This is a genomic window from Streptomyces sp. NPDC017520 (assembly GCF_044329855.1).
GTDB lineage: Bacteria > Actinomycetota > Actinomycetes > Streptomycetales > Streptomycetaceae > Streptomyces.
The window spans coordinates 264718-322388 of the sequence record NZ_JBIRKB010000001.1; the positions used below are offsets into that span (position 1 = coordinate 264718).

The following is a 57671-nucleotide window of genomic DNA, read 5'->3' on the forward strand; positions in this document are numbered from 1 at the left end:
GGGCGGGGCCGTCGCCGGGTGGGCTGTCGGCGGGCGCGCCCCCCCCGGCCGCGCCCCCCCCCCCCCCCCCCCCCCCCCCCCCCCCCACCGCCGTATCCGCTTACGGTCGTCCCGCTGCGACTCGCCATTTCAACGGCGGCCGCCCACAAGGGAGATCGGGGGTGTATTCGTGCGGATCGGACTGCTCACCGACGGTGGTTATCCATATACGACCGGTGAGTCCAGGCTCTGGTGCGAACGACTGGTGCGCGGGCTGCCGCAGCACGAGTTCGACCTGTTCGCCCTGAGCCGCTCCGCCCGCCAGGAGGACCAGGGCTGGGTCCGGCTGCCGCCCCAGGTCGGCCGGGTGCGCACCGCGCCGCTGTGGACCCCCGAGGACGGCACCCTGCGCGGCAGCGGCGAACGCGGCCTGCTGGCCCGGCTGGTGACCGGGGGCGAACAGTCCTACGGGCGGCGCGACCGCGGGCGGTTCACGGACCGCCTCACCGCCCTCGCCACCGCGATCTGCACCCCCGACGAGGCCGGTACGGGCGCGGGCGAGGGCCCCGGCGCCGAGCTGTTCGCCGAAGGGCTCTACGGCCTCGCCGAGCTGGCCCGCGAGCGCGGCGGACTCCATCTCGCCCTGCGCTCCGAGGGCACCGTCCGGATCCTGGAGGCCGCCGCCCGCGCCCGGGGCGCCGGCCGCATCGCGCAGAGCGCCACCGTCCCCGACCTCCTCGCCTTCGCCGCCGAGCTGGAACGCGCGCTGCGACCCCTCTCGCTGGACTGGTACGACCAGGAGAGCCTCGGAGCGGTCGACCTCTGCCATGCGGCCTCCGGTGGAGCGGTCGCGCTCCCGGGGCTCCTGGCCAAACGCTTCTTCGGGGTGCCGCTGCTGGTCACCGAGCACAACGTCCCGCTGCGCGCGCACTACCTGGCCGCCCGCGACACCCCGTACGGAACCCCTGTGCGCGCCCTCCTCGCCGGATTCCACGGTCGCCTCACCACCGAGGTCTACCGGCAGGCCGCGATGCTCACCCCCGGCAACACCCACGTCCGCCGCTGGCAGCAGCGCTGCGGAGCGGACCCCGCCAAGCAGCGCACGGTCTACCCGGGCATGGCGGCCGAGCGCTTCGGCCAGGTCGGCGAGGACGCCGAGCGCCCCGCCGCGGTCGGCGGGGGCGACGGCGCGGGCGGTCCCGACACGCTGGTCTGGGTCGGCCGGATCGAGCCCGCCAAGGACCTGATCGCCCTCCTCCACGCCTTCGCCGAGGTCCGCCGTGCCGAGCCCGGCGCCCGGCTGCGCGTCTTCGGCGCCCCGGCGGACGGCGACGGGGCCACCACCTACCTCGCCCACTGCACGGCCCTGGCCGCCCAGCTCTTCCCGGACGAGGCCGCCGGCGCGCACAGCGAGGGCGTCAGCCCGGTCACCTTCGAGGAGATCGGCGGCCCCGAGGTCCCCGACCTCGCCGAGGCCTACGGCGCGGGCGGCGTGATCGTGCTGTCCAGCGTCGTCGAGGGCTTCCCGGTCAGCCTCGTCGAAGCCATGTTCTGCGGCCGGGCCACCGTCTCCACCGACGTGGGAGCGGTCGTCGAAGTCATCGGCGGCACCGGCCTGGTGGTACCCCCGCGCAACCCCAAGGCGCTCGCCGACGCCTGCGTCGCACTGCTGCGCGACCCCGAGCGTCGAGCACGCCTGGGGGCCGCCGCAAGGGCCCGCGCGCTCGAACTCTTCACCGTCGAACAGGACCTCGCGGCATTTCGCGGCATTTACCTGGAGCTGATCTCGCACACCCCGGTGCGCCGCGAGGCCGACACGGTGGACGCCCACGGCGACCCGCTGCCCTTCGCCACCCCGCCGGAGGCCCGCCTCCTCGGCCACTGGACCCAGCCCGGGCCGCGCCTCCGTCCGCAGCCGGACCCGGAGCAGTCCGACGCCTCCGTGCCGGGCCGGGCGTCCGCGCCCGGGAGCCGGCTGCCGGCCCGGCCCGGGGAGCCCGAGCCGCAGCACACGCGGGAGCCGGAGCCCGAGGGCGTCTGCGTGATCGCGTCCGGACCGGCGGGGGACGGCGATGCGTGACCACCCGGCCTTGCGCGAAGCGGCCTTCGGTGAAGCGGCCTTGCGCGAACTGGCCTTGCAGCACCCGGCCTTCCACGAACTGGCCTTGCGCCGCCTGGCGTTGCGCGAACTGGCCTTGCGTGAACCGGCCTTGCACCGCCCGGCCTTCCACGAACTGGCCTTTCACGAAGCGGCCTTTCACGAAGCGGCCTTTCACGAAGCGAGCCTTCCCGCCCCGGATGCCGACCCGACCACGGAGACCCCCCGATGACCCGTCCGGACGACCCGGCGACCCCCGCTGCCGCCCCGGAGCGCCCCGCGCCCGTCCCGGAACGCCCCGCGGAGATCCGGCCCCGCACCACGGCGCGCCGGGCGCCGGACGGCGCCGCCCGGCGGGGCCCGGCCGACCCGGTGAAGTCCCTCCTGCACCACCATCGCGACCTGTGCGAACGGGCCGTGGACCCCCTGGAGATCGCCGCCGGACTGGAGGCGCACGGCCTTACCGACCGCACCGCCGCCCGCTACCGCCACCGGGACGTCTTCGCCCTCGCCGAGGAGCTGTACGCCCGCAGGCCGCCCCGTACGCCGGAGCGCGTCGCCGACGGGCGCCCCGGCCCCGGCCCCTACACCGACGCGCGGGCCGCGTGGACGCTCCTCGCCCTGCTCCCGGGCGCCGCCTGCCTGGCGACCGCCGGGGTGCTCCGGGTCACCGAGGGCGTCCTCGGTGACGGGACACGGGCCCTCGTCACCGTCGTCGGCGCCGTCCTGGCCTGCCTGGCGCTCCGGGCGTGCCTGGGCCGGGGCCCTCTGCGCGCCCCCGATGGAGCGGGCCGCGCCGGGATGTACGGCTGCTGGCTGCTGAGCTACGCGGTGTACGGCGAGGAACTGCTCGCCCAGGTCATGACCGGCGGCCCGGACGGTCCGTGGGACGGCACCCCGGCCCCGCTGCTCGGTCTCGCCGCCGCCGTCGCCCCGGCCGCCTGGTGCGCCCATCTCTTCACCGTCCACGCCCACCGCAGACTGGCCGGCAGCCGCGCCCTGGAGGAGTTCGGCGCGGGCGTGCGGCCCCTGCTCCTGGCGGCCGTCACCCTCTTCCTCGGTGCGCTGCTGCCTCTGCTGTACCTGGCCGGCCTCGGCCTCGGCGGCGGAACTCCCGTCGCGGCCGCCGCCCTCGGGGTCCTGTTCTTCGTGGCCCGGCTGCTCGCAGCGCACGGGCTGCCCGAACCGGGCACCGTCGCGCTCGCCGCCGCCTGCGCCGTCGAGGCCGGGGCCCCGGCCCTCGTCCTAGCCTCCCGGCTCCCCGGACTCGAACCCCTCGCCCGGCCCGTGAACGCCCTCGTCTCGGCGGGCGGGACCGGAGCCGTGTCGGCCCTCGCCTGCGGCGGGGCCGCCGTCGGCCTGCTCCTGCACGCGGCGTTCGCGCTCTCCCGCGCCTCCGCCCACACCCGGACCTGAGGCGGCCCCACCGACGTACCACCGCACGCCCCACCGACGTGCCACCGCACGACCCGCCCACGAACCACCGCGCGACCCGCCTACCGACCACCGCACCAGCCACTCCGCCCCACTCCACCCCACTCAGACCGTTCCACCGCTTCACCGGCCCACTCCCGCGGAGCCGACGCCGCGGGTTCGTCCAGCACCGCACGACCGATTCGATGACTGAGGAGAAACCAGCCATGACCCCCCAATCCCCCGCACCGGCAGTGAGCCGTCGGCACCGAGGCGGTGCGCGATGAGGGTGCTGCTGCTCGGAGCCAACGGATTCCTCGGCCGTTTCGTCGCCGACCGTCTGCTCGCCGATCCGGCCGTCCACCTCACGGCTCTGGGCCGCGGCGACGACGCCGACGTCCGGTTCGACCTCGCGGGCGGCAGCCCCGGGGCGCTCACCCGCTTCCTGGACGCCGTCCATCCCGGAGTCGTCGTCAACTGCGCGGGCGCCACGCGCGGCGGTGCACGCGACCTCACCCGGCACAACACCGTCGCCGTCGCCACCGTCTGCGAGGCCCTGCGCCGCAGCGGCTGCGGGGCGCGGCTCGTCCAGGTCGGCTGCGCCTCGGAGTACGGGCCCTCGCAGCCCGGGTCCTCCACCGCCGAGGACGCGGTCCCGCGCCCCGGCGGCCCGTACGGCGTCAGCAAGCTCGCCGCCACCGAACTGGTCCTCGGCTCCGGCCTCGACGCCGTCGTCCTGCGGGTCTTCTCGCCCGTCGGCCCCGGCACCCCCGCCGGCTCCCCGCTCGGCCGGCTCGCCGAGGCGATGCGCCGGGCCATGCAGTCCGGCGACGGCGAGCTGAAGCTCAGCGGCCTCGGCGTGCAGCGGGACTTCGTCGACGTACGGGACGTGGCGCGGGCCGTCCACGCCGCCTCGCTCTCCGCCGCCCAGGGCGTCGTCAACATCGGCACCGGGCGGGCCGTCCGCCTCCGCGACGCCGCCGCCGTCCTGGCGAGAGTCGCCGGGTACGCGGGCGCCCTCCACGAGCTGGACACGCCCCCCGCGCGCCTGCCCATCGGGGCTCCGCGCACCTCCGCCGAGTCCGTCATGGAGCACCTCGCCGCCACCCCGTCCCCGTACCCCGACGGCTGCGGCGCCTGGCAGCAGGCCGACGTCCGTACCGCGCGGGACCGGCTCGGCTGGCGGCCCCGGATCAATCTGGAGGAGTCCCTGGCGGACATCTGGATGGAGGCGGCGTGCCGTATCTGACCGCTCCCGCCGACGCGCGCCGCACCGCGGGCGGCGAACAGCTCGGCTTCGGCGTCCCCGGCTACGCCCACCCGCTGCTCGCCCCCGCCGAATGGGCCGAACTGGCCCGCCCCGGCACCCCGCTGCACTGGGCCGTCCTCAACATCGCGGACGGCCCCGGCTCCCGGCCCGACCCGCACTGCCTGGAGGCGGCGGGCAGGCTGCGCAACGCCCGCGAACGCGCCCTGCACGGCTGCTCCCCGGACGACACCGTCAGGGCCTCCGGCGGCAGGCTGCTCGGCCACCTCGACCTGGCCTGGGGCGAGCGGCCGTTCGAGGAGCTGATCGCGGACGCCCGGTCCTTCATCGACTGGTACCGGATCGGCGGCTTCTACCTCGCCCGCTGCCCCGCCGAACGGGCCGAGCTGCCGGCCGTCCGCAGGCTCACCGGTACGCTCCACGCCCTGCTGGCGGAGAGCGACAGCGCCGACGACGGGGGCCGCCTCGTGCTGGGCCACGGTACCCACCCGTATCCCGGTTACGCGGAGGCGGCCGACCAGCTGGTCACCTTCCAGGGCCCGTGGACCCACTACCGCTGGTCCCAGGTGGCCGAGTGGACGGCCGACTATCCGCCGGAGCGGTTCGCCCACCTCGTCCACGGGGTGCCGCGCACCCACCTGGAGGAGGCCATGCGCATCGCCCGCTGGCAGGGCGCCGGGACGATCTTCTTCACGGACCGGAACGACCGGAACGACCGGGACAACCAGAACGGCCGGGACGACCGAAGCGGACAAAGCGACCCATTCGCGGCGCTGCCCAGGTACTGGGACGAAATCGTCTCGCGGATCGGACCTGGTATCTCGGAATGAGGAGGGGCGTGGCAGTGTTACGGGGAGAACAACCGTACGTAGTCGACCGTAAGAAGTCGGTCTACGTAGAATCCGACCACCTGCATTGTTGAGGTTCCTGTGTCGCTGCCACCCCTGGTCGAGCCAGCTGCTGAGCTCACCGTCGACGAGGTCCGCAGGTACTCCCGCCACCTGATCATCCCGGATGTCGGGATGGACGGGCAGAAGCGCCTGAAGAACGCCAAGGTGCTGTGTGTCGGCGCCGGCGGCCTCGGCTCGCCGGCCCTGATGTATCTGGCCGCGGCCGGTGTCGGCACGCTCGGCATCGTGGAGTTCGACGAGGTCGACGAGTCGAACCTGCAGCGCCAGATCATCCACAGCCAGGCCGACATCGGCCGGTCCAAGGCCGAGTCCGCCAAGGACTCGGTGCTGGGCATCAATCCGTACGTCAACGTGGTCCTTCACGAAGAGCGGCTCGAAGCCGAGAACGTGATGGAGATCTTCGCGCAGTACGACCTGATCGTGGACGGCACGGACAACTTCGCCACCCGTTATCTCGTCAACGACGCCGCGGTGCTGCTGAACAAGCCGTACGTCTGGGGCTCGATCTACCGCTTCGACGGCCAGGCCTCCGTGTTCTGGTCCGAGCACGGGCCCTGCTACCGCTGCCTCTACCCGGAGCCCCCGCCGCCGGGCATGGTCCCCTCCTGCGCCGAGGGCGGCGTGCTGGGCGTGCTCTGCGCGTCCGTCGGTTCCATCCAGGTCACCGAGGCCATCAAGCTGCTCGCCGGGGTCGGCGACCCGCTGGTCGGCCGTCTGATGATCTACGACGCCCTGGAGATGCAGTACCGCCAGGTCAAGGTCCGCAAGGACCCCGACTGCGCGGTCTGCGGCGAGAACCCCACCGTCACCGAGCTCATCGACTACGAGGCCTTCTGCGGCGTCGTGTCCGAGGAGGCGCAGGAGGCGGCGCTCGGCGCGACGATCACTCCCAAGCAGCTCAAGGAGTGGATCGACGGCGACGAGAAGATCGAGATCATCGACGTCCGCGAGAAGAACGAGTACGAGATCGTCTCGATCCCCGGCGCGAAGCTGATCCCGAAGAACGAGTTCCTCATGGGCACCGCCCTCCAGGACCTCCCGCAGGACAAGCGCATCGTCCTGCACTGCAAGACGGGCGTCCGCAGCGCCGAGGTCCTCGCGGTCCTCAAGTCCGCGGGCTTCGCCGACGCGGTGCACGTCGGCGGCGGCGTGATCGGCTGGGTCAACCAGATCGAGCCCGGGAAGCCGGTGTACTAGAGCGTTCCGTACGACATCTGTACGGAAGGGGCCGGTCCGCGCACGCCGCGCGCGCCGGCCCCTTCCGTGTGCCCGGCCTCCCGGGCCCCTCCTGCGAACGGGCCCCTCCTGCGAACCAGCCCCTCCTGCGAACGGGTCGTGTCTGCGAACGGGTCGTGGCTACGAACAGGGTGTGGCTACGAACAGGTCGTGCCGTCCTTCGGGACCTTCCCGTCCAGGAAGTAGTCGTCGATCGTCGAGGTCACGCAGTCGTTGCCGCCGTAGGCCCCGTGCCCCTCGCCCTCGTTGGTCAGCAGGATACCGACGCCCTTGCCCAGCTCGTCCGCCATCCGCCGCGCCCCCTCGTACGGGGTCGCCGGGTCGCCGGTCGTCCCGACGACCAGGATCGGGCCCGCGCCCGGCGCGCTGGTCTCCGGCGTCACGCGCTCGCCCTCGACCGGCCACTGGGCGCACCAGCCCGCGGTGTCCCAGGCCAGGAACGGGCCGAAGACCGGTGACAGCTTCCGGAACTCCGGCAGCAGCGCACGGGCCTCGTCCACCGTGGGACGGGACGCCGAGTCGGCGCAGGAGATCGCCCGCTGCGAGTGGCTCTGGGTGTCGTAACGTCCCTGCTCGTCCCGGCCGTTGTACGAGTCGGCGAGCCGGAGCAGACCATTGCCCGTGCCGGCGTTCTCCGCCTCGTCGAGCGCGGCTGTCAGGGCGGGCCAGGCCGATGCGGAGTACAGCGGGGTGACGATGCCGGTGATGGCGAGCGACTCGCTCAGTTCACGGCCCGAGTCGGTCGGCAGCGGGCTCCGGTCTATGCGGGCCAGCAGCCGGGCGATGCGCTCGGAGCCCGCCTCCGGGTCCTGGCCGCGGTCCTTGAGGTAGTTCTCCAGGGCGCGCTGGAAGCCCGTGGTCTGGTTGCGGGCGTGCCCGGTCCCGTCGGCCGTCGGGTCGACGACCGCGTCCAGCACGGTACGTCCCACCTTGTGCGGGAAGAGGTGCGCGTACGTTCCGCCCAGCTCCGTACCGTAGGAGAAGCCGAAGTAGGACAGCTTCTCGTCGCCCAGGACCTCGCGGATCAGGTCCAGGTCGCGGGCGGCGTTGACCGTCCCGACGTGCGGCAGGACCGCGCCCGAGCGGCGCTCGCAGCCGGCCCCGAAGTCCGCGGCGTCCTCGATGAACGCGGTCTCCTCGGCCGCCGTGTCCGGAGTCAGGTCGACGCTCCGGTGGGCCTGCTCCTGCTCCTTGTCGGTGCGGCAGTGCACCCCGGAGCTGGCCGCGACCCCGCGCGGGTCGAAACTCACCAGGTCGTAGCGGGAGTTGAGCTTCGCGTACGCGTCTGCCGAGCGCGGCAGCATGCCGACGCCGGATCCGCCGGGCCCGCCGAAGTTGAACAGCAGTGAGCCGAGCCGCCGCCCCTTGTCGCGGGCCTCCTTGCGGACCAGCGCGACGGAGAGCGTCTCCCCCGACGGATCCGCGTAGTCCAGTGGTACGTCCACGCTCGCGCAACGCCAGGCGGAACCGGGGGCCTCACCACCCCGCGGGGCGGGGCAGCGCTTCCAGTCGAGGCGCTGCGAGGTGAGGGCGGAGGGCAGCTCCGGTGTCCTGGGGGAGTCCTTGAGGTCCGTCGGCGTGGGCGCGGCGGAGGTGCCGCCGGGGCGACCGTCGGCCGGCTCGCTCGCCTCCGGTTCCGAGCTCAACAGGCCGCAGCCGGCGAGCAGTCCCGCCGCGAGGAGGGCTGCTCCTGTCGAGACGGCGGCCCGCTGGGCACGACGGTGGGCACGCATGATCCGGCTTCCCTCCCCTGGGGGCGTGCTGCCCGAAGCCGGTGGTGACGCGTCGGGCGGCTGTGATGTGCGGCCATGCTAACCGCCTTGCACGACACGGGAGTCGGGGGTCAAAGTCACCCGCAGACGGTGCCGGACTTCGGCACCGTACCGTTCAACAGATAGCCGTCCACCGCCCGTTGCACACACGCGTTCTTGCTGTTGTACGCCCCGTGTCCCTCGCCCTCGTAGGTGAGCTCGACGCCGACGCCCTCGCCCAGCTTCTCCACCATCGCCTTCGCACCCGCGTAAGGGGTCGCCGGGTCACCGGTGTTGCCGATGACCAGGATCGGGGCGGATCCGGGGGCGCTGACATCCGGGGTCTTCCAGGCGCCCGCCACCGGCCAGCCGGTGCAGCTCATCAGGCCCCAGCCCAGGTAGTCCCCGAACAGCGGGGAGGCCTTGCGGAACGCGGGCAGCGCCGCCTTCGTCTGCTCCAGGGAGAACCGCTGGCTGCTGTCGGCGCAGTTGATGGAGATGTTGGCGGCGTTGGAGTTGTCGTACCGCCCGTCCTCCGAGCGGCCGTTCAGCGAGTCGGCCAGGGCGAGGAGCAGCCCGCCGTTCCCGGCGCCCGCCTCGTCCAGGCCCTGTTCCAGCAGCGGCCAGGTCTCCTTGGAGTACAGCGCGGACGCGATGCCGGTGGTGGCCAGCGTCTGCGTCAGCGCCCGGTCGCCGAGACCGTCGACGGGCTCCTTCTCCAGCTCGGCCAGCAGATCGGCGACGCCCTGCTCGACCTCCTGCTGGGTGGCCCCGGGCAGCGCGCAGTCCTCGCGCTCCGCGCAGTCCTTCGTGAAGTTGTCCAGGGCCAACTGGAAACCCTGGGCCTGGCCGATGGCGGACTGCTCGGCGTCCTTCGTCGGGTCGACCACCGCGTCGAAGACCGCCCGGCCGACCTTGTCGGGGAAGAGGTGGGCGTAGACGCCGCCCAGCTCGGTGCCGTACGAGATGCCGAAGTAGTGCAGCTTGTCGTCGCCCAGGACCTCGCGCATCAGGTCCATGTCGCGGGCGGCGTTGGTCGTGCCCACGAAGGGGAGTTCGGGGCCGGAGTTCTCCTCGCAGTCCGCGATGAAGTCCTTCTGCCCCTGGACGAACTGCTTCTCCTCGGCCGCGTCGTCCGGGGTGGAGTCCTCCTGGTAGAAGGCGTCGAGCTCGGCGTCGTCGGCGCACTCGACGCCCTCGCTGCGGCCGACCCCGCGCGGGTCGAAGCTCACCAGGTCGTACCGGGTGCGGAGCTTGTCGTACTCGGTGCCGAACGCGGGCAGCGTAGCGACGCCGGACGCGCCGGGTCCGCCGAAGTTGAACACCAGCGAGCCGATCCGCCGCTTTCGCTCCTTGGCCTTCGCCCGTACCAGCGCCAGTTCGATCGTGCGGCCGTCCGGCTCCGCGTAGTCGAGGGGTACGTCCATGAAGGAGCACTCCCACACCACGCCGCCGGGCAGCGGCGACGGCGACTCGCCGCCGCCCTGGGCCGAGTTCGGGGGCGGGCACGGGGACCATTCGAGCTGCTGCGAGGCCAGGTCGTCGGCGGTGGAGGACGGCGAGGCGGTCGAGGCCCCGGTGGGCGTCGAGGACCCCTCCCCGTCACCGTCGTCCGAACAGGCGGCCAGCGGCAGCAGCACGGTGGCGGTGGCGGCGAGGGCGGCGGCACGCAGGGCGGGGGAAGTCCTCATGCCCCCATCGTGCGGCGGGGCGCCGGGGAGCGCGGCCGGGCGCGGTCCATGCGGGTGGCGGGGGCCCGTCGCCCCCGCCGGGCCCACGCTCGGCCACAGCTCGCCCGCGGCGGCCCGGCGGAAGGTCGGCTCGCCCGGCCCGGGCCGCCGGCTACAGCTCGCCCTTGCGGGTGAGCTGGTTGAAGCAGATCCACCCCGGCAGCACCGGCAGCCACAGCGTCATCACGCGGTACAGCAGCACCGCGGGAGCCGCGACCTCGGCCGGCAGACCGACCGCGATCAGGCCCAGCGTCAGCGCGCCCTCGACCGCGCCCATCCCGCCCGGCGTCGGGGCCGCCGAGCCGATCGCGTTCCCCGCCAGGAAGACCACCGCGATGCTCGCGTAGCTCAGCTGGGGGACGCCCGGGCCGCTGAACGCCCGGATCGAGGCGTCCAGGCAGAGCACGAACAGGCCGGTCAGCAACAGCATGCCGCTGATGCCCGTCAGCAGCTTCTGCGGCCGCTGCACCACGTCCAGCATGCGCGGCACGACCCCGGCGAACAGCGAGCGCACCCGCGTCACCACGAACTTCCGCAGGAACGGGACCGCCGTCACCACCAGCACCAGCACCGCGACCGTCAGCAGACCGGCGATCACTGTCCGGGACGGGGTCAGCGAGTCCGGGGTCCGCTCCGTACCGGTGAGATACCCGAACAGCGCCAGCAGCATGATGTGGGCGCCGAGCCCGAAGAGCTGCGAGGCCCCCACGCTCGCCACCGCGAGCCCGGGGCGCACCCCGGCGCGCTGGAGGAAGCGGGTGTTCAGGGCCACGCCCCCGATGGCGGCCGGCGCGACGATCTTCACGAACGAGCCGGCCACCTGCGCCTGCACGGTCTTCGAGAACGGCACCCGCTCCGGCACGAAGCCCAGCAGGCTCATCGCCGCCGCCACGTAGCTCAGCGCCGAGAATCCGAGGGCGGCCGCCACCCAGCCCCACTCCGCCTGCTCCACGACCACCCCGAAGTTCGCCTGGGTGACCTGCGAGATCAGGAAGTACGCGGCGATGGCCCCGGCGATGAAGCTGAACAGGGTGCGCGGTTTGATGCGCTCCAGGCGGACCGGTTCGACCGGGGCCTGCGGGCGGATCAGCAGCACCTGACGCCGGATCTGGGCGAGCAGATCCTCCTCGCGGGCCTCCTCCAGCGCGTCGTCCATGGCGCGCTTCTCGGCCTGCTTCTCGGTGCGCAGCGACTTGCGCTCCGCCTTGTGGCCGGTTTTGTGGTCGGCTTTGGGACTCGTCCTGGGGCCCGCCTTCTGTCCGGTCTCCCGGTCCGCGCCGTGATCCGGGGACGCCCCGCCGGGGTCCGGGGACGCCCCGTCGGCGGACTGCGCCTTCGCCTGCTTGGCCGCCTGCGAGGCCTCCACCACCGCTTCCCGCTCGCGCTGCGAACGCTCGCGGGCGATCCGGCGCAGCGTCGCGCGGGTGGAGCGGCTCAGCGCGATCGGCTGGAGCAGCGGCAGACAGTCCGCCACCGCGTCCGGGCCCAGCACGGCCAGCGCCCCGGCGACCGACCGCTCGGCCCCCACCCGCAGCCCCAGCGTGGTCAGCAACTGGGCCACGTCCATCCGCAGCACCAGATCACCGGCGGCGATCTCACCGCCGCGCAGATCCGTCACGAACGCCCTGCCGGAACGATCCACCAGCAGCGCGTCACCGGTCAGCCTGCGGTGCGCGATCCGACGCGACTGGAGAGCCTTCACCTGACGCCAGGTGCCACGCACCAGATCGTCGGTGATCTCCTCGTCCTCCATCGAGTCCAGCGTCCGGCCGCCGATGTGCTCGTAGACGAGCATCACCGCGTCGGGACCCAGCTCCGAGGTGGCGATCAGCTTGGGCGCGTTCGCCCCGGCGGCGATGGCCGCGTACGCGAGGAGCGCCTCCTGCTCCAGCGCCTGGCGCAACGACTGGATCGAGCGCCGCTGGGTGATCCCGCGCAGCGTGAGCCGCCGCCAGGCCCGGTAGAAGAACCCCTGGGCCTGCTGTTCCCGGTCGACGACGGTGACGTCCAGCGGGGGGCCGTCCTCCAGGGTGACCAGATAGCGCCGTCCCCGGTCGCTCTGGTCGGCGTGGTCCGGGGCGTCCTCGGTGCGCATCGCCGCGACCGGGCGGAAGCCCACGTGCCGCAGCCCCGCCATCAGGTGCTGGCCGGTGGGGCGGACGTTCGGCGAGCCGACCGCGTAGAGCGTCCCGTACGCCACGGTCCAGCCGATCAGCACGGTGAGGATGATCGAGAACGGGGTGGTGTACCCGCCCACCAGCATCGCGAACGCGTCGAGCAGCAGCACCACCCACAGCACCACGCGCCAGCGCGGCCGCCGTGCCATCCCGACCGCCGTCATGTACGCGATGACCGGCGCGAGATAGCCGTGCACCGGGTCGGTCAAACCGCCGGCCGTCTGCGGCTGGGTCAGCGCGTCCTGGATGGTGCCGGGCGCGGACCGCGAGACCCAGAGGTCGGTGGCGAGCGTCACCCCGTGGGCGAGCACGGCCGCGAGCACCCCGTCCGCGATGCGCAGCCCGTCGCGTTTGATGAGGCGTTCGATGGCGAAGGCGACGGGCACCAGCAGCACGGCGATGCTGGACACCAGACCGGCGATCTTGATCAGCAGATCGGGCGCCTGTTCGGTGCCCTTGGAGATGTCGTCCTCCAGGCCGGTGGTGGTGCCATGGGCGAACGCGGCGATCGAGAACAGGACCGCGATCGCGAGCACCCCGATGAGCAGCCGCATCAGGTCGGAGGGGCGGTGCACCCGGGCGGGGAGCAGCGGCTCGTCGCCGGAGACGCGGTCGGTCAGGGCGCCCTCGGCCGAGGCCAGTGTCGAGCCGGCCAGATGTCCGGTGGTGAACGCCGTGGGGCCGTCGGCACGGGGCGCTCCGGAGGGTTCGGAATCACCCTGCGGGCGCTCCCCGGCATCGGAGGCGTCCGCCGCCTTCGGTGGCTGCACGCCCTGCTCCTTCATCGCCTCTGGTCCGTCTTCGTGTTCTGGTATCACCGGTCACCGCCCGCATGATGGTGGCACGGCCCGTAGTCGGAGGAGGGCATCAGGGTGCATCGCACGGGCGCGGGAAGCGCAACATACGCTCCTTTGCACCCGTGTGCACGCGGTGTGCCCGGACGGATACCGTTTCGGCCGGGCTGTCGGTGGCGTACGGCAGGATGGGACGGATGAGCCAGGACCAGACGGGCGAGGGCGGGTCCGGCACCGCCCCGGCCGGCGCCGAACTGCCGGAGTACGCGGAACGCGTCCTCGATGTGACCGACCTGATTCCGCCCGGCCGGGTGATGACGTACGGCGACATCGCGGAGTGGCTGGGCGAGGGGGGACCCCGCCAGGTCGGCCGGGTCATGGCGCTGTACGGATCGGCCGTGCCGTGGTGGCGCGTCGTCCGCTCCGACGGGACCCTGCTCCCCGCCCACGAGCTGCGGGCGCTGGACCACTACCGCGCCGAGGGCACCCCGCTGCGCGAGGCGTCGCACCGGGCGGAGGGGCACATTCCGCGCATCGACATGCGGCGCGCCCGCTGGGACGGCGGCGTGCGACCGGACGGCGGCGGCGGTGAGGGCGGAGAGACGGGAGCCGCGCCTCATGAAGGGCGCGGTGCGGGCGGTGACGCCCGTGGTGCGGGCGGCGACGCGCGTGGTGCTGGCGGTGACGCCCGTGGTGCGGGCCGTCGGGGCGAGAAAGCTCACACCTGACAGCTTCCGCCATCGACCCCCGGTGGATACGGCCCCACGCGGCAGCGCACGTGACGGCGGCAGCGCACGTGACGGCGGCAGGGCACGTGACGAGCGACGCGGCTCGGCCGCTGCCTCCCGTGCCGTCGCTGGCGTAGCGTCGTCATCGCGCGGCACGCTCCGCCCCTCCCCTCTTCCCCGTCCGCACCGACCCCGTCCCTCATCTTCCGTACACCCGCGTACACCCACCAGGACCGGCGATCCACGTGAGTTCCTCCTCCACCCGGCACAGTCCCCACCGTGAGTCACGGCCGCGGACCACGGGTGCGTACCGCCTGGTCCGCACCCCGCCGGGCTCCGTGGATCCCCCCTTCCTGGACGCAGCACAGCGCGCGGTGGTTGACCACCCGGGCGGCCCGCTGCTGGTCCTCGCCGGCCCCGGCACCGGAAAGACCACCACCCTCGTCGAATCCGTCGCCGCGCGGGTCGACCGGGGCGCCGACCCCGCCCGCATCCTCGTTCTCACCTTCAGCCGCAAGGCCGCCGTCGAGCTGCGTGACCGGATGGCCGCCCGCCTCGGGGCGGCCCGGGGCCCGCAGGCCACCACGTTCCACTCGTACTGCTATGCCCTGGTCCGGGCCCACCAGGACGCCGATCTGTTCGCCGATCCACTGCGCCTGCTGTCCGGGCCCGAACAGGACGTCACCGTCCGCGAGCTGCTCGCGGGCCAGCTCGACCTGGAGAAGGAGGGCCTGGCCCACGTCCGCTGGCCGGACGAGCTGCGGTCCTGCCTGACCACCCGCGGCTTCGCCGACGAGGTGCGCGCCGTGCTCGCCCGCAGCCGTGAACTGGGCCTCGGCCCGGACGCGCTGGCCGCCTTCGCCCGTCGCACCGGCCGCCCGGACTGGAGGGCGGCGGCCCAGTTCCTCGCCGAGTACCTCGACATCCTCGACGCCCAGGGCGTCCTGGACTACGCCGAGCTGGTGCACCGCGCGGTCCTGCTCGCCGAGCGCCCCGAGGTGGCGGAGCGGCTGGCCGGGAGCTACGACGCGGTGTACGTCGACGAGTACCAGGACACCGACCCGTCCCAGGTGCGCCTGCTGCACGCGCTGGCGGGCAACCGGGGGCGCGCGCCGGGGTACGCCGAGGAGCGCGGGGCGGCAGAGCGCGGCGGGCGGACGCTGATCGCCTTCGGCGACCCCGACCAGTCGATCTACACGTTCCGGGGCGCCGACGTGAACGGCATCCTCGACTTCCCGGACACCTTCCGCCGGGCGGACGGGGGCCCCGCGCCCGTGGGCGTCCTCACCACCTCCCGCCGCTCCGGGGCCGGACTTCTCGCGGCGACCCGGCTGCTCACCCGCCGGATGCCGCTGACCCGGCTGCCCGCCGACCTGGTCCGCGCCCACCGCGACCCGGCCGCCGTCCGGGACGGCGGCCAGGTCGAGACGTACACCTACCCGACCGCGTCCACAGAGCTGGAGAACATCGCGGACCTGCTGCGCCGCGCCCACCTGGAGGACGGGGTGCCGTGGCAGGAGATGGCCGTGCTGGTACGGGCCGGAGGCCGCTCGCTGCCCGCCGTCCGCCGCGCCCTCACCTCCGCCGGGGTCCCCCTGGAGGTCGACGGCGACGACCTCCCGCTGCGCCACGAACCGGCCGTCGCCCCCCTGCTGACGGCGCTGCGGACGGTGGCCGCGGCCGCACTGCGCACCGCCCGCGCCGACGAGGGGTCGTACGCCGCCCGCGACACCGCCCGCGCCGACGAGGAGCCGCACACCGCCCGCGACACCGCCCGCGCCGACGAGGAGCCGCACGCCGCCCGCGACACCGCCCGCGCCGACGAGGAGCAGGACGAAGCGGCGGCCCCCTGGCTCGACTCCGAGACCGCCCTCACCCTCCTCACCTCCCCGCTCGGCTCCATGGACGCCGCCGACCTGCGCCGCCTCGGCCGGGCCCTGCGCGACGAGGAGCGCGCTGCCGGGATCCGGGTCCCCGCGCCCTCCGACGCCCTGCTGGCCCGCGCCCTCGCCGAGCCCGAACGGCTCGTGACGCACGACCCGGCGTACGCCCACGGCGCGCAGCGCCTCGGCGCGCTCCTGCGCAAGGCCCGCGAACTCCTCGAAGGCGGCGGCACCGCCGAGGAGGCCCTGTGGACCCTGTGGAACGGCACCCCCTGGCCCGGCAGGCTGGAGCGGGCCGCGCTGCGCGGCGGGGCCGGCGGGCGCAACGCCGACCGCGATCTCGACGCGGTGTGCGCCCTGTTCGAGACGGCCGCCCGCGCCGAGGAGCGCACCGGCGGGCGCGGGGCCCTCAACTTCCTCGAAGAGGTCGACGCCCAGGACATCGCCGCGGACACCCTCTCGCGGCGGACCGCCCGCCCCGACGCCGTACGCCTGATGACCGCCCACCGTTCCAAGGGCCTGGAGTGGCGGCTCGTCGTGGTCGCCGGGGTCCAGGAGGGCGTCTGGCCCGACCTGCGCCGCCGGGGCTCGCTCCTGGAGGCCGACCGGATCGGCCGTGACGGACTCGCCGAACCCCTCACGCCCGGGGCCCTCCTCGCCGAGGAGCGCCGGCTCTTCTACGTCGCCGCCACCCGCGCCCGCGACCGCCTCGTCGTCACCGCGGTGAAGGCCCCCGCCGACGACGGCGACCAGCCCTCCCGCTTCCTGACCGAACTGGGCGTCGAACCCCGCGACGTCACCGGCCGCCCGCGCCGCCCCCTCGCCGTCGCCGCGCTCGTCGCCGAGCTGCGCTCCACCACGGTCGACCCGGCCGCCTCCGACGCGCTGCGCGAGGCCGCCGCCCACCGCCTCGCCCGGCTCGCCGCGCTCACCGACGACGAGGGGCAGCCGCTGGTGCCCGCGGCCCACCCGTACCGCTGGTGGGGCCTGGAGGAGCCGACCCGCTCCGCCGTCCCCCTCCGCGACCGCGACCAGCCCGTCACCCTCTCCGGCAGCGCGCTGGACCAGCTCGCCAACACCTGCGCCCTCCAGTGGTTCCTCGGCCGCGAGGTGAAGGCCGACGCCCCGGCCACCGCCGCCCAGGGGTTCGGCAACGTCGTCCACGTACTCGCCGACGAGGTCGCCTCCTCCCGGACCCCCGCCGACCTGGACGTCCTCATGGAACGCCTGGACTCCGTGTGGAACGGCCTCGCCTTCGACGCCCCCTGGAAGTCCGAACAGGAGAAGGACCACGCCCGTGCCGCCCTGGAACGCTTCCTGCACTGGCACGTCCTGGACCGGGGCGGCCGCACACCCACCGCGAGCGAGCACGACTTCGACGTGACCCTGGAGGCGGGCGAGTACGCCGTCCGCATCCGGGGCTCGATGGACCGGGTCGAACAGGACGCGGAGGGCCGGGCGTACGTCGTCGACTTCAAGACCGGCAAGGGCGCGCCCACCAAGGACGAGGTCGCCGCCCACCCCCAGCTCGCCGTCTACCAGCTCGCCGTCCGCGAGGGCGCGGTCGACGAGGTCTTCGACGGCCGGCGGCCGGAGCCGGGCGGCGCCGAGCTGGTCCAGCTCCGCCAGCCCGCGCCCAAGAAGGAGGGCGGCGACGCCTTCCCCAAGGTCCAGGCCCAGGAGCCGCTGGCGGGGGAGTGGGTCTCCGGCCTGCTCGCCACCGCCGCGGGGAAGGTCCTGGACGAACGCTTCACGCCCACCACCGGCGCCCACTGCGCCCACTGCGCCTTCCGCGCCTCGTGCAGCGCGCAGCCGGAGGGCCGGCAGGTGGTGGAGTAGGGCCGGGGGTGGCGTCGGGCCTTTCGCGGGCATCGGCCCGGGTTGTCAGTGGCTCCGGTTACCGTTTCTCACGTGTCCCCACGCATCACCGATCCCGAGCAGCTCAAGGAGCTCCTCGGGATCCCGTTCACCCCGGAGCAGACGGCCTGCATCACCGCGCCGCCCGCCCCGCAGGTGATCGTGGCCGGGGCCGGGTCGGGCAAGACCACGGTGATGGCCGCCCGCGTGGTCTGGCTCGTCGGCACCGGCCAGGTCGCGCCGGAGCAGGTCCTCGGCCTCACCTTCACCAACAAGGCGGCGGGCGAGCTGGCCGAGCGCGTCCGCAGGGCGCTCATCGCCGCCGGGGTCACCGACCCCGACGTCATCGACCCGGACAACCCCCCGGGCGAACCCACCATCTCCACCTACCACGCCTTCGCCGGCCGTCTCCTCACCGAGCACGGCCTGCGCATCGGCCTGGAGCCGACCACCCGCCTCCTCGCCGACGCCACCCGCTACCAGCTCGCCGCGAAGGTGCTGCGCGAGGCCCCGGGCCCCTATCCAGCGCTCACCCGGTCCTTCCCCACCCTGGTCAGCGATCTCCTGGCGCTCGACGGGGAGCTGTCCGAACACCTCGTACGGCCCGGCGCGCTGCACCGTCACGACACCGAGCTGCTGAGCGCCCTGGAGCACACGAAACTCAGCAACGCCGACCTCCGCAAGATCCCCGAGACCGCCGAGGCCCGCCGCTCCCTCCTCGGTCTCACCGAGCGCTACCGAACCGCCAAGCGCAGCCGGGACCTGCTGGACTTCGGCGACCAGATCGCCCTCTCCGCCGAGCTGGCCCTGACCCGGCCCGAGGTCGGGAAGATCCTGCGCGAGGAGTTCCGGGTGGTCCTGCTCGACGAGTACCAGGACACGTCGGTGGCCCAGCGGCTGCTGCTCTCCGCGCTGTTCGGAGCCGGTACGGAGCCCGGGGAGGGCGGCCACGCGCCCACCGGCCACGCGCCCACCGGCCACGCGGTCACCGCCGTGGGCGACCCCTGCCAGGCGATCTACGGCTGGCGCGGCGCGTCCGTCGCCAACCTCGACGACTTCCCCGAGCACTTCCCGCACGCCGACGGCACCCCCGCCACCCGCTACAGCCTCAGCGAGAACCGGCGCAGCGGCGGCCGGCTCCTCCAGCTGGCCAACAGCCTCGCCGAACCCCTGCGGGCGATGCACGAGGGCGTCGAGGCGCTGCGCCCCGCACCGGGAGCCGAGCGGGACGGCATGGTCCGCTGCGCCCTGCTGACCACGCACACCGAGGAGATCGACTGGCTCGCCGACTCCCTCGCCCACCTCGTGCGCACCGGCACCCCGCCGGGCGAGATCGCCGTCCTGTGCCGCACCGCGGGGGACTTCCCCGAGATCCAGGCAGCGCTGGTCGCCCGGGACATCCCGGTCGAGGTCGTCGGCCTCGCCGGGCTGCTCCACCTGCCCGAGGTGGCGGACCTGGTCGCCGTCTGCGAGGTCCTCCAGGACCCGGGGGCCAACGCCTCCCTGGTCCGCCTCCTCACCGGACCGCGCTGGCGCATCGGCCCCCGCGACCTCGCGCTCCTGGGCCGCCGCGCCCGCCTCCTCGTGCACCGGGCCGGCCACAAGGACGACGCCGACGCGGACCAGCGGCTCGCGGACGCGGTCGAGGGCACGGATCCGGCCGAGGTGATATCGCTCGCGGACGCGCTGGACACCTTCCTGGTCGTGGGGGACGCGGCCGACGACGGGCTGCCGTTCTCCGCCGAGGCCCGCGTCCGCTTCGCCCGCCTCGCCCGGGAGCTGCGCGACCTTCGCCGCTCGCTCGCGGACCCCCTGATGGACGTCCTGCACCGGGTCCTGGCCACCACCGGCCTTGAGGTCGAGCTGTCCGCGTCCCCGCAGGCGCTGGCCGCCCGCCGCCGGGAGACCCTCGCCAACTTCCTGGACACGGCGGCCCGGTTCGCCTCCCTGGACGGCGAGGCGACCCTGCTCGCCTTCCTCGGCTTCCTGCGGACCGCCGCGCGGTACGAGAAGGGCCTCGACAACGCGCTGCCCGGCGGCGAGAACACCGTCAAGGTCCTCACCGCCCACAAGTCCAAGGGCCTGGAGTGGGACGTCGTCGCCGTACCCGGACTGGTCACGGGCCAGTTCCCGAGCGACCGGGCCCGGGAGGCGTGGACCGCCCAGCCCCAGGTGCTCCCGCACGCCCTGCGCGGCGACGCGGAGACGCTCCCGGCCCTCGACACGCACGACGGCCTCGACGCCAAGGGGGTCAAGGCGTTCAAGGCGGAGATGAAGGAGCACCAGCACACGGAGGAGCTGCGCCTCGGTTACGTCACCTTCACCCGCCCCCGCTCCCTGCTCCTCGGCTCCGGCCACTGGTGGGGCCCGTCCCAGAAGAGGACGCTCGGCCCGTCCGCCTTCCTCGACGCGCTGTACGAGCACTGCGCGGCGGGCCACGGCGAGATCGAGGCATGGGCGGACGAGCCCGCCGACGACGAGGAGAATCCGGCCCTCGCGGACCGGGACGCCGACCTGGCCTGGCCGCTCCCGCTGGACGCCGACGCCCTCGCCCGCCGCCGCGCCGCCCGGGACACGGTGCTGGCCCACCTGGAGCGGCTGGCCACCGGTGAGCCTGCGCACGAGCCCGATGACACACCGGTCGACGACGGACTGTTCGACGAGGAACTGTTCGGGACGGAGCCGGTCGGCACGGAGCCGGTCGACGAGCAGCCGGTCGACGAGGAGTGGGACTGGGACGCGCTCCCCACCGAACGCCCCCCGAGCGCACCCGGGACGGCGCCGGACCCGGCACCTGACACCGCACCGCCCCCGGCACCTGACACCGCACCGCCCCCGGCACCTGACACCGCACCGCACACGCCCCCGCACATCCCGGCCGCCCGCCACCCCCAGGAAGCCGGTCCCGCGGAACGGCTCACCCCCGAGGAGGCCCGCACCCTCGCCTCCTGGGACCGGGACCTGGACTCCCTGGCCGGGGAGCTGCGCCGCGCCCGCGCCACCGTGCGCGAGGTCCTCGTGCCCGCCGCGCTCTCCGCCACCCAGCTGCTGCGCCTGGCCGAGGACCCCGACGCCTTCGCCCGGGAGCTGGCCCGTCCCATGCCCCGCCCGCCCCAGCCCGCCGCCCGCCGGGGCACCCGGTTCCACGCCTGGGTGGAGTCGCGGTACGAGGAACTGCCGCTGCCCATGCTCGGCCCCGACGAACTGCCCGGGGGCGAAGAGAGCGACGCGGAGATCGCCGACGAGCGGGACCTCGCCGAGCTGAAGGAGGCGTTCGAGCGCACCACGTACGCCCGGCGCACGCCGTACCGGGTGGAGACCCCGTTCCAGATCACCCTGGCGGGCCGCGTGATCCGGGGCCGGATCGACGCCGTCTACCGCACGGGCGACCGGTACGAGATCGTCGACTGGAAGACCACCCGCCACCGCACCGCCGACCCGCTCCAGCTCGCCGTCTACCGGCTGGCCTGGGCCGAACTGCACGACCTGCCGCTCGAAGAGGTCACCGCCACCTTCCTCTACGTACGCAGCGGGGAGACCGTGCACCCGCAGGACCTGCCCGGCCGGGCAGAGCTGGAGCGGATCCTGCTGGACGAGCCGGCCCCCTAGGGAGTGTCCTGCCCTGACCGGCAAGAGGCCCCCGAGGACGGATAGGCTCAAGAGCATGAGCGAGACCCCGGACAGCGCCGTCCGTACGTACACCGAACAGCACCGCGCAGCCTTCCTCGACGACCTCGCGGAGTGGCTGCGCATCCCGTCCGTCTCCGCGCAGCCGGAGCACGACGGGGACGTACGGCGCAGCGCGGAGTGGCTGAGCGCCAAGCTCAAGGAGACCGGTTTCCCGGTCACCGAGATCTGGGAGACCCCCGGGGCGCCCGCGGTCTTCGCCGAGTGGCCCAGCGAGGATCCGGACGCCCCGACGGTCCTGGTCTACGGCCACCACGACGTGCAGCCCGCCGCCCGCGAGGACGGCTGGGCGACCGACCCGTTCGAGCCGGTGATCCGGGACGGCCGGATGTACGGACGCGGCGCGGCCGACGACAAGGGACAGGTGTTCTTCCACACCCTCGGGGTGCGCGCCCACCTCGCGGCGACCGGCCGCTCCACCCCCGCCGTCCACCTCAAGCTGCTGATCGAGGGCGAGGAGGAGTCGGGCTCCCCGAACTTCCGCGCCCTGGCCGAGCAGCGGGCGGACCGGCTCGCCGCCGACGCGGTGATCGTCTCGGACACCGGCATGTGGGACGAGGACACCCCTACCGTCTGCACCGGCATGCGCGGCCTCGCCGAGTGCGAGATCGAGCTGTACGGCCCCGCCCAGGACATCCACTCCGGATCGTTCGGCGGAGCGGTCCCCAACCCGGCCACCGAGATCGCCCGCCTCGTCGCCGCCCTCCACGACGCGGACGGCCGGGTCGCGATCCCCGGCTTCTACGACGGGGTCACCGACCTCACCGACACCGAGCGGGCCCTCTTCGCCGAACTGCCCTTCGACGAGGCCACCTGGCTGCGCACCGCGAAGTCGGAGGCCGCGGCGGGCGAGGCCGGGTACTCCACGCTGGAACGCGTCTGGGCACGCCCCACCGCCGAGGTCAACGGCATCGGCGGCGGCTACCAGGGCACCGGCAGCAAGACGATCATCCCCTCCTCGGCCCTGGTGAAGATCAGCTTCCGGCTGGTCGACGGCCAGGAGCCCGACCGCGTACAGCAGGCCGTCCGGAGCTGGGCCGAGTCCCGTATCCCGGCGGGCGTCCGCCACCGGATCGCCTTCCAGCCGGCCACCCGCCCCTGCCTGACCCCGCTGGACCACCCCGCCCTCCAGGCGGTGGCCCGCGCGATGGGCCGGGCCTTCGGGAAGAAGATCCTCTTCACCCGCGAAGGAGGCTCCGGTCCCGCCGCCGACCTCAGGGACGTGCTCGGCGCACCCGTCCTCTTCCTCGGCATCTCCGTACCCTCCGACGGCTGGCACGCCCCCGACGAGAAGGTCGAGCTCGACCTGCTGCTCAAGGGTGTGGAGACGACCGCCCACCTGTGGGGCGAGCTGGCCACGGCACTGCGCTGAATGCCCGTACCCGCTGCCCGCCCGGAACCACTGAACGCCCGCACCCGCTGCACGCCCGAACCACTGCCCGCCCGGAACCACTGAACGCCCGCACCCGCTGCCCGCCCGGAACCACTGCCCGCCCGGAACCGGGACTCCGCTGAATCATCTGCACACCCTCCACGTATCTGTGCACACCCGATCCACCCAGGGGGAGTAGAAAGCACCTGTGAGCACCTTCGACAACGCCACCGCAGACCGCCCGATCGGCCTCACCGCGCCGAGCGGCATCGACCGCGCGGCACACCACCGCCTCGACGAGGCGTGGCTGGCCGTGGCGTGGAGCCACCCGACGACCCGTGTCTTCGTCGTCTCCGGCGGCCAGGTGCTGATCGACGACACCCCCGAAGGGGGCACCGAGATCGTCATGACCCAGGCCTTCGAGGCCCCGGTCACCGAGACCCACCGGTATTTCCTCGGCACCGACGAGGACGGCGTCAGCTACTTCGCGCTCCAGAAGGACACGCTGCCGGGCCGCATGGACCAGTCGGCCCGGCCCGCGGGGCTCCGCGAGGCGGGACTTCTCCTCGGCCCCCGCGACGCGGGCCTGATGGCGCACGCCGTCGCCCTGGAGAACTGGCAGCGGCTGCACCGCTTCTGCTCCCGCTGCGGCGAGCGCACCGTCATCGCGGCGGCCGGCCACATCCGCCGCTGCCAGGCCTGCGGCGCCGAGCACTACCCGCGCACCGACCCGGCGGTCATCATGCTGGTCACCGACGACCGGGACCGGGCCCTGCTGGGCCGCCAGGTGCACTGGCCGGAAGGCCGCTTCTCCACGCTCGCCGGGTTCGTCGAGCCGGGGGAGTCGATCGAACAGTCCGTGGCCCGCGAGGTCTACGAGGAGGCCGGGGTCACCGTCGGCGAGGTCGAGTACATCGCCAGCCAGCCCTGGCCGTTCCCCTCCAGCCTGATGCTCGGCTTCATGGCGCGGGCGACCACCTTCGACATCGCCGTCGACGGCGAGGAGATCGAGGAGGCCCGCTGGTTCTCCCGCGAGGACCTCACCGCCGCCTTCGAGTCCGGCGAGGTCATGCCCCCGTTCGGCATCTCGATCGCGGCCCGCCTGATCGAGCTCTGGTACGGCAAGCCGCTCCCGAGGCCCGGCAGCGCGAAGCGGACCGACTGAGCACCCCCGGACACACCACTGCCCCCCGGCCGGGCCGGGGGGCAGTGGTGTGCGCGACGGGCGGTCGTCCATCGGCCGGGATCAGGCGGCGAGCGCCTGCTTCACCTGGGCGAGCGACGGGTTCGTCATGACCGACTCGGTGCCCGAGGGGGCCACGATCAGCAGCGTCGGGACCGTCTGGTTTCCGCCATTCGCCTTCTCGACGAACGCGGCCGACTCCGGGTCGTGCTCGATGTTGACCTCGTTGTACGCGATGCCCTCGCGGTCCATCTGGCTCTTCAGCCGACGGCAGTAGCCGCACCAGGTGGTGCTGTACATCGTCACAGTGCCCGCCATGTCGCTGGCGCTCCTTCGTCTCGTCCGTACGCTGCGCGGCCGGCAGCGTCACTCACGGCCTGGCCGCTGTCGACGGCCCTTCCGCATGGATAGGGAACGTACGGGACGCGGCCACCATTCCCACCCCGCCCCCGTATCGGCCCCCGTACCAGCCCCCGTGCCGCGGTAGCCGGTACGACGAATACCTCACCCCTGTGGACAACCGCCGCATCCGCCCCGTGGGACCTGGCAGCATGGCGGGGTGACAGCAGCAACGCACTCCACCCTCTTCCCCCAGGTTCCCGAGACCCCGGACGCCGTGCTCGACGGGCTCGACCCCGAGCAGCGCGAGGTGGCTCTGGCCCTGCACGGACCGGTGTGCGTGCTGGCCGGAGCCGGTACGGGCAAGACCCGCGCGATCACCCACCGCATCGCGTACGGGGTGCGTGCGGGCATCCTCCAGCCGGCCACGGTGCTCGCCGTCACCTTCACCAACCGGGCCGCCGGAGAGATGCGCGGCCGCCTGCGACAGCTCGGCGCGACCGGCGTCCAGGCACGGACCTTCCACTCCGCCGCCCTCCGACAGCTCCAGTACTTCTGGCCGAAAGCCGTCGGTGGCGAGCTGCCCCGGCTGCTGGAGCGGAAGGTGCAGCTGGTCGCCGAGGCCGCCGCCCGCTGCGAGCTCCGGCTCGACCGCAACGAGCTGCGGGACGTCACCAGCGAGATCGAGTGGGCCAAGGTCACCCAGACCGTCCCCGCCGACTATCCGGCGGCCGTCGCCAAGACCCAGCGTGACGCCCCCCGCGATCCGGCGGTCCTCTCCCAGATCTACTCCACGTACGAACAGCTCAAGCGCGACCGCTCGGTGATCGACTTCGAGGACGTGCTGCTGCTCACCGTCGGCATCCTCCAGGACCGGACCGACATCGCCGAGCACGTGCGCGGCCAGTACCAGCACTTCGTCGTCGACGAGTACCAGGACGTGAGCCCGCTCCAGCAGCGGCTGCTCGACCTCTGGGTCGGGGACCGGGACGATCTCTGCGTCGTCGGCGACGCCAGCCAGACGATCTACTCCTTCACCGGGGCGACCCCCGACCACCTGCTGAACTTCCGCACCCGCCACCCCGCGGCGACCGTGGTCAAGCTGGTGCGGGACTACCGCTCCACCCCCCAGGTCGTCCACCTCGCCAACGGCCTGCTGAGCCAGGCCCACGGCAAGGCGGCCGACCACCGGCTGGAGCTGGTCTCGCAGCGCGACAAGGGGCCCGAGCCCGTCTACGCGGAGTATCCCGACGAGCCCACCGAGGCCGAGGGCACCGCCCGGCGGATCCGCGATCTCGTCGCCGCGGGCGTGCCGGCCGGAGAGATCGCCGTCCTCTACCGCGTCAACTCCCAGTCCGAGGTCTACGAGCAGGCACTCGCGGACGCCGGGGTGCCCTACCAGCTGCGCGGCGCCGAGCGGTTCTTCGAGCGGGCCGAGGTCCGTGAGGCGGGCACCGCCCTGCGCGGCGCGGCCCGCGCCGGAGGCAACGACTCGCTCCTCGACGGGGCGGAGGACCTGGCCGCCCAGGTGCGGGCGGTGCTCTCCACCAAGGGCTGGACCAGCAGGCCCCCCGCCGGATCGGGAGCCGTGCGTGACCGCTGGGAGTCGCTGGCCGCGCTGGTGCGCCTCGCGGAGGACTTCGAGACGGCGAAACCGGGGGCGACCCTGACCGACCTGGTCCGTGAGCTGGACGAGCGGGCCGCCGCCCAGCACGCCCCGACGGTCCAGGGGGTGACCCTGGCCTCGCTGCACTCGGCGAAGGGCCTCGAATGGGACGCCGTGTTCCTGGTCGGACTCACCGAGGGCATGATGCCGATCGCCTACGCCAAGACCGACGAGCAGGTCGAGGAGGAGCGGCGCCTGATGTACGTCGGAATCACCCGCGCCCGCGTCCACCTCTCGCTCTCCTGGGCCCTGTCCCGGTCACCGGGCGGCCGGGCGAGCCGACGGCCGACCCGCTTCCTGAACGGGCTGCGCCCGGGCTCGACGGCCTCGGGCGCGCGGAGCGGCGCCGGCGGCGGCGGCGGGATCGACCGGGGATCCGGCCGGGCCGCCGCCGAGCGGACCCCGGCCGTCGAGCGCAAGCCCAGGAGCCCGGTGCGCTGCCGGGTCTGCGGACGGACGCTCACCGACGCGGGCGAGATGAAGCTCATGCGCTGCGAGGAGTGCCCCTCGGACATGGACGAGGCCCTGTACGGGCGGCTGTACGACTGGCGTGCCGCGCAGGCGGCCCTGCTGGGGCAGCCGGACTTCTGCGTGTTCACCGAGAAGACGCTCATGGCGATCGCCGAGGCCGTGCCGTCCACCGCGGGCGAGCTGGTCGTCATCGCCGGCGTCGGCAACCGGAAGTTGAGCCGCTTCGGCACCGATGTTCTGGCCATCTGCGCAGGTGAGGCGATTGATGGCGAGTCCGAGGAGGGCGCGGACGAGACCTGAGGAAAACTCGTCCAGAAAATAGTTTGCGCCCGCCCCAGTCGTCACCATAGGTTCTTAACCACGGGAACAGCGACTTCTCTGAAGCCCTGATTCCGTGCTGTACTTATCCGAATACGCAGGACCGGTCCCGGCCGGTCCCCCTGAGACGCCGAGAGGAGGCGATTGAAGTGATCAGCATCATCGAAACCCAGAAAATGACCGATCTCTCGGTCGTCTCCGCCTGCTCGCTCGGCCTCACCCGCTCCTCGGTTGCCTCGCTTCGCGCCACCGGTCTGTCCGGCGTCTCCGCCGTCCGTCCGCTGTCCCTGGTGAGCCTCCCCGTGACGCGGGAGCGTAATGAGCGACCGATCGAGGCACCGGCGGCAGCAGTAGCGAAGGCAGCACAGGCTCAGGCCTATGCCTTTGCGGCAGCCGGTGCCGGAGCCGAGAAGCAGACGCAGCACCACCACATGATGTGGGCCTTCCGTGGGCCTGAACCCTGGAGTGATCCAGCCTGATCCAGCATCAGGCCGGCGCCTTCAGGGCCGCGGAACCCCACTCGGGATCCGCGGCCCTTTTGTTTTGTCCGAACGGACAGGACGGAGCGAAGGAGCCTCGGGACAAGCAGGACCTGGTACCAGCAGCCGCCAACCGGCCAACAGGCCGGCACGACCAGACGAGGACACCACCCACCGTGCACATCGAAACGCACGCCCCGTCAGTACCGCTTTCCACCCCGATCTCGCCGCCCGGCTCCACGGAGGACTCCACCTTGACCCCGCTCACCACGCTCACCGCGCTCGACGACGCCATCGAGAACCTCGGCGTACCCGTCCCCTGCCGTTCCTACGACCCGGAGGTCTTCTTCGCCGAGTCGCCCGCCGACGTCGAGTACGCCAAGTCCCTCTGCCGCACCTGCCCGCTCGTCGAGGCCTGCCTCGCCGGGGCGAAGGACCGCCGCGAGCCGTGGGGTGTCTGGGGCGGCGAGCTCTTCGTCCAGGGCGTCGTCGTGGCCCGCAAGCGTCCGCGTGGCCGTCCGCGCAAGAACCCGGTCGCAGCGTGATCGCGACCTGTGGGGTCCCCGCCCCCACACGCAGGCTCCGCCTCGGAACGATCGACCGTCCCCAGACCCATGACCCCCGGAATCAGGCACCAATGATCACCCCCACGAAGGAGCCCGTCGGCTCCGCCACCCCCGACGTCACCATCATCGGCGCGAACGACTCGCGTCAGAACAGGACCCGCGAAATGCAACTCATCCCAGAAGCCATGGCGCGTGCGCATATGCACGACCGCCTGCGGGAGGCCCAGGAGGACCGCCAGTCGGCCCGCCTGATCGCCGCCCGCCGGATGCAGCGCCGAGCGGAGCGCGCCTCGCTGCGCGCCCGCCGCGCGCTGGCCATGGCGGTCATGCACTGACCCGTGCACCGTCACCTCACCGCGGGGCCGTCCGGACACGGACGGCCCCGCGGTGCGTTGTACCGTCGGCCATCCGGTCACGGGGATATCGTCAGGAGGTGGACGAGGAGACCCATCCCCCCGAACAACCCGCCGAGCACGGCGTGGTGTGCGCCCGCTGCGGCACCGCCGCCGAGGGCGACACAGCCCCTCCCACCTGGCTCTGTTCCGTGGAGGACGGACGCCGTCTCCTCTTCTGCGAGGGCTGCGCCCGCCTCCACATCCGCGCGATCGAGAGCCGCCTCGACTCACTCTGGTGGTGATCGAGGCCCTCTGACCTCTCCTACGCCTGGAGGGGCTCCCCTTCCTGCTCCCCTTCCTCCTCCCCCTCCTCCTCGACGTACTCCGTCCCCTCCACCTCGGTCTCCTCGGCGTCCTCCGTGAGAAACCCCGGCAGCCACGCCTCCAGCTCATCGCGCAGCCGGACCGTCGCGCCCAGCTGGCACAGCACCCCGATCGTGCTGAGCGTCACCCGGTGGATGAGGACGTAGGACGGCGGGAGATTCAGCTGCCGGCCGAGCTGATGGGCGGGGGAGCGCGGATCGGCTATCCGGGCCGCCTGTTCCCGGATCCAGCCCCGGCTGAAGGTGAACTCCTCCACCTGCGTGGGCTCGATGATCGGGAGCAGGTAGTCGAGCACGGCGTCCGGGGCCAGGTCGATCGACTCCTTCACGAAGCCTTCTTCGCGCAGCAGCCCGTACACCCCCGCAGCGTCGCCCTCCAGCGTCAGCCGCAGGGAGTCGCCGATGTTCCGCGGCAGCCCGCCCGGCAGCCGGTCGACCGTGCCGAAGTCCAGCACCCCCAGCCGCCACGACCCGAAGGAACCGCCGTCTCCCACCGGGAGCGCCGCGCCCTCCGGATGCTCCGCGCCCTCCGTTTGCTCGGCGTTCTCCGGCGCCGGGGGCAGCAGCCGGAAGTTGCCCGGGTGCGGGTCGGCGTGCAGCAGGCCGGTGCGTGCCGGACCGGAGAAGAGGAAGCGGGCCAGCAACTGTCCCGCACGGTCCCGCTGTTCCGCCGTCCCCTCCGCGATGACCTCGGACAGCGGGATCCCATCGATCCACTCCGTCACCAGCACCTGGTCGGACTGGTGCACCACCTGAGGGATCACCACATCCGGATCGCCCTCGAACTCCGCCGCGTGCTCCTGCTGCGCCCGGGCCTCCAGCTCGTAGTCCAGTTCCTCCGAAACCCGGTCCCGCAGCTCGTTGATCAGCGGCTTGATGTCCATCCCCGGGACCAGTGGGCCGAGCAGCCGGGCGAAGCGGCTGAGCTGAGAGAGGTCGGAGAGCAACGCCTCGCCCGCGCCGGGATACTGCACCTTCACCGCGACCTCGCGGCCGTCGTGCCACACCGCCCGGTGCACCTGCCCGATCGAGGCGGCAGCCGCCGGCGTGTCCTCGAACTCCAGGAAATAATCCCGCCAGTCCTCCCCGATCCGGGTCGCGAGAACCTCATGGACCGTGCGCGCGGGCAGCGGCGGCGCGGCCTCCTGGAGCTTGGTCAGCGCGGCCCGGTACGGGCCGGCGACCTCCTCGGGCAGGGCCGACTCGAAGACGGAGAGGGCCTGGCCCAGCTTCATGGCCCCGCCCTTCAGCTCACCCAGGGTCTTGAACAGCTGGTCCGCCGTGCGCTGCTGCACCTCACGGGCGACCAGCTCGGCCGACTTTCCGCCGATCCGCTTGCCCAGACCCCATGTGGCACGGCCGGCGAAGCCGAGCGGAAGCGCGGCCAGCTTGGCCGTACGCGTAACCGCCTTCCGGGGAAGATCAGACATGTGCCCCTCCAGTTCCCAGACTGCCGTGCCGCTCCTGCCTCCGGTGTCTCTCCGGCGACGGCGGTCACCCCGCCATTGTGTCCTGCGCCGGAAGAGCACCGGAGGGCCGTTCCCTCGTAGCGCCCCCGGCCGCCCCGCAGGAGCAGTCCGCATGCGGGCCGATCGGCTCGGAACGCCAGTCCAGCAAGGGCAGAGCCGCCTCCCAACGAGCTCCGGTACAGGCAGGAAGGTCGCCGTCCAGAAAGGCCAGGGCATGTGCCGCGGCGAGACCGGCGACCGCCGTCGCGAGTCCCAGATCGCAGGCGGGCACCGCTCCCCGCCGCCCGGAACGCCACTGCGCCAGCATCCGTGGCCACTGCGGATCCCGGTCCGCGCGGTGCAGCTCCAGGCAGCCCGCGCACCCCGTACCCCCGGGCAGGACGAGAGGCCCGACCACGCCGGTGGCCTCGATCACTCCCGCATAGAGATGGGGAGTGCCCGACGCGATCCAGGGGCCGGCCGTGTCCGCCACGGGCGCGTACACCGCGAGGCCGTCCCGGGGAGCGACGACGATCAGGGACAGACCGGGCTGCCCGGAGCTCCCCGGCAGGTCGGCCGCCGCTCCGTCCGTCCTCGCCCGCCGGGGAGCGGGCCCGGGCGCGCACCGGCGGACGAGCCGGCGGGCCGCCACGTCGCGCCGTTCCCCCACTGATGCCGGGGGGAGCCCCGCGGGCGCCACGTCCCAGTGCTCGGCCCGGCCCCCGTCGAGCACTTCCACGTGCCCCACTCCGGCGCCCGACAGCACCGAGGCGATGGACGCCCCGACCCGGCCCGCGCCTCGAACCTGGACCCGCATCGCCCGCCGGGCCGCCATCCGGCGCGTGCCGCCACCCGGCTCGGGACGGACGACCGAAAGGGAGGCCACATCGGGTCGCTGGCGGTCCATCACCTCTGCGCGACGGCACAGGACATCGGCTCCCGGGCCGGCCGACCTCGGGTCGTCCAGGAGCCCGGCCTCCGTCAACCGTGAGAGCAAGGTGTCCACGTGACGTTCCGACAGGTCCAGCGCACGGGCCGCCTCGTGCAGCAGCGGCAGTCCTCGCGTGCCGTCGAGCAGCTCCAGAAAGCTTCCCGTGGCGAGGTCCACCGGTCCGAGCGTCACGGCATGTGCGGGTGTCACACCGAATTGCACGGTGTTCCGTCCGCGCCAGGCGCGGCGCAGTGCGGGCTTCAGCATCGGATACATGATTTCTCCCCCCGAGCGGTGTCGCGGGCACAGCTGTGCCCGCAGACCGGTTGATCCACGGGTCTTTCCGTGGGACCTCCGCCAGAATGCGGGCCCGCGCCGAACCTCGCCCGGAGTTGTCCACAGGCGCAGGTCATTAGTCATTCAAGCTCCTGGTCGTTCAAGCGTGTGGTCGTTCGCATGGTGCGTGCCGTGGTGCGGGTCGCCGCCAACCGTTCCCGGGGGCGGGACTTCCCCCACGGACAGCGGGTAACGTCGTGGCGTGTCCGCCGACCCGTCGCCCGGCTTCGCCGGGAAGCCCCCCGCGCCCAGCGCCGGAAGCCATCAGCGCAGCGCGGCAGCCCATCCGGCCCGCGCTTCGGCGACGAGCGCGGTCGAGGTCCGCAGGAGCACCCGGCGCAGGAAGTCGGTCTCCGCGTACCGCGAGGGCGACCGCACGATTGTGCTCATCCCCGCCCGGATGTCGGAGGCGGAAGAACGACGCTGGGTGGGCGTGATGCTGGACAAGCTCGCCGCGCAGGAGAGCAAGCGCGTCCTGGGCGACACCGAACTCGTCGAGCGTGCCGGGCGGCTGTCCGTCCAGTATTTCGACGGTCGCGCCAGGCCCGCCTCGGTGCGCTGGGTGACCAACCAGAACACCCGCTGGGGTTCGTGCACCCCTGCCGAGGGCAGCATCAGGCTCTCGCACCGCTTGCAGGGTATGCCGGAGTACGTGGTCGACTACGTACTCCTCCACGAGCTGGCGCATCTGCTCGTTCCCGGTCACGGTCCCGGGTTCTGGCGGCTGCTGGAGGCCTATCCGCGCACCGAGCGCGCCCGGGGGTACCTGGAGGGCGTCGTGGCGGCCGATCGGCTGCCCCACCTGCCCGCCGCCCGCGAGGAGTGACCGGGGCAGGTCGCGTTCGCCGATTCTGTACCGGGTGTGTACCGGCTTGGTCCGATGTCGTCGTTTGCGGTTAGCCTGACGCGACGCATTTACCTTCGGGATGGGGGACGGTCGTTACGCATGGCCAGGGAATTCCAACGCGGCCACAAGGCCAAGATCAGTGATCTCACGCCAGGGACGGATCTGTACGTAGGCGTGCAGATCGCGGCCCCGGGGTTGACCTTCGACATCAGCTGCTTCGGCCTCGACGCCCATGAGCAGCTCTCCGACGACCGGTACTTCATCTTCTTCAATCAGCCGAAATCGCCCGAGGAGTCCATTCAGCTCCTCGGCGCGCAGTCCGGTGACACCGAATCGTTCCGCGTCACGCTCGACCGTATTCCGGCAGCCATCCAGAAGCTCTCCTTCACCGCGACGCTCGACGGTTCCGGGCAGATGTCCCAGATCGGTCCGGGATACATCCGGATCGTCGCGGGCGGCGAGGAAGTGGTGCGGTACGCCTTCACCGGGTCGGAGTTCACCACGGAGCGCGCCGTGATGCTCGGTGACTTCTACCTGAAGGACGTCTGGCGCTTCGCCGCCGTCGGCCAGGGCTTCGACGGCGGTCTCGACGCGCTCCTGAAGAACTTCGGGGGCGAGGTCGCCGAGGAAGAGGCCCCGCCCGCCGCCGCCCCGGGATTCGCCCCGCCGGCCCAGGCCGCGGCACCCCCCGCCTTCGGCGCGCCGCCCGCGGCCCCGGCCCCGCAGCCCGCACCGGCCTTCGGCGCGCCGCCCCCGCCCCCGGCCCCGGCCCCGGCGCCCGCACCGGCCTTCGGCGCCCCGTCCGCGCCCACGCCGCCGCCCGCACCGCAGCAGCCGATGCACGCGGCGCCGACGATCGCGGCCCCGCCGCCGGCTCCCCAGGCGCCCCAGGCGCCCCAGGCGCCCCAGACGCCCCAAGGCCCGTCCCCGTACGGCCAACCCCAGCAGCCGCAGCAGCCCCAGTTCGGCCAGGTCCCCGGCCAGGGGGCGCCGCCCGCCGCTCCCTTCGGCCAGCAGGCCCCCGCTCCCTACGGTCAGCCCGCGCCGGCCCCGTACGGCCAGCAGCCCCCCGTCGGGATGCCGCCGGGTGTCCCGCAGGGCGTGCCCCAGGGGGTGCCGGCCACGGGCGCGGGTCTCCAGGCGGCCCTGCATCCGTACAAGGAGACCGCGACCGGGCAGCGCTGGACCCCGCAGAACCAGCAGCTCATGCGGGTCGACCTGACCATGGGCGGATCCGGGGTCCTGGCACGCCAGGGCAGCATGGTGATGTACCAGGGCAAGGTGGACTTCGGCTACAAGAGCGCCGGGTTCGTGGGCCGCGCCGTGGGGAACGCCACGGGCCAGGAGATGCAGCTGATGCGCTGCACCGGCCGCGGCCAGGTCTTCCTCGCCGAGGAGGGCTCGCACCTGCACCCGATCGAGCTGCAGGGCGACGCCATCTGCGTCTCCGCCGAGAGCGTCCTCGCCTTCGACGAGTCCCTCCAGTACGAGGTCCGCAGGGTCGAAGGGCACGGCATCCCCGGCGGCGCACTGTTCACCATGCAGTTCCAGGGCACCGGCACCGTGATCGTCAAGACCCACGGCACCCCGGTCGTCCTGCCGGTCACGCCCACCACGTTCGCCGACTGCAACGCGGTGGTCGCCTGGTCGGCCGCCTCCCAGGTGATCGTCTCCAGCCAGGTCCGGCTGCGCCGCAACGCGTACCCCGGACACAGCGGGGAGACCGTGAACCTCCAGTTCCGGGGAGCCCCCGGCAACTTCATCGTCGTCCAGCCCTACGAGGTCTGAGGGAGCCCGTCATGAACCAGCAACTCGCGGGCTTCGCCCCGACCCCCGTCACGGCCCGTATGGAGAACCACGGCAAGACCATGCTCAAGGTCGCCATGGCCTCCGGGCAGGACCTCTTCGCGCGCACCGGCTCGATGGTGGCGTACGAGGGCTTCATCCAGTACGAGCCCAACCCGCCCGCCGCCCGGCAGATCGCCTCCCAGTGGATCACCGGCGAGGGCGCGCCCGTCATGAAGTGCTCCGGCGACGGACTGCTCTACCTCGCCGACTACGGCGCCGACGTGGTCGTCATCAACCTCGACAACGACTCCATCTCGGTCAACGGCACCAACCTGCTCGCCTTCGACGCCCACCTCACCTGGGGCGTCGAGAAGGTCAAGGGGCTCGCCAAGTTCGCCGGACAGGGCCTGTGGAACGTTGTCGTCCAGGGCACCGGATGGGTCGCCATCACCTCGCGCGGCACCCCGATCGTCGTCGACTGCGGACGCGGCGAGGACGAGACGTACGTCGACCCGGACGCGCTCGTCGCCTGGTCCCCGAACCTCAAGGTGAAGGGCAAGCGGAGCTTCAAGGCCGGCTCGCTGATCGGCCGCGGCAGCGGCGAGGCGTACCAGATGGCCTTCTCCGGCCAGGGCATCGTCGTCGTCCAGCCGAGCGAGGACAGCACCGACCGGCTGCGGATCCGGAACTGACGGGGAGGGAGAACACATCATGCAGAGTCCGCTTTTCAGCCACACCGAGCAGCAGACCCAGGACCGGTACGCGATCCAGAACCCGCAGCTCCTGCGGGTCTCGCTGACCGGCCACGACGACGTCCTCGCCCGCAAGGGCGCCATGGTCGCTTACCAGGGCCTGATGGACTTCGACGGGGAATACCAGTCCCAGGGCCAGCGCCGCGCCCGCGCGAACACCGGCGAGGGCCTCGACCTGATGCGCGTGTCCGGCCAGGGCACCGTCTACCTCGCCAACCTCGCGCAGTACGTCCACGTCGTGGACGTCGACCGCGAGGGAATGACCGTGGACAGCTCCTACGTCCTCGCGCTCGACTCCTCGCTGCACACCGAGGTCATCGCGGTGGACAGCCAGTACGGGATCTCCGGCAGCGGCAAGTACCAGCTCAACATCTCCGGCTCGGGCAAGGTCGCCCTCATGACCTCGGGCCAGCCCCTGATGATGCAGGTCACGCCCGAGAAGTACGTCAACGTCGACGCGGACGCGATCGTCGCCTGGTCCAGCTCCCTGCGTGTGCAGATGCAGGCCCAGACGCACTCCTCGGGTGTCTTCAGGCGGCGCGGCAACACCGGGGAGGGCTGGGAGCTGAGCTTCCTCGGCCAGGGCTTTGCCCTGGTCCAGCCGAGCGAGGTCATGCCGCCGCAGAACGCCCAGATCGGCCAGGGCGCCCGCGCCCAGTTCGGCATGGGCCAGCAGGGCTCCCACGGCCAGAACCAGAACAACGCCTGGAACTGATCCGCACCCGCAAGCCACAGCGGTAAGGGGCGGCCTCCCGGAGGCCGCCCCTTACGCACATCCCTGCGGCCCGCCGCTACAACCGGGACCGCGTCGCCTCCAGCAGGCGCACCACGGACGCGTCGGCCACCCCCGGCACGTCCGCGTAGCCGAACCAGCGCAGCTCCAGAGACTCCTCGCTGATCCGCTCCGCCGCCCCGGCCGGCGCCAGCGCGGCGTACTGCACATCGAGGTGCCAGTTGCAGGGAGCCGGAATCGGGTGCCGGTCCAGCCGGACCGGTCCGCCGGGCAGCAGGGTGAGCCCCGTGATGCCGGACTCCTCCGTCGCCTCACGGAGCGCCGCCGCCTCCAGGGTGACGTCCCGCTCCTCGCAGTGGCCGCCCATCTGGAGCCACATCCGCAGCTTCCGGTGCAGGGTCAGCAGAACCCTCTCCCGCTCCGGATCGATCACCAGGGCGCTGGCCGTGACATGCCCGGCCCCGCACGCCTTCCACATGCCGTCCTCGTGCTGTGCCAGGTGATCCAGGTAGGCCAGACGTAGCTCCGCCTGGTCACCGGCCTCGTCCTCGGGGGCATAGCCCTTCAGTACGAGTACGGCGTCGTCGCGCAGGGTCACTGGCCGCGGCCGTCCTTGCCCTCGCTCGTGCCCTCGTCGTCGCCGTCGTCCTCGCCCTCGACGGACTCAGGCTTCGGCTCGTCCTCCGCCGCGGGCTTCCGCGAGCCCTTCGCCGCTTCGCCGAGCATCTTGTCCAGCTCGGAGAAGTCGGCCTGCTCGTGATGGACGAAGCCGTCCGGGTCGTCCAGATCGTGGGCCGTCGGCAGCATGTCCGGGTGGGCCCAGAGCGCGTCCCGGCCCTCCAGACCCCGTGCGTCCGTGAGCGAGGCCCACAGGCGCGAGGCGTCCCGGAGCCGGCGCGGGCGCAGCTGGAGACCGATGAGCGTGGCGAACGTCTGCTCGGCCGGTCCACCGGAGGCACGGCGCCGGCGCATCGTCTCGCGCAGCGCGTCGGACGAGGTCAGCCGGGACTTCGAGGCCTCGTGGACCACCGCGTCCACCCAGCCCTCCACCAGTGCGAGAGCCGTCTCCAGACGGGCCAGGGACGCCTTCTGCCCGGGCGTGTCCTCCGGCTGGAACATGCCCTGCTGAAGGGCGTCCTGCAACTGCTCCGGCTGGGAGGGGTCGAACTGGCCGACGACGTCCTCCAGCTTGCTGGTGTCGACCTTGATGCCGCGGGCGTACGCCTCGACGGCGCCGAACAGATGCGAACGCAGCCACGGCACATGGGCGAAGAGCCGCTGGTGGGCGGCCTCGCGCAGGGCCAGATACAGGCGCACCTCGTCCTGCGGGACGCTGAGGTCCTTGCCGAACCTCTCGACGTTCAGCGGGAGCAGCGCGGCCTTGCCCGCCGGCCCCAGCGGCAGCCCGATGTCGGTGGAACCGACCACCTCACCGGCCAGCACGCCCACGGCCTGCCCGATCTGCTGGCCGAACATGGCGCCGCCCATCGACCGCATCATGCCGATCAGCGGGCCCGCCATGGCCTGCATCTCCTCGGGCAGCACATCGCCCATCGCCAGGCCCACCCGCTCGGCCACCGGGTCGACCAGCTGCTGCCAGGCCGGCAGCGAGGCCTCGACCCACTCCGCCCGGCTCCACGCCACGGTGGAGACCGAACCGGACGGCATCGACGTCACGCCGTCCAGCCACAGGTCCGCCAGCCGCAGCGCCTCGTCGACCGCGGTGCGCTCGGACGGGCCCACACTGGCGTCCTTGGAGCCGTCCGGGGCGCCCTGCGAGACCGTCTGGCGGGCGATCTGCTTGGCCATGTCCCAGTTCACGGGACCGCCCTCGTAGCTCAGCATCTGACCGAGCTGCTGGAAGGCGGCACCGAGATCGTTCGGATTCATCGAGCCGAACATCGCGGCGAACGGGTTGTCCCCGCCCGCTCCCGGCCCGAATCCGAACGGGCCTCCGGGCCCGCCCGCCCCCTGCCCACCTTCGGTGGGGTCCTTCTTCTTGCCCTCGTCGCCGTTCTCCGGCTCCTCCGGCGGAAGGCCGAATCCGAATGGGGTGTCACTCACGGGTTTCCTCGGCTCGTAGGGCCGCCGGCTCGAACCGACGGCGACTGCCCGACATCACCATCCAGCGTAGACACCACGCCCGCTTCGGGCCTCAGTGCTCCGCCGACTCCCGGCCTGCGGCAGGATGGACGCCACCTGGTACGTACGCGTCATTCGGGTACGTACTGAAGACAACCGCTGGAGACGCCCGGTGAGTTCCCCAGATCCGCAGGTTCGCGCAGCGCGAAACCTGACCGACCCCTCGGCCGAGAGCACACCCGAGACGAAACGCCCCAGGAGCCCCAGAAACCGGGGCCCCGTCGTCGCGGTCACCGGCGCCGCCACCGGCATCGGCGAACTGCTGACCGCCCACCTCGCCGCATCCGACGCGATCAAGCAGGTCATCGCGATCGACGAGCGCCGGGGAGAGGCGTCCGAGGCGACCTGGCACATCCTGGACGTACGGGACCCGGCGATCGCCGAGAAGCTGCGCGGCGCGGACGTCGTCGTCCACCTGGCCCTCGACCTCGACCTGGAGACCGACCCCGCGGCCCGCACCGCGTACAACGTACGCGGTACCCAGACCGTGCTCACCGCCGCGGCGGCCGTCGGGGTCCACCGCGTCGTGCTGTGCACCTCGGCGATGGTCTACGGGGCGCTCGCCGACAACGATGTGCCGCTCTCCGAGGACGCCGAACTACGCGCCACCGCCGAGGCCACCGGCGTCGGCGACCTCCTGGAGATCGAGCGGCTCGGCCGCCGGGCCCCGCGCGCCCACCCCGGGCTCCACGTCACCGTCGTGCGCCCCACCGTCCTGGTCGGCGGCACCGACACCGCCCTGACCCGCTACTTCGAGTCCCCGCGCCTCCTGGTCGTCGCCGGATCGCGCCCCACCTGGCAGTTCTGCCACGTCGAGGACCTGGTGACGGCGCTGGAGTACGCCGCCCTGGAGAAGATCGACGGCGAGTTCGCGGTCGGCTGCGACGGCTGGCTGGAGCAGGAGGAGGTCGAGGAGCTCAGCGGTGTGCGCCGGATGGAGCTGCCCTCCGCCGTGGCGCTCGGGGCCGCCGCCCGGCTGCACCGGATCGGCCTCACCCCGTCCCCGGCCGGTGACCTGGCGTACACGATGCACCCCTGGGTGGTCAGCGTCAGCAGGCTGCACGACGTGGGCTGGCGGCCGAAGTGGACGAACGAGGAGGTGCTCGGAGCCCTCCTCGAAGAGGTCGAGGGCCGCCACACGCTCGCCGGACGCCGCCTCGGGCGCAAGGACGCCACCGCCGCCGGAGCCGCCGGAGCGACGGTCGCCCTGCTCGGCGCGGCCGCCGTGGTGCGCCGCGCCCGCAAGGCCCGCCGCCGCATCTGACCGCCCAACGGCGCCCGAGCCCTGTAGAAGGCTCCAAACCGGCCGGCCGGCCGCCGGAAGAACAGGCAGTTCCGGGATGTCGGAGCCGTACGGCACGATGGGAGCATGGCACCCACCCACGACCATCCCGGCGAGCACGCGGCGGCCGACCCCATCCGGCTGCTGGCGATCCGGGACACCCCGCTCTCCGTCGACGAGGTCTTCCGTGCGGTCGGCGACGACGCGGCGGGCGGCATCGCGCTCTTCGTCGGCACCGTGCGCAACCACGACGCGGGACAGGACGTCGGCGCGCTCGGCTATTCCTGTCACCCCTCTGCCGAGGACGAGCTGCGCCGAGTGGCGGAGAAGGTCGTCGCCGACCACCCGGTCCGCGCACTGGCGGCCGTCCACCGAGTGGGTGAACTGGAGGTGGGCGACCTGGCCGTGGTCGTCGCCGTCGCATGCCCGCACCGAGCCGAGGCCTTCGACGCCTGCCGCAAGCTCATCGACGACCTCAAGCACGAGGTTCCGATCTGGAAGCACCAGCGGTTCTCGGACGGGACGGAGGAGTGGGTCGGAGCCTGCTGAGCGCAAACCGGACCGGGGCGCATCAGCCCCGATTTGCGTAACCGCCCCCCCGCCATGAGCGTTGGTCTTCCGGATCGTTAATCTGCTGATCGGGCACCCGGTCGCTCATGGGGTAGGGAGGTCGTGATGGCGGCACTCGCTTGGCTGTTGATTCCACTTTTCGCTGCTGTCGGTGGTGCGATATGGGCGAGTTGGGCTGCCCGCAATCGCACGACCGGCGATGTCACCGAACTCGCCGGCTACGCCAGGTTCCGTGACGCGATGGAGAAGTCGCACTCCGGTTCCGGGGCTCTCTGAAGACCGACGCACGCCGCGTGACCACCTTCCGCCGCGTTCCGGTCTCCCCGTACGGACCGGCCCCGGCGGTGCACTGACAGGCCCTTCCCGTACTGTCGTTCCATGCCACGCAGCACCGCGACGATGCTCGCCTCCGCCCTCGTCCTCATCGCGCTGCTCTGCGCAGGCGTGCTGATCAAAGTGCCGTATGCGGAGATGTCCCCCGGACCGACGGTGAACACGCTGGGCGACGCGCGTGGCGAGCCCGTCCTGCAGATCTCCGGTCGCAAGACGTACCCGGCATCAGGGCACCTCAACATGACGACGGTCCGCGTCACCGGGGCGGAGTACCGGATGAACGTCTTCGAGGCCGTCTACGGCTGGCTGGCCCACGACAGCGTCGTGGTGCCGCACGACACGCTCTACCCGGACGGCAAGACCGAGGAGCAGTCCACCCAGGAGAACGCCGAGGAGTTCAGCCAGTCCCAGGAGAGCGCCAAGGTGGCTGCCCTGAAGGAACTGGACATCCCGGTCGCCACTCAGGTCGTGGTCTCCACGGTGGTCAAGGGCAGCCCCTCCGAGGACAAGCTGCACGCGGGCGACGTGATCAAGGCCGTCGACGGCACCGTGGTCAAGGCGCCCGGCGACGTCGCGAAGCTCGTCACCGAGCACCAGCCCGGCGAGGACGTCACCTTCACCATCATCCCGGCGAAGACCGCCGCCGCGGCCGAGAAGGCCGGGCGCGCCCCCGAGGGCGGCGAGGAGATCACCATCAGGACCGCGAAGGCCCCCGCCGCCGAGGGCGACGGCGAGGAGGGCGGGAAGGGCCGGGCGATCGTCGGTATCAGGGCCGGGACGGACCACACGTTCCCGTTCGAGATCGACATCAAGCTCGCCGACGTCGGCGGGCCGAGCGCCGGGCTGATGTTCTCCCTCGGCATCATCGACAAGCTCACCCCGGGTGACCTGACCGGCGGCAAGTTCGTCGCGGGCACCGGCACCATCGACGACGCGGGCGCGGTCGGCCCGATCGGCGGCATCAACATGAAGCTGGTCGGCGCCCGGAACGCCGGCGCCCGCTACTTCCTCACGCCCGACGACAACTGCGCGTCGGCCGCCGCCGACACACCTGACGGGCTCACCCTGGTAAGGGTCAAGACCATCGAGGACGCCACGAAGTCGATGGAGCAGATCCGTACGGGGAAGACCGCGGGTCTGCCGAGCTGCTCGGCCGGCTGACGGCCGCGCCGCCCGGGAACCGTACGACGGCCCCGGGCAGCGGCCCGATCAGGACTCGAACGTCGCTGCCAGCGCCTCGGCGAGGCCGGGCACCAGACCGGCGCCGGTCAGCACCTCGGTGGGCGAGTCCTTCTCGCGCAGCCGTACGGCGGACTCGCGGGCCCCGTCCCGCAGGACGGCCACGGTCATCCGTACCTCCTGCCGGTCGGGGTGCTTGGCGACCCACTGGGTCAGCTGCTTGTCGTTCAGACCGTCCGGCACGGAGGTCTCGGCGGACGGCGGCAGCATCAGCCGCTCCACCGTCATGGCGCAGCCGACCACGGCGTCGGGCCAGGCGATCGTGCCGAGGAAGTCGTCGAGCGCGGTGCCCGGGGGCAGCTCGTCCTGCTCGATCGGGGTGAGCGCGGCGACGGAGGAGCTGGGGTCCTCAAGGCCCAGCTGAGCGGCGAGGGAGGGCTCCTGGACCCGCAGCTGTGCGGTGTCGACCAGGGCGAACAGCCGGGCGGGCTGGTCCCAGCCGAGATTGGAGGCATAGGCGTCGATTTCGAGGACGGCGACGGTGAGCGGACTCGCGGCCATCGGGGGTCCTGCGGGGGAAACGTTGGGCATGGGCAATATCCTGCCTCCTTCCGCCCCGGGAACGGGAACTAGGTAAAGCCTCAGTAAGTTGCATAGGTGGGCTCTAGGACCGCTGGGCCCGTCCACACGACCGCGAACTACGAGGTGCGCACGTTGGCTTTCCAGATGCCGGACCGCGGCGGAGGCCCGACCGGGCCACGGATCAGAGTCGGCCGCCCGTCCCGGCGCGCCCGTACCCTGCTCATGACTTTGGGTGTCCTGGCGGTTCTCGCCATGGCCTTCGTCATGTTCGCCGGGTTCTGGACGGACTGGCTCTGGTACAGGTCGGTCGCGTATTCATCCGTCTTCACCACCACCCTGTGGACCAAGATCGGGCTCTTCCTCGTCTTCGGACTGCTGATGGCGATCGCCATCGGAGTGAACATCTGGCTCGCGCACCGGCTCCGGCCGCCGCTGAGCGCGATGTCCCTGGAGCAGCAGAGCCTGGACCGCTACCGGATGAGCATCGCCCCCTACAAGAAGTGGGTGCTGCTGGCCGTCACGGCGCTCATCGCACTGATCGGCGGAGCTTCCGCCTCCGGTCAGTGGCGTACGTGGCTGCTGTACGTCAACGGCGTGCCGTTCGGGCAGAAGGACCCCCAGTTCCAGCTGGACGTCGCCTTCTTCGCTTTCGACCTGCCGTGGTACCGCTTCCTGCTGGGCTTCGGCTTCGCGGCGACCGTGCTCTCGCTGATCGCCGCCGCGCTGACCCACTATCTGTACGGCGGGCTGCGCATCACCAGCCCCGGCGCCCGTGCCACCGGGGCGGCCACCGGCCACCTCTCGGTGCTGCTGGGCATCTTCGTCTCCCTGAAGGCCGTGGCGTACTGGCTCGACCGCTACGGGCTGGCGGTGAAGTCCAGTGACTTCAAGGCCGCGGACAACTGGACGGGCCTGCGGTACGTCGACGCCAACGCCTACCTTCCGGCGAAGACCATCCTGTTCTGCATCGCGGCCATCTGCGCCGTGCTGTTCTTCGCGACGCTGTGGCGGCGCACCTGGCAGCTCCCGGTCATCGGCTTCGGCCTGATGGTGCTCTCGGCGATCCTGATCGGCGGGCTCTACCCGGCGATCGTGCAGAAGTTCCAGGTCCAGCCGAACGAGCAGGCCAAGGAAGCGGAGTTCATCCAGAAGAACATCAATGCCACACGCGACGCGTATGACATCGATGACGCCACGGTGGACGACTACGAGGGCCAGGCGACGACGGAGGACGACGGCAAGCTGCGGGCGGCGGCCAACACGGCGGCCAGCTACCGCGTGATGGACCCCAACGTCGTCTCCCCGGCCTTCCAGCAGCTCCAGCAGCGGAGGAACTACTACCAGTTCCCCAAGACGCTGGACGTCGACCGCTACAAGGACAAGGACGGCAAGGAGCAGGACACCGTCATCGGTCTGCGTGAGCTGAACATCCAGGGCCTGCCCAAGCGGAACTGGATCAACGACCACTTCACGTACACCCACGGCTACGGCGCCATCGCGGCCAAGGGCACCACCACCGGGACGAACCCGACGGGGTCCCCGGACTTCAGCGAGTCGGGGCTGCCCACCACCGGTGAGCTCGGCAAGTACGAGCAGCGGATCTACTACGGCGAGAACACCCAGCAGTACTCCATCGTCGGCGGGCCCCAGAAGGAGCTCGACTACGAGGAGGACGGCGAGAAGACCACCAGCTACAAGGGCGACAGCGGGGTCAGTCTCTCCAACACCTTCAACCGTGCCGCGTACGCGGTCTCCTTCAGCGAGCCGCAGATCATGTACTCGGGAGCCATCGGTGAGGGCTCGCGGATCCTGTACAACCGCACGCCCAAGGAGCGCGTCGAGGCGGTCGCCCCGTGGCTGACCATCGACGGCGACGCCTACCCGGCGGTCGTCGACGGCCGGATCCAGTGGATCGTCGATGCGTACACCACGAGCAACGGCTATCCGTACGCGTCCCGGACCACGCTCGGCGACACCACGGCCGACTCGCTGACCACCAACCAGCGCGCGGTCGTCGCCCAGCAGAACCAGGTCAACTACATCCGCAACTCGGTGAAGGCCACCGTCGACGCCTATGACGGCAAGGTCAAGCTCTACGAGTGGGACACCAAGGACCCGGTCCTCAAGACCTGGCGCAAGGCGTTCCCGGGGACGGTCGAGGCCCGCGGGGAGATCCCGCAGGAGCTCATGGAACACCTGCGGTATCCGCAGGATCTCTTCAAGGTCCAGCGCGAGCTGCTCACCCGCTATCACGTCGAGGACCCCGCGCAGTTCTACAGCGGCAGTGACGCGTGGCAGGTGCCGGACGACCCGACGAACAAGGAGCCCGGCTCCGTTCCGCCGTACTACCTGAGCATGAAGATGCCGGGCCAGGACGAGCAGCAGTTCTCGCTGACCACCACGTTCACTCCCCGAGGCCGTCCCAACCTGGGTGCCTTCATGGCGGTGAACGCGGACGCGGCCAGCAAGGACTACGGCGAGATGCGGCTGCTACGGGTCACCTCCACCGTGAAGGGCCCGGGCCAGGTACAGAGTGAGCTCAACGGCAACGACGACGTCGCCGAGTTCGTGAGGAACCTCAAGGGCACCGACTCGGACATCGAGTACGGCAACCTGCTGACGGTTCCGCTGGAGGGCGGATTCCTCTATATCGAGCCGGTCTACACGCGCGGTGGCAACCAGAACTACCCGCTGCTGCGCAAGGTGGCCGCCTCGTACGGTTCGAAGATCGTCTTCGAGAACAGCCTCGGGGAGGCGCTCAACGCCGTCTTCGGAGTTGAGGACGAGGGGGCCACGACACCGCCCGATCCCGATGTGCCGCCGGGCGAGACCGACGAGCCCCCGGCCACCGGCAGCGCAGCGCTCAAGAAGGCCATCGCGGACGCCCAGAAGGCGTACTCGGACGGCGAGAAGGCGCTGCAGGAGCAGGACTGGCCGGCCTACGGCAAGGCCCAGGAGGCTCTTCAGGACGCCCTGGAGCGAGCCGCCGCCGCGCAGCCCAAGGCGGGCGGCGAGGGGAACAAGGCCGACGGCGCCGAGAAGCCGGCGGGCGATGCCAAGCCGGACAGCTCGGCCGAGCCCGCGAGCGTAGGGAAGCCTGCGGACGCGGACACGGCTGATCCGGCGAGGAAGCCGGATGCGGCCGAAGGGGCCGAGAAGGGCTCCGACCAGGGCAGCTGAGCAGAGTCCACCCCGCGTCGTGGTACGGTTTGAACACAACGACGCGGGGTGGAGCAGCTCGGTAGCTCGCTGGGCTCATAACCCAGAGGTCGCAGGTTCAAATCCTGTCCCCGCTACTGAAAAGACGAAGGCCCGGATCCCAAGGGATCCGGGCCTTCGTCGTGCCTGTTGTGCGTACGGGCCGTGTCGGTCCCAAGCTGTGGGCGGGAAGTGCGGTTCGCTGGGCAGTAGTTGCTTCCGAACGTGTTTGACTTGTCTCCCTGTGGGCATGTCGACAAAACGCTGTAGTGACCTCACTGGCCGCGATATACCAGGTGTACGCGGGTTACAGGTGGTGCGACGATGGTATTTATGGGGGACAGGGCAACTCTGTTGGAGACAGGGCGGTTTGTGCAGCGGCGCGGCCAAGATGGGGAAAGCGCGGTAGACGCGGCTTTCGCCGCTGCCATCGCCGGGGCGGGCGCACCGGTCCAGCGGACCGGCGCCATCGACGCGAGCGCCACCGCGACCGCGTCCGACGAGGACACCACGGACGCGGTCGACGCCGCGGACAGCGCCGAGAGCGAGGCACGCCACCGACGCGCCGCCGACGCGGGGGACACCGCGTCCATGAGCGTCCTGGGCGCGCTGCTGCTGCGCCGCGGCGAGCTGGCCGGCGCCGAGCGGTATCTGCGCGCCGCCACCGCCGACGGGGACCGCGCCGCCGCGAACAACCTGGGCGTCCTGCTGCACCAGCGCGGCTACCCGGACGAGGCCGCCGGGTGGTGGCGCATCGCCGCCGTGGCCGGATCCGCCGCCGCCGCGCACGCGCTCGGCCGGCACTTCCGCGAGCGCGGCGACGAGCCCGGCGCGGAGTACTGGCTGCGCCAGTCCGCCGAGCAGGGCCACGCGCTGGGCGCGTACGCGCTGGCCGACCTGCTGGAGCACCGCGGCGACGTCGGCGCCGAGCGCTGGCTGCGCGCCGCCGCCGAACAGGGGCACCGTGAGGCCGCCTACCGGCTGGCCCGCGCCCTGGAGCGGAAGGCCGTCGCGGACCCGCACGAGGCCTTCGGCCTGGGCCGGGGCCCCGCTTCGGGGCGAACCGGAACGGGCCTCGGCCTCCCCGGCGGCCCGCCCGCACCCGCCCAGGACGGACGGGCGACGGGTGCCGCGGGCGCCAGGAGCGCGGCCGACGGCGACAGCCCGGTGGCGGGACCCGCCGCCGGCCGGGTCGGCGAGGCCGAGCAGTGGTACCGCCAGGCCGCCGCCCGGGGCCACCGCCGCGCCGCCCTGCATCTCGGCGCGATCCTGGAGCAGCGCGGCGAGCTCAAGGAGGCCGGGCGCTGGTACCTCACCTCCGCCAAGGACGGCGAGCCGCGCGCCGCCTGCGCGCTGGGCTTTCTGCTGCGCGACGCGGGCGACGAGGAGAGCGCCGCCGTGTGGTGGCTGCGCGCCGCCCAGGACGGCGACGGCAACGCCGCCAACGCGCTCGGCGCGCTGCACGCCGCGCGCGGTGAGCAGCAGACCGCAGAGCGTTGGTACCGGGCCGCCATGGACGCGGGCGACGTCAACGGGGCGTACAACCTCGGCCTGCTCTGTGCCGCCCAGGACCGCACCCCGCAGGCCGAGCAGTGGTACCGCCGCGCCGCGTACGCCGGGCACCGCGAGGCCGCCAACGCGCTCGCGGTGCTCCTCCTCCAGGCCGGCGACGACACCGGGGCCGAGCCCTGGTTCTCCAAGGCGGCCGAGGCGGGCAGCGTCGACGCGGCCTTCAACCTCGGCATCCTGCACGCCGGACGCGACGAGAACCGTACGGCGCTGGGCTGGTACGAGCGCGCCGCGGCGGCCGGGCACACCGACGCCGCGCTCCAGGTCGGCATGGCCCTGCTGCGCGACGGCGAGGACCGGGAGGCCGAGCGGCACCTGCGCTGCGCCGCGGGCGGCGGCAGCGCCGAGGCCGCGTTCCGGCTGGCCGGGGTGCTGGACGCCCGCCAGCCGCCGCCGGGGGCGCCCGCGCTGGGCGAGCCGATGCCGGAGAAGACCGAGTGCGAGGAGTGGTACGAGCGGGCCGCCCAGCAGGGGCACCGCCGCGCCCAGGTCCGGGTCGGCATGCTCGCCGCCGCCCGCGGGGACGTGGAGAGCGCCGCCCACTGGTACCGGGAGGCCGCCGAGGCGGGCAGCCGCAACGGGGCCTTCAACCTCGGTCTGCTGCTGGCCCGCGAGGGCAGCGAGCGCGAGGCCGCCCTGTGGTGGAGCCGTGCGGCCGCCGCCGGGCACGGCCGTGCCGCACTGCGCCTGGCGCTCCTCGCCGCCCGCCGGGGCGAGCTGACCGAGGGGCAGCGCTGGTGTGCCCGGGCGGTGGAGCTGGGCCCGGCCGAGGTGGCCGAGCGGGCCGCGCGGCTGCGCGAGGCGCTGCACCAGGAGCTGACGGCGTAACCCCGTCGGGCCCGCGGGCCGGCGTGAATGAATTTGCGCCGCCCGACCTGCTGACGTAAAGTTGCATTCACCGACGCGGGGTGGAGCAGCTCGGTAGCTCGCTGGGCTCATAACCCAGAGGTCGCAGGTTCAAATCCTGTCCCCGCTACTGAAGGACGAAGGCCCGGATCTCATCGAGATCCGGGCCTTCGTCATCTCCGGCGACCTGGGAAGCCGGGCCCGCCCCGAGGCGGGCCCGAAGGGGTCGGGTCAGGCGGTGGCGGCGCAGCTCGGGCAGATGCCGCGGTACGTCACCTCGACGCCGGAGACCATGAAGCCGTAGCGCTCGTCCGCCGGCAGGTCCGCCAGCGGATTGCCCGCGGGGTGCACGTCCCTTATGGCGCCGCACCGGGCGCACACCAGGTGGTGGTGCGGGTGGTGCGCGTTCGGGTCGTAGCGCTTGGCCCGGCGGTCGGTGGAGACCTCCAGCACCTCACCGAGGGACACCATCTCGCCGAGGGTGTTGTAGACGGTGGCGCGCGAGATCTCGGGCAGCCGGGAAACGGCCCTCGCGTGGACCTCGTCCGCCGTCAGGTGTACGTGGTCCCCGTCGAGGACCTCGGCCACGACACGCCGCTGTGCCGTCATACGCCAGCCGCGTCCACGAAGTCGTTCCAGCAGGTCGCTCATGCAGCCCAGCCTAACAGTGGGGGAACCGAGTCCCGATCGGGTGTGACTTTGGATGGTCACTTGACTTAGACAATGTCCATTGTAGGATCGAGACCGGCATACGCCAAGGGACAGGCTGTGCGGAACATCGGACCGACGACCGAGGTCGGCCGATCACTGATGTGCAGGACATGACGCAGGAGGCGCACGTGACGCAGGGACCGCTCACTACGGAGGCCGGCGCGCCGGTAGCCGACAACCAGAACAGCGAGACCGCTGGCGCCGGCGGTCCGGTTCTCGTCCAGGACCAGGCGCTGCTGGAGAAGCTCGCCCACTTCAACCGCGAGCGCATCCCGGAGCGGGTCGTGCACGCCCGCGGCGCCGGTGCGTACGGCACCTTCACGCTGACCCGCGACGTCTCGCAGTGGACCCGGGCGAAGTTCCTCTCCGAGGTCGGCAAGCAGACCGAGACCTTCCTGCGCTTCTCCACCGTCGCGGGCAACCTCGGCTCCGCCGACGCCGTGCGCGACCCCCGCGGCTTCGCGCTGAAGTTCTACACCGAAGAGGGCAACTACGACCTCGTCGGCAACAACACCCCGGTGTTCTTCATCAAGGACGCCATCAAGTTCCCCGACTTCATCCACACCCAGAAGCGCGACCCGTACACCGGCTCGCAGGAGGCGGACAACGTCTGGGACTTCTGGGGGCTGTCGCCCGAGTCGACGCACCAGGTGACCTGGCTCTTCGGCGACCGCGGCATCCCGGCCACGCTGCGCCACATGAACGGGTACGGCTCGCACACCTACCAGTGGAACAACGAGGCCGGCGAGGTCTTCTGGGTCAAGTACCACTTCAAGACCGACCAGGGCATCAAGAACCTCACCGCGGACGAGGCCAACAAGCTCGCCGGCGAGGACCCCGACAGCCACCAGCGTGATCTGCGCGAGTCGATCGAGCGCGGTGACTTCCCGTCCTGGACGGTGCAGGTCCAGATCATGCCCGCGGCGGACGCGGCCGGCTACCGCTTCAACCCGTTCGACCTCACCAAGGTGTGGCCGCACGCGGACTACCCGCCGATCGAGATCGGCAAGCTGGAGCTCAACCGCAACCCGCAGAACGTCTTCGCCGAGGTCGAGCAGTCGATCTTCAGCCCCGCGCACTTCGTGCCGGGCATCGGTCCCTCCCCGGACAAGATGCTCCAGGGCCGGCTCTTCGCCTACGGCGACGCCCACCGCTACCGCGTCGGCATCAACGCCGACCACCTGCCGGTGAACCGCCCGCACGCCACCGAGGCGCGGACCAACAGCCGGGACGGTTTCCTCTACGACGGCCGTCACCAGGGCGCCAAGAACTACGAGCCGAACAGCTTCGGCGGCCCGTCCCAGACGGACCGCCCGCTGTGGCAGCCGCTCCCGGTCACCGGCACCACCGGTAACACCGAGGCCCCCGTCCACGCCGAGGACAACGACTTCGTGCAGGCGGGCAACCTCTACCGGCTCTACTCGGAGGACGAGAAGACCCGACTGATCGAGAACCTCGCCGGGTTCATCGCCAAGGTCTCGCGCGACGACATCGCCGAGCGCGCGATCAACAACTTCCGCCAGGCGGACGGCGACTTCGGCAAGCGGCTGGAAGCCGCGGTCCAGGCCCTCCGCGGCTGACCGGACGCCTGTCGTCGACCGTGGGCCGGATCCCCTCGCGGGGGTCCGGCCCACCGGTCGTTCCCGGCCGACCGCACGCCGGGCGACCGGTCAGCCGGCGGCCGCGACCGTACGACGGACGGGCGCCCAGCAGCGGATGATGTCGCGCACCGACACGATGCCCACCGGCCCCTCGCCGTCCAGCACGATCAGATGCCGGAACCCGCCGTGCGTCATGGCTGCCGCGGCCTCCTCCAGCGTCCAGGCCGGGGCGGCGAACACCACGTCGGTGGTGGTGTGGGCGGACGCGGTCTCCCGGTCGGGGTCCAGCCCCGATCCGAGCGCGTCGAGGATGTCGCGCTCGGTGATGATGCCGAGCCCGCAGGTGTCCGGATCGTGGACGACAGCTGCCCCGATGCGGCGGGCCGACATCAGCCGGGCCGCCTGGCGGAGCGTATGGGTGGGGCCGATGGTGAGGACCACCGTGCTCATGGCGTCACGGACGAGCATGTAACGAGCCACCTCCTCGGCGAGCCGACTCCGTGAGCCGATTCACAAGTTCACAAGTGGGGGGACTCTCAGAGTCGCACCCTTGGGGCGGGTCGACAAGGGGTGGGTGAAGCGTGGGGAGGGCGCGCGAAAAGCACACAACGCGCCCCTGGCACGTCTCGCGGACCGTACGGTTTCGGACGGAACCGAAAGGGGCGGTCAGTACCGCTGGTTCAGATAGCCCAGCAGCTCGTCGTGGAGCGGCCCGTTGGAGGCCGCCGCGTTTCCGCCGCCCGGACCGTCCACCCCGTCCAGCGAGGTGAACCGGCCGCCCGCCTCCTGCACGATGATCGCGGTCGCCGCCATGTCCCACAGCGACAGCTCCGGCTCCGCGCAGATGTCCACGGAACCCTCGGCGACCATCATGTACGGCCAGAAGTCCCCGTACCCCCGCGTCCGCCAGCAGGCCCGGGTGAGGTCCAGGAGGCCGTCGAGCCGGCCCTGCGCCTCCCAGCCGGCCAGCGAGGAGAACGCGAACGAGGAGTCGGCGATCCGCTCCACCTCCGACACGTGCATCCGGGTCGCGGAGGTGAGGCTGCGGCCGGTGAACGCGCCCGCGCCCTTCGCCGCCCACCAGCGCCGGTTCAGCGCGGGCGCGGAGACCACGCCCATCACCGGCTGGAACCCTTCCTCGCCCGCCTCCATCAGCGAGATCAGCGTCGCCCACACCGGCACGCCGCGCACATAGTTCTTGGTGCCGTCGATCGGGTCGATCACCCAGCGCCGCGGTCCGCTGCCCTCGATCCCGTACTCCTCGCCCAGGATCGCGTCCCTCGGGCGGGCCCGCTGCAGGTGGCCCCGGATCAGCTCCTCGGCGGCCTTGTCGGCCTCGCTCACCGGCGTCATGTCCGGCTTGGTCTCCACCTTCAGGTCGAGAGCCTTGAACCGGTCCATCGTCACCGCGTCGGCGGCGTCCGCCAGTACGTGGGCCAGGCGCAGATCATCGTGGTAGTCGGGCATGGCGTCACAGTATCCAGCGCCGCCGGGCGCGGGCTACAGCGCCCCCGCGCCGGCCGGGACCCTTGACAGCCCCCGGCGGCGCGTCAAGTCTGAACCGCAGGGTCCCGGGGCGGGGAGGCGACGATGCCGACAGCGCGGCAGGCACTGCTGGACGCCGCCCTCAGGGCGCTGGACGAGGGGCCCTGGCGCACGGTGCGCATGGTTGACGTCGCGGCCCTGGCCGGCGTCTCGCGGCAGACCCTCTACAACGAGTTCGGCACGAAGGGCGGACTGGCCGGGGCCCTGCTGAGACGGGCCGCCGACGGCTATCTCGCCGGGGTGGACCGCGCCCTGACCGCCCCCGCCCCCGACCGTCCGGCCGCCGTCGCGCTCTGGACCGTACGGGCCGCCCGCCAGGACCCGCTGGTCAAGGCGCTGCTCACGGGGTACTGGGCGGAGGGGCTGCCCCGCCCTGGACGTCTGCCGGGCCCCCGGGGGCGTACAGGTGAGAGACCGCCGCCGACCCCCGGGGAGCTGCTCGCGCTCGTACGCGACCGGATGGTGGCGGTGTCGCCCGGGGTCGCCGCCGGGCGCTGCGAGATCGCCTTACGCCTCGCGCTGTCGTGTGTGATCGTTCCGGTGCCGGGCGACGACGCCGCGGACAACCGTGCGCTGGGACTCGTACGGGAAGGGGCGCGGGCTGCGGTTCCGGGGGGTCTCAGTGGGCCGAGCCGGACAGCTGGAGGCCGATCACCCCGATGATCACCAGCGAGATCGACACCAGCTTCAGCGTGGAGACCACGTCACCGAGGAAGACCATGCCGTAGATCGCCGTCCCGGCCGCCCCGATCCCGGTCCACACCGCGTACGCCGGACCGACGTCGAGCTTCTTCAGCGCCAGGGTCAGCAGACCGAAACTGCCCAGCGCGAACGCGGCGAACGCGATGGTCGGCCAGAGCCGGGTGAATCCGTGGGAGAGCTTCAGACACACGGCGAAGCCGGTCTCCAGCAGTCCTGCGACCACGACCAGCAGCCAGGGCATCGTCAGTTGCCTCCCGCGTAGGTGACCGGCATCGGTTCGGGATCGTACCCAGCGGACGGCAGGATGCACCGTCCGCTCGGTGCGATTATGCCTTTACCGGTCGTTGAAGGCCGCAAACATGCCCGCGCCGCCCCGGCCGGTTCCGGCCGGATGGGCCGTCAGTCACCCTCGCGCCGTTCCCGGGTCGCCAGCAGTCGGCGCAGGGAGTCCAGGCGGGCCGGGTCGGCGTGCCCCTCCGCCACCCAGGCGTCCAGGGCGCACTCCGGCTGGTTCTCGTCGTGGGTGCAGCCGCGCGGGCAGTTCTCGGTGCCCGGTTGCAGATCCGGGAAGGCGTTGATGACCCGGGACGGGTCCACGTGGTGCAGCCCGAAGGAGCGCACTCCCGGCGTGTCGACCACCCAGCCCCGGTCGCCGGGCAGCGGCAGCGCGAGGGCCGAGGTGGTGGTGTGCCGCCCCCGGCCGGTGACCGCGTTGACGATGCCGGTGGTCCGCCGTCTGTCCTTCGGCACCAGGGCGTTGACCAGCGTCGTCTTGCCGACCCCGGAGTGCCCGACGAAGGCGGTGACGCGGTCGTTGAGGAACGCGCGCACCCGGTCCGCCGCGTCGCCGCTCTCCAGCTCCTCGCGGCTGGTCACGATGTACGGGACGCCGAGCGGGGTGTACGCCTCCAGCAGCTTGTCCGCAGACGCCAGGTCGGACTTGGTCAGTACCAGGAGCGGGGTGAGGCCGCCGTCGTACGCCGCCACCAGACAGCGGTCGATCATGCGCGGGCGGGGCTCCGGGTCGGCCAGCGCGGTGACGATCGCCAGCTGGTCCGCGTTGGCGACGACGACGCGCTCGTACGGGTCGTCGTCGTCCGCCGTGCGACGCAGCACCGTGCGGCGCGGGGCGATGCGCACGATCCGGGCCAGGGTGTCCTTCTCGCCGGAGAGGTCGCCGACGATGGAGACGGTGTCGCCCACCACGGCGGCCTTGCGGCCCAGCTCGCGGGCCTTCATCGCCACCACGGTCCGGCCCTCGACGAGGCAGGTGAGCCGGCCACGGTCGACGGTGAGGACCATGCCGTCCTCGGCGTCCTCGTGCTTGGGCCGGATGTGCGTACGCGGGCGGTTGCCCTTGCGGTTGGGGCGGACGCGGATGTCGTCCTCGTCGGGGTTCTTCCCGTAGCGGCGCATGATTCCTAGGCCCCGAGCATTCCGGTCCACATGTCCGGGAAGTCCGGCAGGGTCTTGGCGGTCGTGCCCACGTTCTCGATCTCCACGCCCTTCACCGCCAGGCCGATGATCGCCCCGGCGGTGGCCATGCGGTGGTCGTCGTACGTGTGGAAGACGCCACCGTGCAGCGGGCGCGGGCGGATGTGCAGCCCGTCCGCCGTCTCGGTGACATCGCCGCCGAGCTCGTTGATCTCCTTGGTCAGCGCGGCCAGCCGGTCCGTCTCGTGCAACCGCAGATGGGCGACGCCGCTCAGCGTGGAGGGGGAGTCGGCCAGCGCCGCGACCGCCGCGATGCCCGGGGTCAGCTCGCCGACCTCGCCGAGGTCCACGTCGATGCCGTGGATACGGCCCGTGCCGGTGAAGGTCAGCCCGCGCTCGGTCAGCTCGCAGCTGCCGCCCATCGCGGTGAAGATCTCGCGCAGCGCGTCACCCGGCTGGGTGGTGCGCTCGGGCCAGTCGGGGATCGTCACCCGGCCGCCGGTCACCAGGGCGGCGGCCAGGAACGGCTGGGCGTTGGACAGGTCCGGCTCGATCGTCAGATCCCGGCCGAGCAGCGCGGAGGGCGAGACCCGCCACACGTTCGGTTCGCCGCCCGTCTCCGGCTCGTCCACCTGGGCGCCGACGGCCCGCAGCATGTCGACGGTCATCCGGATGTGCGGCATCGAGGGGAGCGTGGACCCGGTGTGCCGGACCTCCACGCCCTGGTTGAAGCGCGGTCCCGACAGCAGCAGCGCCGAGACGAACTGCGAGGAGGACGAGGCGTCGATCGCCACCGGGCCGCCCTCCAGCGCCCCGCCGCCGTGCACGGTCAGCGGCAGCGCCCCGCGCCCGTCGTCGTCGATCCGCGCGCCGAGCGCCCGCAACCCCTCGATCACGCCGGTCAACGGGCGCTCGTAGGACCGGGGGTCGCCGTCGAAGCGGACCGGGCCGTCGGAGAGTGTGGCGACGGGCGGCAGGAAGCGCATGACCGTGCCGGCGTTGCCGACGTCGACCGTCGCCGGGCCGTGCAGCCCTGCCGGGATGACCCGCCAGGCCTCGCCCGAACTGTCCGGGGAGGCCGCGGCGGACGGGCTGGAGGCGGACGAGGAGGAGACGGTCTCCTCGATCCCGACGCCCATGGCGCGCAGCGCGTCGGCCATGAGCAGGGTGTCGCGGGAGCGCAGCGGGCGGCGCAGCCAGCCGGGCTCGGCGGCCAGGGAGGCGAGCACGAGCGCGCGGTTGGTGACCGATTTGGATCCGGGCACGGTGACGGTCGCGTCGACGGCGCCGCTCGCGTGGGGGGCGGGCCAGAGGGCGGGGTGCACGGGACTCTCGGTCATGGCCATCACTTTAGTGGCTCCGCGCCGACCCGGATCCTGACCAAAAGGGCAGGAACCGGCCCGTAACGAAGGAGTGGTACGGGCCGTGGCGGTCCGGCCCGCCCTCACCACCCCAGCAGCCACCGCCCGCCGCCGATCAGCGAGCACAGCGACACCGCGTGGAAGAGGAACAGCCACAGCACCGCCGGGGCGTGGGTCAGCCGGGCCAGCTGGTCCGCGTCCGAGTCCGGGGCGCCGCCGTGGCGTCGCTTGGACTGGAGCTCGAACGGCGGCCGCACCCCGCCCAGCAGCAGGAACCACACCACCGCGTACGCGAACGCCGACTGGACGTCCGAGGAGGCCAGCCAGGACACCAGCAGGAACACGGTGCCGGTCAGGATGACGGTGAGGGCCCCGTACACATTGCGGATCATCACCAGCATCACCGCGAGCAGGGCCGTCGCCACCCAGAGCAGGAGGGTGATCCTGCCGTTGGTCAGCAGCCAGGCGCCGCCCAGGCCCAGCAGCGAGGGGGCCGTGTAGCCCGCCGCCGCCGTGAGGATCATGCCGATCCCCGTCGGCTTGCCGCGGCTCACGGTCAGGCCGCTGGTGTCCGAGTGCAGCCGGATGCCGGAGAGCTGCCGCCCGGTGAGCAACGCCACCAGACCGTGGCCGCCCTCGTGCGCGATGGTGATGGTGTTGCGCGCGAGCCGCCATATCGGATTCGGCACGACGGCGATCAGCGCCAGGGTGGCCGTCACCACCACCAGCCACTGCTCGGGGGCGGACTGGGTTCCGGTGACGCGATCCCACAGATCGCCCAATTCGGTGCTGTTCATCGGCCGGGCGACTCCTTGCGGTCGGGGCGGGCGGTCGTGGCAGTCTGGCACTTATGTGCGGACGGTATGCGGCGAGCCGGAACCCCGAGGATCTGACCGGGCTCTTCGGCGTCGAGAAGTGGGAACCCACCGAGACCCTGGAGCCGGACTGGAACGTGGCGCCGACCAAGGAGGTCTACGCGGTTCTGGAGCGTCCTGTTAAGGACGCCGACGACCGGCGTCCGGTTCGCCAGCTGCGTGCCCTGAAATGGGGACTCGTGCCCTCCTGGTCGAAGACCCCCGAGGGCGCCGCCCGGATGATCAACGCCCGCGCGGAGACCGTGCACGAGAAGCCCTCCTTCCGCCGCGCCTTCGCCCAGCGCCGCTGCATCCTGCCCGCCGACGGCTACTACGAGTGGGTCACCGGCTCGGAGGAACGGCAGCTGGAGGAGAAGAAGGGCAAGAAGCGGGCCCGCAAGCAGCCGTACTTCGTGACCCCCGCCGACGGGTCGGTCTTCGCGATGGCCGGGCTGTACGAGTTCTGGCGCGACGCGACCCTGCCCGGCGACCACGAGAACGCCTGGTGGGTGACGTGCTCGGTGATCACCACCGAGGCGGAGACCACCCCGCTGGCCGTCGCCCCCGCCGAGGGGCCGGGCGCGCTCGCCGACATCCATCCCCGGATGCCGCTGATGCTCACCCCCGACCGCTGGGACGCCTGGCTGGACCCCGCGCACACGGGCCCCGACGAGCTGCGCGCGCTGCTGGAGCCGCCGCCCGGCGGGCTGATGCGCGCCTACCCGGTCGCCACCACGGTCAGCAACGTGCGCAACAACGGACCCGAACTGCTGGAGGAGCTGGCCGCGCCGGAGGAGTCCACGCTGGTCTGAGCGGCGGGCGGGAGCTGTTGCGAGCGGCGCGGGAGCCGAGCGGCGCGCGGTAGCTGTTCCGGGCGGCGCTCGGGAGCCGGGCGGCGCGCGGGGGAGGATGGCGGAGTGAGCCGTCAACCACGTACACAGAACGTCACCACCGACGCCGGTGAGGCCCGGATCACCTGGGTCCGAGCGCCCGCTCCCCGCCTCGTCCTGGCCGTGAGCCACGGGGCGGGCGGCGGCATCGAGGCCCGCGACCTGAAGGCCCTGGCCGCGACCCTGCCCGGCCACGGCGTCACCGTCGCCCTGGTGGAGCAGCCCTGGCGGGTGGCCGGAAAGAAGGTCGCGCCCGCCCCGAAGACCCTGGACACCGGCTGGCGCGGTCTGTGGCCCGCCCTGGCCGCTCCCGGGCTTCCCGTCGTCTCCGGGGGCCGCAGCGCCGGGGCCCGGGTCGCCTGTCGTACGGCGACGGAGCTGGGCGCGGCCGCCGTCCTCGCGCTCAGCTTCCCGCTGCACCCTCCGGGCAAGCCGGAGAAGTCCCGCGCCGACGAACTGCTGGGGGCGGGCGTGCCCACGCTGGTGGTGCAGGGCGGCAACGATCCCTTCGGCCGGCCCGACGAGTTCCCGCCCGGCCCGTACGAGCTGGCCGAAGTGGACCACGGAGACCACGGGTTCGCGGTGCCGAAGAGGTCCGGGGCGACCGAGGAGCAGACGATGCGCGTCCTCACCGACGCGGTGGCCGGATGGATCGCGTCACTCGGATGACCGGATCCGCCCCGGGGTGACCCGGGCCTCACGCACGTGGCACAGGCCCGGGAATGCTCCGCCCGGAGGCGCTGTTGTTCGGGACGTCGGTACAGATACGTGGTACCCCGGACAACGGGGAGAGGGAGTCCGTCGCATGGGTTCGACCATCTGCCCCAGCCGCTCGAACGCCGCTGACCTGGAGTGGACCGTGCTGCCTGCGGTCAGGACCGGCCACGAGCGGCCGCCGGGCGGTGTTGATCGACAGCCCGTCTCGAAGCAAGGTCGACTATTCTCCGATGCGAGCGGGTCCGGTTTCGGCTCCGCCACATCGTTGGAGGAGGTGGGTCCGGTCACTGGGACCGACACAGGGACCGACGACGGCCGTGCACCGGAGACGTCCGCCGAGCGCAACGCGCGCTTCGAGCGGGACGCCCTCGGTTTTCTCGACCAGATGTACTCGGCCGCGCTGCGCATGACGCGTAACCCGGCCGATGCCGAGGACCTGGTCCAGGAGACCTACGCCAAGGCGTACGGCTCCTTCCACCAGTTCCGTGAGGGTACGAACCTCAAGGCGTGGATGTACCGCATTCTGACCAACACCTTCATCAACTCGTACCGCAAGAAGCAGCGGGAGCCCCAGCGCAGCGCCGCCGAGGAGATCGAGGACTGGCAGCTGGCACGGGCCGAGTCGCACATGTCGACCGGTCTGCGCTCGGCGGAGTCCCAGGCGCTCGACCATCTCCCGGACTCCGACGTGAAGTCG

The 57671-nt window shown here is 72.4% G+C and carries 46 protein-coding genes and 2 tRNA genes (1 of these 48 running past the window's edge); 32 read left to right on the forward strand and 16 right to left on the reverse strand.

Annotated features, from left to right (window positions below):
- Positions 1 to 169: 169 nt before the first annotated feature.
- From ACH4KB_RS01235 to moeZ, 6 genes are all read left to right on the forward strand, one after another.
- The gene (locus ACH4KB_RS01235) at positions 170 to 2059 is read left to right on the forward strand and encodes a DUF3492 domain-containing protein (RefSeq protein WP_398062427.1); all 1890 of its coding nucleotides are present in this window, start codon (positions 170 to 172) and stop codon (positions 2057 to 2059) included.
- A complete protein-coding gene (locus ACH4KB_RS01240; RefSeq protein ID WP_398062429.1) occupies positions 2052 to 2309 on the forward strand; it encodes a hypothetical protein in 258 nt (85 codons plus the stop codon). Before ACH4KB_RS01235 ends, ACH4KB_RS01240 begins: the two co-directional genes overlap by 8 nt.
- Positions 2306 to 3493 (forward strand): hypothetical protein, encoded by a 1188-nt coding sequence (locus ACH4KB_RS01245; protein WP_398062431.1) that lies wholly within the window; start codon positions 2306 to 2308, stop codon positions 3491 to 3493. Before ACH4KB_RS01240 ends, ACH4KB_RS01245 begins: the two co-directional genes overlap by 4 nt.
- Before the next feature lie 280 nt (positions 3494 to 3773).
- Positions 3774 to 4739: an NAD(P)-dependent oxidoreductase gene (locus tag ACH4KB_RS01250; RefSeq protein ID WP_003966459.1), complete on the forward strand. Its 966-nt coding sequence runs from the start codon at positions 3774 to 3776 to the stop codon at positions 4737 to 4739.
- Positions 4727 to 5587 (forward strand): spherulation-specific family 4 protein, encoded by an 861-nt coding sequence (locus tag ACH4KB_RS01255; RefSeq protein ID WP_398062434.1) that lies wholly within the window; start codon positions 4727 to 4729, stop codon positions 5585 to 5587. The genes ACH4KB_RS01250 and ACH4KB_RS01255 overlap by 13 nt, the downstream gene beginning before the upstream one ends.
- 99 nt (positions 5588 to 5686) lie before the next feature.
- On the forward strand, positions 5687 to 6865 hold the full coding sequence (moeZ, locus tag ACH4KB_RS01260) for an adenylyltransferase/sulfurtransferase MoeZ (RefSeq protein ID WP_397921568.1): 1179 nt from the start codon (positions 5687 to 5689) through the stop codon (positions 6863 to 6865).
- A 176-nt stretch (positions 6866 to 7041) separates the two neighbouring features.
- Here moeZ and ACH4KB_RS01265 read toward each other — a convergent pair whose 3' ends face one another.
- The 3 genes from ACH4KB_RS01265 to ACH4KB_RS01275 all read right to left on the reverse strand — a co-directional run bounded on the left by ACH4KB_RS01265 (position 7042) and on the right by ACH4KB_RS01275 (position 13332).
- On the reverse strand, positions 7042 to 8637 hold the full coding sequence (locus ACH4KB_RS01265; protein ID WP_398062436.1) for an alpha/beta hydrolase: 1596 nt from the start codon (positions 8635 to 8637) through the stop codon (positions 7042 to 7044).
- Positions 8638 to 8753: 116 nt separating this feature from the next.
- Positions 8754 to 10346, reverse strand: coding sequence for an alpha/beta hydrolase (locus ACH4KB_RS01270; protein ID WP_398062438.1), 1593 nt, complete (start codon positions 10344 to 10346; stop codon positions 8754 to 8756).
- Positions 10347 to 10497: 151 nt separating this feature from the next.
- Positions 10498 to 13332, reverse strand: coding sequence for a lysylphosphatidylglycerol synthase domain-containing protein (locus ACH4KB_RS01275; protein ID WP_398062440.1), 2835 nt, complete (start codon positions 13330 to 13332; stop codon positions 10498 to 10500).
- 221 nt (positions 13333 to 13553) lie between these two features.
- Here ACH4KB_RS01275 and ACH4KB_RS01280 point away from each other — a divergent pair, with 221 nt between their 5' ends.
- The 5 genes from ACH4KB_RS01280 to nudC all read left to right on the forward strand — a co-directional run bounded on the left by ACH4KB_RS01280 (position 13554) and on the right by nudC (position 24048).
- Positions 13554 to 14084, forward strand: a complete 531-nt coding sequence (locus tag ACH4KB_RS01280; protein WP_398062442.1) for an MGMT family protein — start codon at positions 13554 to 13556, stop codon at positions 14082 to 14084.
- Positions 14085 to 14329: 245 nt separating this feature from the next.
- Positions 14330 to 17806, forward strand: coding sequence for an ATP-dependent helicase (locus tag ACH4KB_RS01285; RefSeq protein WP_398062444.1), 3477 nt, complete (start codon positions 14330 to 14332; stop codon positions 17804 to 17806).
- Between the two features lie 72 nt (positions 17807 to 17878).
- Positions 17879 to 21433 carry a UvrD-helicase domain-containing protein gene (locus ACH4KB_RS01290; protein ID WP_398062445.1) on the forward strand — a complete coding sequence of 1185 codons (3555 nt, stop codon included), beginning with the start codon at positions 17879 to 17881 and terminating at the stop codon, positions 21431 to 21433.
- 55 nt (positions 21434 to 21488) lie between these two features.
- Positions 21489 to 22883 carry a dipeptidase gene (locus ACH4KB_RS01295; RefSeq protein ID WP_398062447.1) on the forward strand — a complete coding sequence of 465 codons (1395 nt, stop codon included), beginning with the start codon at positions 21489 to 21491 and terminating at the stop codon, positions 22881 to 22883.
- Positions 22884 to 23091: 208 nt separating this feature from the next.
- Positions 23092 to 24048 (forward strand): NAD(+) diphosphatase, encoded by a 957-nt coding sequence (gene nudC / locus ACH4KB_RS01300; protein WP_398062449.1) that lies wholly within the window; start codon positions 23092 to 23094, stop codon positions 24046 to 24048.
- 81 nt (positions 24049 to 24129) lie between these two features.
- Here nudC and ACH4KB_RS01305 read toward each other — a convergent pair whose 3' ends face one another.
- Positions 24130 to 24384 carry a glutaredoxin domain-containing protein gene (locus ACH4KB_RS01305; protein WP_006127421.1) on the reverse strand — a complete coding sequence of 85 codons (255 nt, stop codon included), beginning with the start codon at positions 24382 to 24384 and terminating at the stop codon, positions 24130 to 24132.
- Positions 24385 to 24625: 241 nt separating this feature from the next.
- On the opposite strand from ACH4KB_RS01305, the gene ACH4KB_RS01310 reads away from it, so the two are divergent.
- The 5 genes from ACH4KB_RS01310 (at position 24626) to ACH4KB_RS01330 (ending at position 28542) form a co-directional block, all read left to right on the forward strand.
- A complete protein-coding gene (locus ACH4KB_RS01310; protein WP_398062451.1) occupies positions 24626 to 26842 on the forward strand; it encodes an ATP-dependent DNA helicase UvrD2 in 2217 nt (738 codons plus the stop codon).
- 167 nt (positions 26843 to 27009) lie between these two features.
- Positions 27010 to 27339: a hypothetical protein gene (locus ACH4KB_RS01315; protein WP_398062453.1), complete on the forward strand. Its 330-nt coding sequence runs from the start codon at positions 27010 to 27012 to the stop codon at positions 27337 to 27339.
- A 176-nt stretch (positions 27340 to 27515) separates the two neighbouring features.
- Positions 27516 to 27884, forward strand: coding sequence for a WhiB family transcriptional regulator (locus tag ACH4KB_RS01320; RefSeq protein ID WP_006127424.1), 369 nt, complete (start codon positions 27516 to 27518; stop codon positions 27882 to 27884).
- Positions 27881 to 28240, forward strand: a complete 360-nt coding sequence (locus tag ACH4KB_RS01325; protein WP_398062455.1) for a hypothetical protein — start codon at positions 27881 to 27883, stop codon at positions 28238 to 28240. Before ACH4KB_RS01320 ends, ACH4KB_RS01325 begins: the two co-directional genes overlap by 4 nt.
- Positions 28241 to 28338: 98 nt before the next feature.
- A complete protein-coding gene (locus tag ACH4KB_RS01330; RefSeq protein WP_398062456.1) occupies positions 28339 to 28542 on the forward strand; it encodes a hypothetical protein in 204 nt (67 codons plus the stop codon).
- 20 nt (positions 28543 to 28562) lie between these two features.
- Here the strand turns inward: ACH4KB_RS01330 and ACH4KB_RS01335 are convergent, their stop codons facing one another.
- Both ACH4KB_RS01335 and ACH4KB_RS01340 read right to left on the reverse strand, forming a co-directional pair.
- Positions 28563 to 30053: an ABC1 kinase family protein gene (locus ACH4KB_RS01335; RefSeq protein WP_398062458.1), complete on the reverse strand. Its 1491-nt coding sequence runs from the start codon at positions 30051 to 30053 to the stop codon at positions 28563 to 28565.
- Between the two features lie 64 nt (positions 30054 to 30117).
- A complete protein-coding gene (locus ACH4KB_RS01340) occupies positions 30118 to 31278 on the reverse strand; it encodes a ThiF family adenylyltransferase (RefSeq protein ID WP_398062460.1) in 1161 nt (386 codons plus the stop codon).
- 262 nt (positions 31279 to 31540) lie between these two features.
- On the opposite strand from ACH4KB_RS01340, the gene ACH4KB_RS01345 reads away from it, so the two are divergent.
- The 4 genes from ACH4KB_RS01345 (at position 31541) to ACH4KB_RS01360 (ending at position 35440) form a co-directional block, all read left to right on the forward strand.
- Entirely contained in the window at positions 31541 to 32164 is a 624-nt protein-coding gene (locus ACH4KB_RS01345; protein WP_398062462.1) for a M48 family metallopeptidase, read from the forward strand.
- A gap of 120 nt (positions 32165 to 32284) precedes the next feature.
- A complete protein-coding gene (locus tag ACH4KB_RS01350) occupies positions 32285 to 33973 on the forward strand; it encodes a TerD family protein (RefSeq protein ID WP_398062464.1) in 1689 nt (562 codons plus the stop codon).
- A gap of 11 nt (positions 33974 to 33984) precedes the next feature.
- Entirely contained in the window at positions 33985 to 34665 is a 681-nt protein-coding gene (locus ACH4KB_RS01355; protein ID WP_097935650.1) for an AIM24 family protein, read from the forward strand.
- Positions 34666 to 34684: 19 nt separating this feature from the next.
- Positions 34685 to 35440 carry an AIM24 family protein gene (locus tag ACH4KB_RS01360; protein ID WP_398062466.1) on the forward strand — a complete coding sequence of 252 codons (756 nt, stop codon included), beginning with the start codon at positions 34685 to 34687 and terminating at the stop codon, positions 35438 to 35440.
- Between the two features lie 76 nt (positions 35441 to 35516).
- Here the strand turns inward: ACH4KB_RS01360 and ACH4KB_RS01365 are convergent, their stop codons facing one another.
- Entirely contained in the window at positions 35517 to 36056 is a 540-nt protein-coding gene (locus ACH4KB_RS01365) for an NUDIX hydrolase (protein WP_398062468.1), read from the reverse strand.
- Positions 36053 to 37522 (reverse strand): zinc-dependent metalloprotease, encoded by a 1470-nt coding sequence (locus tag ACH4KB_RS01370; RefSeq protein WP_398062470.1) that lies wholly within the window; start codon positions 37520 to 37522, stop codon positions 36053 to 36055. Before ACH4KB_RS01370 ends, ACH4KB_RS01365 begins: the two co-directional genes overlap by 4 nt.
- A 190-nt stretch (positions 37523 to 37712) precedes the next feature.
- Here ACH4KB_RS01370 and ACH4KB_RS01375 point away from each other — a divergent pair, with 190 nt between their 5' ends.
- The 3 genes from ACH4KB_RS01375 (at position 37713) to ACH4KB_RS01385 (ending at position 40946) form a co-directional block, all read left to right on the forward strand.
- Positions 37713 to 38864, forward strand: coding sequence for an SDR family oxidoreductase (locus tag ACH4KB_RS01375; RefSeq protein WP_398062472.1), 1152 nt, complete (start codon positions 37713 to 37715; stop codon positions 38862 to 38864).
- A 105-nt stretch (positions 38865 to 38969) separates the two neighbouring features.
- Positions 38970 to 39431, forward strand: a complete 462-nt coding sequence (locus ACH4KB_RS01380) for a molybdenum cofactor biosynthesis protein MoaE (protein WP_215104556.1) — start codon at positions 38970 to 38972, stop codon at positions 39429 to 39431.
- 399 nt (positions 39432 to 39830) lie between these two features.
- Positions 39831 to 40946, forward strand: a complete 1116-nt coding sequence (locus ACH4KB_RS01385) for a PDZ domain-containing protein (RefSeq protein WP_398062474.1) — start codon at positions 39831 to 39833, stop codon at positions 40944 to 40946.
- Positions 40947 to 40994: 48 nt separating this feature from the next.
- Here ACH4KB_RS01385 and ACH4KB_RS01390 read toward each other — a convergent pair whose 3' ends face one another.
- Positions 40995 to 41555: a PPA1309 family protein gene (locus ACH4KB_RS01390; RefSeq protein WP_398062476.1), complete on the reverse strand. Its 561-nt coding sequence runs from the start codon at positions 41553 to 41555 to the stop codon at positions 40995 to 40997.
- Positions 41556 to 41690: 135 nt separating this feature from the next.
- Between ACH4KB_RS01390 and ACH4KB_RS01395 the strand changes: the two genes are divergently transcribed.
- The 4 genes from ACH4KB_RS01395 to ACH4KB_RS01410 all read left to right on the forward strand — a co-directional run bounded on the left by ACH4KB_RS01395 (position 41691) and on the right by ACH4KB_RS01410 (position 47289).
- A complete protein-coding gene (locus tag ACH4KB_RS01395; protein WP_398063314.1) occupies positions 41691 to 44726 on the forward strand; it encodes a UPF0182 family protein in 3036 nt (1011 codons plus the stop codon).
- Between the two features lie 42 nt (positions 44727 to 44768).
- Positions 44769 to 44842, forward strand: a tRNA-Met gene (locus tag ACH4KB_RS01400).
- A gap of 226 nt (positions 44843 to 45068) precedes the next feature.
- Positions 45069 to 47141, forward strand: a complete 2073-nt coding sequence (locus ACH4KB_RS01405; protein ID WP_398062478.1) for a tetratricopeptide repeat protein — start codon at positions 45069 to 45071, stop codon at positions 47139 to 47141.
- A 74-nt stretch (positions 47142 to 47215) separates the two neighbouring features.
- Positions 47216 to 47289 (forward strand) — tRNA-Met (locus tag ACH4KB_RS01410).
- 101 nt (positions 47290 to 47390) lie between these two features.
- Here the strand turns inward: ACH4KB_RS01410 and ACH4KB_RS01415 are convergent.
- Positions 47391 to 47810, reverse strand: coding sequence for a Fur family transcriptional regulator (locus ACH4KB_RS01415; protein WP_026290746.1), 420 nt, complete (start codon positions 47808 to 47810; stop codon positions 47391 to 47393).
- A gap of 170 nt (positions 47811 to 47980) precedes the next feature.
- Here ACH4KB_RS01415 and ACH4KB_RS01420 point away from each other — a divergent pair, with 170 nt between their 5' ends.
- A complete protein-coding gene (locus ACH4KB_RS01420) occupies positions 47981 to 49450 on the forward strand; it encodes a catalase (protein ID WP_398062481.1) in 1470 nt (489 codons plus the stop codon).
- 90 nt (positions 49451 to 49540) lie between these two features.
- Here the strand turns inward: ACH4KB_RS01420 and ACH4KB_RS01425 are convergent, their stop codons facing one another.
- Both ACH4KB_RS01425 and hisN read right to left on the reverse strand, forming a co-directional pair.
- Complete coding sequence (locus ACH4KB_RS01425; RefSeq protein WP_398062483.1) at positions 49541 to 49939, reverse strand: cyclic nucleotide-binding/CBS domain-containing protein; 399 nt, start codon at positions 49937 to 49939, stop codon at positions 49541 to 49543.
- 198 nt (positions 49940 to 50137) lie between these two features.
- Positions 50138 to 50938, reverse strand: a complete 801-nt coding sequence (gene hisN, locus ACH4KB_RS01430) for a histidinol-phosphatase (protein ID WP_398062485.1) — start codon at positions 50936 to 50938, stop codon at positions 50138 to 50140.
- Positions 50939 to 51061: 123 nt separating this feature from the next.
- Between hisN and ACH4KB_RS01435 the strand changes: the two genes are divergently transcribed.
- Complete coding sequence (locus ACH4KB_RS01435; RefSeq protein ID WP_398062487.1) at positions 51062 to 51679, forward strand: TetR/AcrR family transcriptional regulator; 618 nt, start codon at positions 51062 to 51064, stop codon at positions 51677 to 51679.
- Here the strand turns inward: ACH4KB_RS01435 and ACH4KB_RS01440 are convergent.
- From ACH4KB_RS01440 to ACH4KB_RS01455, 4 genes are all read right to left on the reverse strand, one after another.
- Complete coding sequence (locus tag ACH4KB_RS01440) at positions 51636 to 51959, reverse strand: multidrug efflux SMR transporter (protein WP_097866095.1); 324 nt, start codon at positions 51957 to 51959, stop codon at positions 51636 to 51638. The two genes, ACH4KB_RS01435 and ACH4KB_RS01440, sit on opposite strands and share 44 nt — an antisense overlap.
- A gap of 158 nt (positions 51960 to 52117) precedes the next feature.
- Positions 52118 to 53134: a ribosome small subunit-dependent GTPase A gene (gene rsgA / locus ACH4KB_RS01445; RefSeq protein WP_398062489.1), complete on the reverse strand. Its 1017-nt coding sequence runs from the start codon at positions 53132 to 53134 to the stop codon at positions 52118 to 52120.
- 5 nt (positions 53135 to 53139) lie between these two features.
- Positions 53140 to 54492, reverse strand: coding sequence for a 3-phosphoshikimate 1-carboxyvinyltransferase (aroA, locus tag ACH4KB_RS01450; protein ID WP_398062491.1), 1353 nt, complete (start codon positions 54490 to 54492; stop codon positions 53140 to 53142).
- A 104-nt stretch (positions 54493 to 54596) separates the two neighbouring features.
- Entirely contained in the window at positions 54597 to 55310 is a 714-nt protein-coding gene (locus tag ACH4KB_RS01455; RefSeq protein WP_398062493.1) for a M50 family metallopeptidase, read from the reverse strand.
- Positions 55311 to 55363: 53 nt separating this feature from the next.
- Here ACH4KB_RS01455 and ACH4KB_RS01460 point away from each other — a divergent pair, with 53 nt between their 5' ends.
- The 3 genes from ACH4KB_RS01460 to ACH4KB_RS01470 all read left to right on the forward strand — a co-directional run.
- Entirely contained in the window at positions 55364 to 56179 is an 816-nt protein-coding gene (locus ACH4KB_RS01460) for an SOS response-associated peptidase (protein ID WP_398062495.1), read from the forward strand.
- Between the two features lie 105 nt (positions 56180 to 56284).
- Complete coding sequence (locus ACH4KB_RS01465; RefSeq protein WP_398062497.1) at positions 56285 to 56926, forward strand: alpha/beta family hydrolase; 642 nt, start codon at positions 56285 to 56287, stop codon at positions 56924 to 56926.
- Between the two features lie 322 nt (positions 56927 to 57248).
- Positions 57249 to 57671, forward strand: partial view of a sigma-70 family RNA polymerase sigma factor gene (locus tag ACH4KB_RS01470; protein ID WP_274033149.1) — the 5' portion only. 234 nt of this gene lie beyond the right edge of the window; 423 of the gene's 657 nt are visible here — the first part of the coding sequence; it begins with the start codon at positions 57249 to 57251; its stop codon lies off the right edge, out of view.

Excerpts from the sequence above, each read along its gene's own strand:
- ACH4KB_RS01270 (WP_398062438.1), bottom strand. The coding sequence starts at position 10,346 with ATGAGGACTTCCCCCGCCCTGCGTGCCGCCGCCCTCGCCGCCACCGCC.
- ACH4KB_RS01350 (WP_398062464.1), top strand. The coding sequence starts at position 32,285 with ATGGCCAGGGAATTCCAACGCGGCCACAAGGCCAAGATCAGTGATCTC.
- aroA (WP_398062491.1), bottom strand. The coding sequence starts at position 54,492 with ATGACCGAGAGTCCCGTGCACCCCGCCCTCTGGCCCGCCCCCCACGCG.
- ACH4KB_RS01305 (WP_006127421.1), bottom strand. The coding sequence starts at position 24,384 with ATGGCGGGCACTGTGACGATGTACAGCACCACCTGGTGCGGCTACTGC.
- rsgA (WP_398062489.1), bottom strand. The coding sequence starts at position 53,134 with ATGCGCCGCTACGGGAAGAACCCCGACGAGGACGACATCCGCGTCCGC.
- ACH4KB_RS01295 (WP_398062447.1), top strand. The coding sequence starts at position 21,489 with ATGAGCGAGACCCCGGACAGCGCCGTCCGTACGTACACCGAACAGCAC.
- ACH4KB_RS01415 (WP_026290746.1), bottom strand. The coding sequence starts at position 47,810 with ATGAGCGACCTGCTGGAACGACTTCGTGGACGCGGCTGGCGTATGACG.
- ACH4KB_RS01395 (WP_398063314.1), top strand. The coding sequence starts at position 41,691 with ATGCCGGACCGCGGCGGAGGCCCGACCGGGCCACGGATCAGAGTCGGC.
- ACH4KB_RS01250 (WP_003966459.1), top strand. The coding sequence starts at position 3,774 with ATGAGGGTGCTGCTGCTCGGAGCCAACGGATTCCTCGGCCGTTTCGTC.
- ACH4KB_RS01245 (WP_398062431.1), top strand. The coding sequence starts at position 2,306 with ATGACCCGTCCGGACGACCCGGCGACCCCCGCTGCCGCCCCGGAGCGC.
- ACH4KB_RS01440 (WP_097866095.1), bottom strand. The coding sequence starts at position 51,959 with ATGCCCTGGCTGCTGGTCGTGGTCGCAGGACTGCTGGAGACCGGCTTC.
- ACH4KB_RS01265 (WP_398062436.1), bottom strand. The coding sequence starts at position 8,637 with ATGCGTGCCCACCGTCGTGCCCAGCGGGCCGCCGTCTCGACAGGAGCA.
- ACH4KB_RS01380 (WP_215104556.1), top strand. The coding sequence starts at position 38,970 with ATGGCACCCACCCACGACCATCCCGGCGAGCACGCGGCGGCCGACCCC.
- hisN (WP_398062485.1), bottom strand. The coding sequence starts at position 50,938 with ATGCCCGACTACCACGATGATCTGCGCCTGGCCCACGTACTGGCGGAC.
- ACH4KB_RS01460 (WP_398062495.1), top strand. The coding sequence starts at position 55,364 with ATGTGCGGACGGTATGCGGCGAGCCGGAACCCCGAGGATCTGACCGGG.
- ACH4KB_RS01405 (WP_398062478.1), top strand. The coding sequence starts at position 45,069 with ATGGTATTTATGGGGGACAGGGCAACTCTGTTGGAGACAGGGCGGTTT.
- ACH4KB_RS01390 (WP_398062476.1), bottom strand. The coding sequence starts at position 41,555 with ATGCCCAACGTTTCCCCCGCAGGACCCCCGATGGCCGCGAGTCCGCTC.
- ACH4KB_RS01340 (WP_398062460.1), bottom strand. The coding sequence starts at position 31,278 with ATGTATCCGATGCTGAAGCCCGCACTGCGCCGCGCCTGGCGCGGACGG.
- ACH4KB_RS01455 (WP_398062493.1), bottom strand. The coding sequence starts at position 55,310 with ATGAACAGCACCGAATTGGGCGATCTGTGGGATCGCGTCACCGGAACC.
- ACH4KB_RS01280 (WP_398062442.1), top strand. The coding sequence starts at position 13,554 with ATGAGCCAGGACCAGACGGGCGAGGGCGGGTCCGGCACCGCCCCGGCC.
- ACH4KB_RS01360 (WP_398062466.1), top strand. The coding sequence starts at position 34,685 with ATGCAGAGTCCGCTTTTCAGCCACACCGAGCAGCAGACCCAGGACCGG.
- ACH4KB_RS01425 (WP_398062483.1), bottom strand. The coding sequence starts at position 49,939 with ATGCTCGTCCGTGACGCCATGAGCACGGTGGTCCTCACCATCGGCCCC.
- ACH4KB_RS01335 (WP_398062458.1), bottom strand. The coding sequence starts at position 30,053 with ATGTCTGATCTTCCCCGGAAGGCGGTTACGCGTACGGCCAAGCTGGCC.
- ACH4KB_RS01420 (WP_398062481.1), top strand. The coding sequence starts at position 47,981 with ATGACGCAGGAGGCGCACGTGACGCAGGGACCGCTCACTACGGAGGCC.
- ACH4KB_RS01355 (WP_097935650.1), top strand. The coding sequence starts at position 33,985 with ATGAACCAGCAACTCGCGGGCTTCGCCCCGACCCCCGTCACGGCCCGT.
- ACH4KB_RS01385 (WP_398062474.1), top strand. The coding sequence starts at position 39,831 with ATGCCACGCAGCACCGCGACGATGCTCGCCTCCGCCCTCGTCCTCATC.
- ACH4KB_RS01435 (WP_398062487.1), top strand. The coding sequence starts at position 51,062 with ATGCCGACAGCGCGGCAGGCACTGCTGGACGCCGCCCTCAGGGCGCTG.
- ACH4KB_RS01240 (WP_398062429.1), top strand. The coding sequence starts at position 2,052 with ATGCGTGACCACCCGGCCTTGCGCGAAGCGGCCTTCGGTGAAGCGGCC.